General features: G+C 57.0%; 61 protein-coding genes and 7 pseudogenes. 30 read left to right on the forward strand and 38 right to left on the reverse strand.

The window, feature by feature from the left end; translation table 11 throughout:
- On the forward strand, positions 1–222 hold a 222-nt coding region (locus FHT97_RS28795), incomplete at its 5' end, for a transposase (RefSeq protein ID WP_183859079.1).
- Positions 223–236: 14 nt separating this feature from the next.
- Here the strand turns inward: FHT97_RS28795 and FHT97_RS28800 are convergent.
- The 8 genes and pseudogenes from FHT97_RS28800 to FHT97_RS28830 all read right to left on the reverse strand — a co-directional run bounded on the left by FHT97_RS28800 (position 237) and on the right by FHT97_RS28830 (position 6,623).
- Entirely contained in the window at positions 237–1,097 is an 861-nt protein-coding gene (locus FHT97_RS28800; RefSeq protein WP_183864964.1) for a trypsin-like peptidase domain-containing protein, read from the reverse strand.
- A 342-nt stretch (positions 1,098–1,439) separates the two neighbouring features.
- A pseudogene (locus FHT97_RS31250) lies at positions 1,440–2,167 on the reverse strand (lipid A biosynthesis lauroyl acyltransferase); the annotation flags it as partial.
- Between the two features lie 59 nt (positions 2,168–2,226).
- Entirely contained in the window at positions 2,227–3,615 is a 1,389-nt protein-coding gene (locus FHT97_RS28805) for a HAMP domain-containing sensor histidine kinase (protein WP_348649656.1), read from the reverse strand.
- Positions 3,612–4,289 carry a response regulator transcription factor gene (locus FHT97_RS28810; protein WP_183864965.1) on the reverse strand — a complete coding sequence of 226 codons (678 nt, stop codon included), beginning with the start codon at positions 4,287–4,289 and terminating at the stop codon, positions 3,612–3,614. The genes FHT97_RS28805 and FHT97_RS28810 overlap by 4 nt, the downstream gene beginning before the upstream one ends.
- Positions 4,286–4,855 carry a cytochrome b/b6 domain-containing protein gene (locus tag FHT97_RS28815; protein WP_183864966.1) on the reverse strand — a complete coding sequence of 190 codons (570 nt, stop codon included), beginning with the start codon at positions 4,853–4,855 and terminating at the stop codon, positions 4,286–4,288. Before FHT97_RS28815 ends, FHT97_RS28810 begins: the two co-directional genes overlap by 4 nt.
- Position 4,856: 1 nt before the next feature.
- A complete protein-coding gene (locus FHT97_RS28820) occupies positions 4,857–5,123 on the reverse strand; it encodes a PepSY domain-containing protein (protein WP_183864967.1) in 267 nt (88 codons plus the stop codon).
- A 631-nt stretch (positions 5,124–5,754) separates the two neighbouring features.
- A complete protein-coding gene (locus FHT97_RS28825) occupies positions 5,755–6,195 on the reverse strand; it encodes a DUF6691 family protein (RefSeq protein ID WP_183864968.1) in 441 nt (146 codons plus the stop codon).
- Complete coding sequence (locus tag FHT97_RS28830) at positions 6,195–6,623, reverse strand: YeeE/YedE thiosulfate transporter family protein (RefSeq protein WP_183864969.1); 429 nt, start codon at positions 6,621–6,623, stop codon at positions 6,195–6,197. Before FHT97_RS28830 ends, FHT97_RS28825 begins: the two co-directional genes overlap by 1 nt.
- A 292-nt stretch (positions 6,624–6,915) precedes the next feature.
- Here FHT97_RS28830 and FHT97_RS28835 point away from each other — a divergent pair, with 292 nt between their 5' ends.
- The 3 genes from FHT97_RS28835 (at position 6,916) to FHT97_RS28845 (ending at position 8,918) form a co-directional block, all read left to right on the forward strand.
- Entirely contained in the window at positions 6,916–7,554 is a 639-nt protein-coding gene (locus FHT97_RS28835; RefSeq protein ID WP_183864970.1) for a peroxiredoxin, read from the forward strand.
- On the forward strand, positions 7,551–7,979 hold the full coding sequence (locus tag FHT97_RS28840) for a metalloregulator ArsR/SmtB family transcription factor (protein ID WP_183864971.1): 429 nt from the start codon (positions 7,551–7,553) through the stop codon (positions 7,977–7,979). The genes FHT97_RS28835 and FHT97_RS28840 overlap by 4 nt, the downstream gene beginning before the upstream one ends.
- Positions 7,980–8,165: 186 nt before the next feature.
- Complete coding sequence (locus tag FHT97_RS28845; RefSeq protein ID WP_183864972.1) at positions 8,166–8,918, forward strand: response regulator; 753 nt, start codon at positions 8,166–8,168, stop codon at positions 8,916–8,918.
- Here the strand turns inward: FHT97_RS28845 and FHT97_RS30700 are convergent.
- Entirely contained in the window at positions 8,896–9,318 is a 423-nt protein-coding gene (locus FHT97_RS30700) for a hypothetical protein (RefSeq protein WP_210296809.1), read from the reverse strand. The two genes, FHT97_RS28845 and FHT97_RS30700, sit on opposite strands and share 23 nt — an antisense overlap.
- Before the next feature lie 307 nt (positions 9,319–9,625).
- On the opposite strand from FHT97_RS30700, the gene FHT97_RS28855 reads away from it, so the two are divergent.
- Positions 9,626–11,317 (forward strand): heavy metal translocating P-type ATPase, encoded by a 1,692-nt coding sequence (locus FHT97_RS28855; RefSeq protein WP_348649657.1) that lies wholly within the window; start codon positions 9,626–9,628, stop codon positions 11,315–11,317.
- A gap of 88 nt (positions 11,318–11,405) precedes the next feature.
- Here the strand turns inward: FHT97_RS28855 and FHT97_RS28860 are convergent, their stop codons facing one another.
- From FHT97_RS28860 to FHT97_RS28870, 3 genes are all read right to left on the reverse strand, one after another.
- Positions 11,406–11,594, reverse strand: coding sequence for a hypothetical protein (locus FHT97_RS28860; protein ID WP_183864975.1), 189 nt, complete (start codon positions 11,592–11,594; stop codon positions 11,406–11,408).
- A gap of 706 nt (positions 11,595–12,300) precedes the next feature.
- Entirely contained in the window at positions 12,301–13,113 is an 813-nt protein-coding gene (locus FHT97_RS28865) for a universal stress protein (protein WP_183864976.1), read from the reverse strand.
- 74 nt (positions 13,114–13,187) lie between these two features.
- Entirely contained in the window at positions 13,188–14,021 is an 834-nt protein-coding gene (locus FHT97_RS28870; RefSeq protein WP_183864977.1) for a universal stress protein, read from the reverse strand.
- Between the two features lie 297 nt (positions 14,022–14,318).
- Here FHT97_RS28870 and FHT97_RS28875 point away from each other — a divergent pair, with 297 nt between their 5' ends.
- The 4 genes from FHT97_RS28875 (at position 14,319) to FHT97_RS28890 (ending at position 19,596) form a co-directional block, all read left to right on the forward strand.
- A complete protein-coding gene (locus FHT97_RS28875; protein ID WP_183864978.1) occupies positions 14,319–15,302 on the forward strand; it encodes a zinc-dependent alcohol dehydrogenase family protein in 984 nt (327 codons plus the stop codon).
- 428 nt (positions 15,303–15,730) lie between these two features.
- Positions 15,731–17,440 carry a SulP family inorganic anion transporter gene (locus FHT97_RS28880; RefSeq protein WP_183864979.1) on the forward strand — a complete coding sequence of 570 codons (1,710 nt, stop codon included), beginning with the start codon at positions 15,731–15,733 and terminating at the stop codon, positions 17,438–17,440.
- A 994-nt stretch (positions 17,441–18,434) separates the two neighbouring features.
- Positions 18,435–18,845, forward strand: a complete 411-nt coding sequence (locus FHT97_RS28885) for an EF-hand domain-containing protein (protein ID WP_183864980.1) — start codon at positions 18,435–18,437, stop codon at positions 18,843–18,845.
- A gap of 322 nt (positions 18,846–19,167) precedes the next feature.
- Positions 19,168–19,596: a sulfocyanin-like copper-binding protein gene (locus FHT97_RS28890; RefSeq protein ID WP_183864981.1), complete on the forward strand. Its 429-nt coding sequence runs from the start codon at positions 19,168–19,170 to the stop codon at positions 19,594–19,596.
- A 429-nt stretch (positions 19,597–20,025) separates the two neighbouring features.
- On the opposite strand, the pseudogene FHT97_RS28895 reads toward FHT97_RS28890, so the two are convergent.
- Positions 20,026–20,342, reverse strand: a pseudogene (locus FHT97_RS28895) (mechanosensitive ion channel family protein); the annotation flags it as partial.
- Positions 20,343–20,345: 3 nt separating this feature from the next.
- A complete protein-coding gene (locus FHT97_RS28900) occupies positions 20,346–20,810 on the reverse strand; it encodes a DUF2267 domain-containing protein (protein WP_183864982.1) in 465 nt (154 codons plus the stop codon).
- A gap of 537 nt (positions 20,811–21,347) precedes the next feature.
- Here FHT97_RS28900 and FHT97_RS28905 point away from each other — a divergent pair.
- Positions 21,348–22,220: a bile acid:sodium symporter gene (locus FHT97_RS28905; protein ID WP_183864983.1), complete on the forward strand. Its 873-nt coding sequence runs from the start codon at positions 21,348–21,350 to the stop codon at positions 22,218–22,220.
- Here FHT97_RS28905 and FHT97_RS28910 read toward each other — a convergent pair.
- Positions 22,207–23,499, reverse strand: a complete 1,293-nt coding sequence (locus FHT97_RS28910; RefSeq protein WP_183864984.1) for a DUF2254 domain-containing protein — start codon at positions 23,497–23,499, stop codon at positions 22,207–22,209. The genes FHT97_RS28905 and FHT97_RS28910 overlap by 14 nt on opposite strands.
- A gap of 461 nt (positions 23,500–23,960) precedes the next feature.
- On the opposite strand from FHT97_RS28910, the gene FHT97_RS28915 reads away from it, so the two are divergent.
- On the forward strand, positions 23,961–25,007 hold the full coding sequence (locus FHT97_RS28915; protein ID WP_183864985.1) for a hypothetical protein: 1,047 nt from the start codon (positions 23,961–23,963) through the stop codon (positions 25,005–25,007).
- Between the two features lie 222 nt (positions 25,008–25,229).
- Here the strand turns inward: FHT97_RS28915 and FHT97_RS28920 are convergent, their stop codons facing one another.
- The 3 genes and pseudogenes from FHT97_RS28920 to FHT97_RS28935 form a co-directional block, all read right to left on the reverse strand.
- Positions 25,230–26,840, reverse strand: a complete 1,611-nt coding sequence (locus tag FHT97_RS28920; RefSeq protein WP_183864986.1) for an MBL fold metallo-hydrolase — start codon at positions 26,838–26,840, stop codon at positions 25,230–25,232.
- A 233-nt stretch (positions 26,841–27,073) separates the two neighbouring features.
- Positions 27,074–27,886 (reverse strand): annotated as a pseudogene (locus FHT97_RS31255) (lysylphosphatidylglycerol synthase domain-containing protein).
- Positions 27,887–28,027: 141 nt separating this feature from the next.
- Complete coding sequence (locus FHT97_RS28935) at positions 28,028–28,228, reverse strand: hypothetical protein (protein ID WP_183864989.1); 201 nt, start codon at positions 28,226–28,228, stop codon at positions 28,028–28,030.
- Between the two features lie 592 nt (positions 28,229–28,820).
- Between FHT97_RS28935 and FHT97_RS28940 the strand changes: the two genes are divergently transcribed.
- Together FHT97_RS28940 and FHT97_RS28945 are read left to right on the forward strand one after the other, a co-directional pair.
- Positions 28,821–29,258, forward strand: a complete 438-nt coding sequence (locus FHT97_RS28940; RefSeq protein WP_183864990.1) for a universal stress protein — start codon at positions 28,821–28,823, stop codon at positions 29,256–29,258.
- A 16-nt stretch (positions 29,259–29,274) separates the two neighbouring features.
- Positions 29,275–29,577 carry a hypothetical protein gene (locus tag FHT97_RS28945; RefSeq protein WP_183864991.1) on the forward strand — a complete coding sequence of 101 codons (303 nt, stop codon included), beginning with the start codon at positions 29,275–29,277 and terminating at the stop codon, positions 29,575–29,577.
- Positions 29,578–29,785: 208 nt separating this feature from the next.
- Here FHT97_RS28945 and FHT97_RS28950 read toward each other — a convergent pair whose 3' ends face one another.
- Positions 29,786–30,082 (reverse strand): transposase, encoded by a 297-nt coding sequence (locus tag FHT97_RS28950; RefSeq protein WP_348649659.1) that lies wholly within the window; start codon positions 30,080–30,082, stop codon positions 29,786–29,788.
- Between the two features lie 333 nt (positions 30,083–30,415).
- Between FHT97_RS28950 and FHT97_RS28955 the strand changes: the two genes are divergently transcribed.
- Together FHT97_RS28955 and FHT97_RS28960 are read left to right on the forward strand one after the other, a co-directional pair.
- Positions 30,416–30,880 (forward strand): DUF1348 family protein, encoded by a 465-nt coding sequence (locus FHT97_RS28955; protein ID WP_058321991.1) that lies wholly within the window; start codon positions 30,416–30,418, stop codon positions 30,878–30,880.
- Between the two features lie 2 nt (positions 30,881–30,882).
- Positions 30,883–31,506 carry a TetR/AcrR family transcriptional regulator gene (locus tag FHT97_RS28960; RefSeq protein ID WP_058321992.1) on the forward strand — a complete coding sequence of 208 codons (624 nt, stop codon included), beginning with the start codon at positions 30,883–30,885 and terminating at the stop codon, positions 31,504–31,506.
- Between the two features lie 138 nt (positions 31,507–31,644).
- On the opposite strand, the gene FHT97_RS28965 is transcribed toward FHT97_RS28960, so the two are convergent.
- Positions 31,645–32,580 (reverse strand): ABC transporter ATP-binding protein, encoded by a 936-nt coding sequence (locus FHT97_RS28965; RefSeq protein WP_183865008.1) that lies wholly within the window; start codon positions 32,578–32,580, stop codon positions 31,645–31,647.
- A 393-nt stretch (positions 32,581–32,973) separates the two neighbouring features.
- On the opposite strand from FHT97_RS28965, the pseudogene FHT97_RS28970 reads away from it, so the two are divergent.
- The 4 genes and pseudogenes from FHT97_RS28970 to FHT97_RS31485 form a co-directional block, all read left to right on the forward strand.
- Positions 32,974–33,507 (forward strand): annotated as a pseudogene (locus FHT97_RS28970) (ethanolamine ammonia-lyase light chain EutC); the annotation flags it as partial.
- A 475-nt stretch (positions 33,508–33,982) separates the two neighbouring features.
- Positions 33,983–34,237 carry a type II toxin-antitoxin system Phd/YefM family antitoxin gene (locus tag FHT97_RS28975; protein ID WP_183759216.1) on the forward strand — a complete coding sequence of 85 codons (255 nt, stop codon included), beginning with the start codon at positions 33,983–33,985 and terminating at the stop codon, positions 34,235–34,237.
- Positions 34,237–34,677, forward strand: coding sequence for a type II toxin-antitoxin system VapC family toxin (locus FHT97_RS28980; protein WP_183864992.1), 441 nt, complete (start codon positions 34,237–34,239; stop codon positions 34,675–34,677). The genes FHT97_RS28975 and FHT97_RS28980 overlap by 1 nt, the downstream gene beginning before the upstream one ends.
- A 67-nt stretch (positions 34,678–34,744) precedes the next feature.
- Positions 34,745–34,882 (forward strand): manganese efflux pump, encoded by a 138-nt coding sequence (locus FHT97_RS31485; protein WP_281412100.1) that lies wholly within the window; start codon positions 34,745–34,747, stop codon positions 34,880–34,882.
- 232 nt (positions 34,883–35,114) lie between these two features.
- Here FHT97_RS31485 and FHT97_RS28990 read toward each other — a convergent pair whose 3' ends face one another.
- The 10 genes and pseudogenes from FHT97_RS28990 to FHT97_RS29030 all read right to left on the reverse strand — a co-directional run bounded on the left by FHT97_RS28990 (position 35,115) and on the right by FHT97_RS29030 (position 40,508).
- Complete coding sequence (locus FHT97_RS28990; RefSeq protein WP_246712834.1) at positions 35,115–35,468, reverse strand: PRC-barrel domain-containing protein; 354 nt, start codon at positions 35,466–35,468, stop codon at positions 35,115–35,117.
- Between the two features lie 210 nt (positions 35,469–35,678).
- The gene (locus FHT97_RS28995; RefSeq protein ID WP_183759219.1) at positions 35,679–36,221 is read right to left on the reverse strand and encodes a DsbA family protein; all 543 of its coding nucleotides are present in this window, start codon (positions 36,219–36,221) and stop codon (positions 35,679–35,681) included.
- On the reverse strand, positions 36,208–36,699 hold the full coding sequence (locus FHT97_RS29000; RefSeq protein ID WP_183864994.1) for a redoxin domain-containing protein: 492 nt from the start codon (positions 36,697–36,699) through the stop codon (positions 36,208–36,210). The genes FHT97_RS28995 and FHT97_RS29000 overlap by 14 nt, the downstream gene beginning before the upstream one ends.
- A 20-nt stretch (positions 36,700–36,719) precedes the next feature.
- Complete coding sequence (locus FHT97_RS29005; RefSeq protein ID WP_183759221.1) at positions 36,720–37,331, reverse strand: HdeD family acid-resistance protein; 612 nt, start codon at positions 37,329–37,331, stop codon at positions 36,720–36,722.
- A 320-nt stretch (positions 37,332–37,651) separates the two neighbouring features.
- Positions 37,652–37,774 (reverse strand): annotated as a pseudogene (locus tag FHT97_RS31265) (antibiotic biosynthesis monooxygenase); the annotation flags it as partial.
- Entirely contained in the window at positions 37,729–38,013 is a 285-nt protein-coding gene (locus tag FHT97_RS29010) for a cation:proton antiporter (RefSeq protein WP_183864995.1), read from the reverse strand. The pseudogene FHT97_RS31265 and the gene FHT97_RS29010, both read right to left, overlap by 46 nt.
- Before the next feature lie 280 nt (positions 38,014–38,293).
- On the reverse strand, positions 38,294–38,947 hold the full coding sequence (locus tag FHT97_RS29015; RefSeq protein ID WP_183864996.1) for a BON domain-containing protein: 654 nt from the start codon (positions 38,945–38,947) through the stop codon (positions 38,294–38,296).
- A gap of 208 nt (positions 38,948–39,155) precedes the next feature.
- Positions 39,156–39,659 (reverse strand): Hsp20/alpha crystallin family protein, encoded by a 504-nt coding sequence (locus tag FHT97_RS29020; RefSeq protein ID WP_183864997.1) that lies wholly within the window; start codon positions 39,657–39,659, stop codon positions 39,156–39,158.
- A gap of 14 nt (positions 39,660–39,673) precedes the next feature.
- Entirely contained in the window at positions 39,674–40,057 is a 384-nt protein-coding gene (locus FHT97_RS29025; RefSeq protein ID WP_183758829.1) for an Hsp20/alpha crystallin family protein, read from the reverse strand.
- A 13-nt stretch (positions 40,058–40,070) separates the two neighbouring features.
- Positions 40,071–40,508 (reverse strand): Hsp20/alpha crystallin family protein, encoded by a 438-nt coding sequence (locus FHT97_RS29030; RefSeq protein WP_183758831.1) that lies wholly within the window; start codon positions 40,506–40,508, stop codon positions 40,071–40,073.
- Positions 40,509–40,699: 191 nt separating this feature from the next.
- Here FHT97_RS29030 and FHT97_RS29035 point away from each other — a divergent pair, with 191 nt between their 5' ends.
- On the forward strand, positions 40,700–41,617 hold the full coding sequence (locus tag FHT97_RS29035) for a DnaJ C-terminal domain-containing protein (protein ID WP_183864998.1): 918 nt from the start codon (positions 40,700–40,702) through the stop codon (positions 41,615–41,617).
- 3 nt (positions 41,618–41,620) lie between these two features.
- Positions 41,621–41,971: a chaperone modulator CbpM gene (locus tag FHT97_RS29040; protein ID WP_183864999.1), complete on the forward strand. Its 351-nt coding sequence runs from the start codon at positions 41,621–41,623 to the stop codon at positions 41,969–41,971.
- Between the two features lie 90 nt (positions 41,972–42,061).
- Here the strand turns inward: FHT97_RS29040 and FHT97_RS29045 are convergent, their stop codons facing one another.
- The 4 genes from FHT97_RS29045 to FHT97_RS29060 all read right to left on the reverse strand — a co-directional run bounded on the left by FHT97_RS29045 (position 42,062) and on the right by FHT97_RS29060 (position 45,955).
- Positions 42,062–42,547: a nucleotide exchange factor GrpE gene (locus tag FHT97_RS29045; RefSeq protein ID WP_348649658.1), complete on the reverse strand. Its 486-nt coding sequence runs from the start codon at positions 42,545–42,547 to the stop codon at positions 42,062–42,064.
- A 76-nt stretch (positions 42,548–42,623) separates the two neighbouring features.
- Positions 42,624–44,540 (reverse strand): molecular chaperone DnaK, encoded by a 1,917-nt coding sequence (gene dnaK, locus FHT97_RS29050; RefSeq protein WP_183758838.1) that lies wholly within the window; start codon positions 44,538–44,540, stop codon positions 42,624–42,626.
- A gap of 110 nt (positions 44,541–44,650) precedes the next feature.
- Complete coding sequence (locus FHT97_RS29055; protein WP_183865001.1) at positions 44,651–45,295, reverse strand: hypothetical protein; 645 nt, start codon at positions 45,293–45,295, stop codon at positions 44,651–44,653.
- Positions 45,296–45,304: 9 nt separating this feature from the next.
- A complete protein-coding gene (locus FHT97_RS29060; RefSeq protein WP_183865002.1) occupies positions 45,305–45,955 on the reverse strand; it encodes a helix-turn-helix domain-containing protein in 651 nt (216 codons plus the stop codon).
- A 368-nt stretch (positions 45,956–46,323) separates the two neighbouring features.
- On the opposite strand from FHT97_RS29060, the pseudogene FHT97_RS29065 reads away from it, so the two are divergent.
- The 5 genes and pseudogenes from FHT97_RS29065 to FHT97_RS31270 form a co-directional block, all read left to right on the forward strand.
- Positions 46,324–47,213: pseudogene (locus FHT97_RS29065) on the forward strand (IS110 family transposase); the annotation flags it as partial.
- 214 nt (positions 47,214–47,427) lie between these two features.
- Positions 47,428–47,823, forward strand: coding sequence for a DUF1236 domain-containing protein (locus FHT97_RS29070; protein WP_183758945.1), 396 nt, complete (start codon positions 47,428–47,430; stop codon positions 47,821–47,823).
- A gap of 96 nt (positions 47,824–47,919) precedes the next feature.
- A complete protein-coding gene (locus FHT97_RS29075) occupies positions 47,920–48,141 on the forward strand; it encodes a hypothetical protein (RefSeq protein WP_183758953.1) in 222 nt (73 codons plus the stop codon).
- Between the two features lie 306 nt (positions 48,142–48,447).
- Positions 48,448–48,720, forward strand: coding sequence for a BON domain-containing protein (locus tag FHT97_RS29080; RefSeq protein ID WP_183758843.1), 273 nt, complete (start codon positions 48,448–48,450; stop codon positions 48,718–48,720).
- A 111-nt stretch (positions 48,721–48,831) separates the two neighbouring features.
- A complete protein-coding gene (locus FHT97_RS31270) occupies positions 48,832–49,308 on the forward strand; it encodes a hypothetical protein (protein WP_246712836.1) in 477 nt (158 codons plus the stop codon).
- 120 nt (positions 49,309–49,428) lie between these two features.
- Here FHT97_RS31270 and FHT97_RS29090 read toward each other — a convergent pair whose 3' ends face one another.
- Both FHT97_RS29090 and FHT97_RS29095 read right to left on the reverse strand, forming a co-directional pair.
- Complete coding sequence (locus FHT97_RS29090) at positions 49,429–49,578, reverse strand: hypothetical protein (protein ID WP_183758847.1); 150 nt, start codon at positions 49,576–49,578, stop codon at positions 49,429–49,431.
- 382 nt (positions 49,579–49,960) lie between these two features.
- Positions 49,961–50,764, reverse strand: a complete 804-nt coding sequence (locus FHT97_RS29095) for a mechanosensitive ion channel domain-containing protein (RefSeq protein WP_183865004.1) — start codon at positions 50,762–50,764, stop codon at positions 49,961–49,963.
- Between the two features lie 155 nt (positions 50,765–50,919).
- On the opposite strand from FHT97_RS29095, the gene FHT97_RS29100 reads away from it, so the two are divergent.
- Together FHT97_RS29100 and FHT97_RS29105 are read left to right on the forward strand one after the other, a co-directional pair.
- Complete coding sequence (locus FHT97_RS29100) at positions 50,920–51,105, forward strand: DUF3008 family protein (RefSeq protein WP_183865005.1); 186 nt, start codon at positions 50,920–50,922, stop codon at positions 51,103–51,105.
- 31 nt (positions 51,106–51,136) lie between these two features.
- A complete protein-coding gene (locus tag FHT97_RS29105) occupies positions 51,137–51,544 on the forward strand; it encodes a DUF4174 domain-containing protein (protein WP_183865006.1) in 408 nt (135 codons plus the stop codon).
- An 81-nt stretch (positions 51,545–51,625) separates the two neighbouring features.
- On the opposite strand, the gene FHT97_RS29110 is transcribed toward FHT97_RS29105, so the two are convergent.
- Positions 51,626–51,802 (reverse strand): hypothetical protein, encoded by a 177-nt coding sequence (locus FHT97_RS29110; RefSeq protein ID WP_183758854.1) that lies wholly within the window; start codon positions 51,800–51,802, stop codon positions 51,626–51,628.
- A gap of 278 nt (positions 51,803–52,080) precedes the next feature.
- Here FHT97_RS29110 and FHT97_RS29115 point away from each other — a divergent pair, with 278 nt between their 5' ends.
- Together FHT97_RS29115 and FHT97_RS29120 are read left to right on the forward strand one after the other, a co-directional pair.
- The gene (locus tag FHT97_RS29115; protein ID WP_183758856.1) at positions 52,081–52,242 is read left to right on the forward strand and encodes a DUF1328 domain-containing protein; all 162 of its coding nucleotides are present in this window, start codon (positions 52,081–52,083) and stop codon (positions 52,240–52,242) included.
- A gap of 108 nt (positions 52,243–52,350) precedes the next feature.
- Positions 52,351–52,767: a hypothetical protein gene (locus FHT97_RS29120; protein WP_183758947.1), complete on the forward strand. Its 417-nt coding sequence runs from the start codon at positions 52,351–52,353 to the stop codon at positions 52,765–52,767.
- A 103-nt stretch (positions 52,768–52,870) separates the two neighbouring features.
- On the opposite strand, the pseudogene FHT97_RS29125 reads toward FHT97_RS29120, so the two are convergent.
- A pseudogene (locus FHT97_RS29125) lies at positions 52,871–53,169 on the reverse strand (hypothetical protein); the annotation flags it as partial.
- Positions 53,170–53,252: the final 83 nt, after the last annotated feature.

Consider the following 53,252-nt stretch of genomic DNA (forward strand, 5'->3'; position numbering starts at 1 on the left):
GCGGCCGAGCGCAAGGCCTGGGCCAACATCCCGCCGAAGGCAACTCGCAAGGGCTCCTTCTCGTTCTCGCGCTGGGTTTACAGGCAACGGAACCTTGTCGAGCGTTTCTTCAACAAGATCAAACAGTTTCGAGGTATCGCTACTCGCTACGACAAGCGCCCGGAAAACTATCTCGCAGCTGTCAAACTCGTCGCGGCAAGGATCTGGTGTCAGAGTTTATGAGTCGACGGCCTAGCTCATGCCATCCTGGCGGATGGCCATCGAGAATTGTTATCCTGCACCTGCACGCCAAGCTGACCTCGGCGGATTTCACCATGGGCGATGAGCTGTCGCATAATCACGCTCGCCGAATTGATGGGTACGGCGAATCCAATCCCGATGTTGGCTCCCGACGGCCCGAGGATTGCCGTGTTAATCCCCACAACTCTTCCTTCCAGGTCGACAAGGGCGCCGCCTGAATTTCCTGGATTCAAGGATGCATCGGTCTGGATGAACCCCTCTTGCGAATCCAGCCCAAGTCCGGACCGGTCGAGTGCGCTGACGATGCCGAATGTTACCGACTTGCCAAGGCCGTACGGGGTTCCTATGGCAACCACATAGTCGCCGACTCTCAAGTCGCTGGAATTTCCGAACACGGCCTCACTCAATCCGTCGACGGGGATCTTGATCACTGCCAGATCCGTCTCAACGTCCACCCCGATCGCGGCCGCGTCAAATGTTTCGCCACTGGCAAGTGTCACCTTGATCGATGTGGCGCCTTCGATCACATGATTGTTCGTGAGGATATACCCGTTCGCAGCGTCAGCTATCACCCCGGTTCCAGCCAGTTCAGAAACCGGCCCGGCGGAGGTGTCGGAGGGACGCGACTTGTTCTGGACACCCGGTGTAAGGTAAAAAGTGTCACCTTGCTCGTCATTGGATTTTCCGCGCACGGATATGCTTACGATTGCCGGGATGACACGGCTAATCATTGGCGCGAGAGAAGGTGTTATTGCTTGCCCCGCTTCAGTGACCTCAAGCGGTCCGAACACAAGACCAATTATACCAACGGCAAATACCATGCTTCTCAGCATGGAAAGAGCGTAACTTCCGGCCATTCCTGAACTCCTGTGTCACAAGCATGTGCAGGGCCAGATTGGAAAGAAGGGCACACACGCGCATTGACTAATCGCAAACTAAGCGACCGATGTTCGAGAGGAATTCACGACGTGGCATGAGGGCTGGCGCGAGGAGAATGCTTCACCATCGAAGGGCAAACCAGAGTAGTGTGGCCAAAATTAAAAATTGCGGGAACGTAAAGCATAAGCGCGGGTTCCCCCACACATTGACCAAGCGCATCGGGCCATTCCGAACGCTATCGCTTCGTCCGATGGCAGGGACTGTGCCAAAAGCGTCGAAACGTCAGCTCCCTGTTGAGGCTAAAATTGTGTTCATTAGCGCTATATTGCTTTCTTATGCTTCCAGCGGTGATGATAGCAAAGCCAATGACCGGGATACTCTCGAACCCAGCTTTCCAACCTTCTCATTCGGGGCTGTCCGGTCTTGTGGATATCTACGCTTCCATTCTCGTTGATTGGGATTGTAATCTTGGGCTCTAGTTCGCGCCGATATTCGATTTCCCGGCGGCCGAAGCAGCGGGCAGAGTAGACTCACAAATTGCACTGCCGTACCAACTTGGCGAGCAACGGGATTGTCCGCACGTCTTGCCCATAAAACGTGGTCGAAAGGGCCTTGCGAAATTTCTGGCCAACCAGCAAGCCTACGCCGCCTCCACGCTCCAATGCCGCGCAAGTGCGAAAGATGATCCCACGGGCGACGGCACGAGGTTGCCCATCCTTTCGCTTGGAAATCAGGAGAGTTCTGAGGCGATGTGGGGATTGTTTGGGGGCGGCAGAGTGCCGTCAGGTTGAGACCGAATGCAGCGCCAACGACAGCCAGCAATTCGAAATTGCCTATATGAACGCTAAAGACGATGAAGGGCCGCCTCTTGTAAAAAAGCTCCATGAAGTCTTCAAATCCAGACCTCGATCCGTCCGGATTCAGGTCGGGCAGGATCGAAATCGAATAGCTGGTCCAGGAAGACATACTCGGCGGCAAGCCTGCCCAAATTTCCCCACCTGTCAAGAGCGATCTTCCGTCGCTCGTCTTCAGGCTTTTCAGGATAGGCGCGTGCCGGCGGCGAGGACAACGTGGGAGCGGAACGCCGGTTAGACCTTTGGGCGATCGTTAGAAATCTTGCAACGAGAACTGTTCGTTTATTGTGGTTTCAGACTTATGCGTCGAACTTGGCGCATAGTTGTCATCGAAACGGAGCTCGAAGACGTGACCTAGCCTCGATGTTGACTGGTGAAGATTGCCACGGTGCAATTCGACTATGCGTCTGACGATCCTCAGGCCGATACCGAGGCTGTCGGCGTACTCAGCTGGCTTGGCTTCGTTCTTTGCGGTGTTGGTACGCCTGTCCTCGATGCGAATAGTCTTGGCTGCCACGTATACGAGGATAGAGGTGCCGGCGGGCGTGTGACGCACAGCATTCTCCACGAGATTGCGTAGAGCATCGCGAATGAGCGCTGGCGCCCCTCTGATAAGAGCGATTTCGACTTGAGGATGGAATTCAAGTGAATGGCCGTGCTCGTACACCCATGGAGCAAGTTGTTCTACGACGGAGCACGACAGTGCTACTAGATCGACGTCCTCGAACATCCCATGGTCGAAGCTGTCGAGGCGCGCGAGCGCTGTTAGCGCTGCCACAAAGGCCACGAGATCATCAAGATCGGCTTCCGCCTTGCGGGCGCGAGGATGGTCGATGTTTCCCAGTTCGAGCTTGATTGCCGCAAGCGGCGTGCGGATTTCGTGTGCTATTCCCGACGTCAGGACCTTCTGCGACGCCATCAGTTCGCCGACCCGCTCGAAGGCACGATTGATGGCAATCGCGAGATGGGCAACCTCGCGCGGCATGCCGTCGAAATTCAGGTGCGAACGCGCGTCCATGGGATCGATATCATCGGCGGCGTTAGCTGCGGCACGTACGGGCTTCAATGCCTGCCTTACGGAGAGCAAAGTGGCGCCGAGAACCAGGACGAGCAAGATGCTCATCGGAACCAGCATATGTTCTATGACTTCCCTCCAAAAAACCGAAGAGACCACATCTTGAGGGTCTTCAATGGTTGCGACATCGACGATAAAACGTCGATCTCCGATCACGAAGGCCCTGCCGCCGACCAAGGTCAGCGGTTTGCCTGTCGTCAACGACCTCAGCCAGAAATCGGGTGGATTCACATCAGCGGGGAGGAAGTGACGTTCACAGGCATCGTCGCAGGACTGAAACACAAGCGTACCATTGCCGTCACGAATTCTGCCGACATAACCGGACGATCGGGTGCCATAACGTTGCTTGAGGCTTTCTGGGAGCTGATATCGGACATTTTCGCCTTCCAGGGCTATGCCAGAAGCGAGGCGCTCGGTTTCCTGCTCCACGAAAAGACGGGACAGCTCGCCGACATTCCAGTAGTAGTCCGAGAAAATCACCGCGAGTTGCACGACCATTGCGAGCACTGCAAAAAACGCTATTCGTCTGGTGAGAATCGCACCAAGAGTCGGATGCCAGCGGCTCACGCGTGTTCCTCCCGCATCAGGTCGCCGACGCCTCGCACAGTCTCGATCAAAGATCCGGTCGGATGCCCTTCCAGTTTCTTTCGTAGCCTTGAAATCGCCAACTCGACGGCATTGCTGCTTCTTTCGTCACCGAATTCTGAAAAGGCGTGTTCAATCTTACCCTTGGAGACCACCTTTCCGCCATTGCGCATCAGTAGTTCAAGGAGATCCTTTTCCGACGGAGCAAGCGCAATCTCGGCGCCAGCGCATGTTACGCGCCTCGAAGCAAGATCGAGTTTAAGGTCGGCAAATTCCAATGTGGGCATCGTGGTGTTCGGAGCCCGCCGCATGAGAGCACGGATGCGCGCGATCAGTTCGCCGTTATGAAAAGGCTTTGCAAGGTAATCATCTGCGCCAGCATCAAGGCCGGCGATTCGCTCATCGATTGCGCCGCGCGCAGTCAATATAAGGACAGGCATCTGAACTCTTGCGCTTCGCAGTGACTTGAGCACGTCTATCCCGTCCTCGTCGGGCAGGCCGAGATCAAGAAGAAGAAGATCGTAGTCAGCACCGTCAAGGGCCAGCCGGCCCTCTTGCGATGTTCCGAAGGCGTCGATTCTCCAACCAACCTTTCTGATAGCCTCACAAAGCAATTCTCGGAGCCGGGCGCTGTCTTCAATCAGCAGAATCCTCATGCCCTTTTCCGACCAGTAATCATTGACCAGACCAGATTTTCCCTATGCCTCAAGCTTTCGACCACGGCGGCTCCTGCATGGATGAAGGCCAAGACCATGATGCTGTTGGCTATCGCACCGTGCAACTCCTCCAGCCACTTTTCTCCCCAGAAAGCATCGATCGTTGTCATCCAACCTGTAAGGACCGTCGCCGCCAAAAGCGCCATTAGTGAAAGCATCATGACTGAAGCTAGGGGGCTGTGACCGATGTACCTTTTTTCATGCCCGTCGACGATGCCCAAGACCTGGTCCATCACCTTTGCGCGTGTCGGAAGAAAATCGCTGAATCTGGAATGTCTCGTGCCAATAAAGCCCCAAACAATGCGTACGGCAATCGCTGTGGCAACAACATACCCCGTCACGCGATGCCAGTACTTGCCTTCCTCGAGCACGAACAGGTTGAGCATACATGCGATAACCACCGTCCAGTGAAATGCCCGAACGATCGGATCCCACACCTTGATCGTGGTTTCACCTGCAGGTGGCGAGGGCGCATGGCCCTCCCTTTGCGAATTGACTATGGTCATCTCAGCCGCCTTTCTGGACAATCGCACCGGTAACTGGATTGAAATACACCTCGGCGCGACTGCCATTCTTGTCCCTGCCGTAGATCTCGTAGCAGTTGCCGGTGACCTCAAACGTCTTGACCTTGTAGCCCAGCACGTCGATCTTTGCCTTCATGGCCTCCTCAGACAACCACTTCGACTTTGGCTCGGCGGTGCAGCTCGGGCTTGCGAGCGCCATTGCTGGTGTTGCCGATACGATCGCGACTGCGGCGATTATGTTCAACTTCATGATCTGTCCTCTTTGAATGCCCGTCGTGGGCGACAAGGACATCGATAAGGCAGTGAAGCTGTCGGCTTCCTGTCTGAGTTCAAAATATTCTACAAAGTGGTTTTGCCCTCGCGCCGTTCAGTGCCATGCACTCAAGGTCTGAGCGAGGATCCTTGGAGGATATGAGCGAAATGACTGCTCTCCCAACGGTGTCGCTGCGGGCATGAAATCTGCAGAGAGTAGCCGATCTAAATTCTGGGCAAAGGGTCAACGATGCAGTCAGGCAGACGTTGCAGCGAGGCCAAGAGGTCGGAAAATCCCTGACCCAGCAAGACGTTCAGTTTATGAATGACTGCGCGCGAGCTCTGCGCTGCCCAGCTTTTTCACAAGGTCACGTCACGCCAGCCGCCAGCAGGAGATAGCCGAGATTCTGCCAGCAATCTTCTCGGCGTCGATCACTATGGCAACTGATGTACGAGAGCGTCGTGCGCTGCACATTGGAGATGCAAACCGATTACGCCATGTGCTGCAGCCGGCTTGGATCATGTCCGCTGGTAGCGAACTGGAGATCTACCAGCGCGCCGGTATGGCTTCATATCGATTCAGGCCAAAGGTATTGGGGGTCCCAGGGTCTAGCCAGCCAGTCCGCTTCTCAGTTGACCGAGATCGGCGCGTTTTGCCGGGATTGAACGGCTCGAAAAACGAACATTCCGAGGATCATGGCAGCTACGAAGAGGCCAGCCTCCCAACGGCCGGTGGCGAGTGAGGCAATTGCGGGGCCTGGACAAAGGCCTACCAGACCCCAACCTAGACCGAAGAAACCTGCACCGAAGAGAAGCTTTGCGTCGATCGTACGGCTGGCCGGAACATGAAATTTCTTGTCGAAAACCGGCCGCGACTGATTTCGCTTAATTACATATGCAATGGCTGATGGGATCAGCGCTCCACCAAGGACAAAGGCTAGCGACGGATCCCAAGACCCCGAAAAGTCGAGAAAGCCGAGCACGCGCGCCGGATTGACCATGTCAGAAAGGACTAGGCCGACGCCAAACAAAACACCGCACAGGATCGAAACGAGGGTTCGACTGCTCATCACATCTCTCCAATCAGGTGGCGGCTGACATAGACAGTAGCAGCAGCGGTCGCCATGAAGGTGATGGTCGCCACGATTGAGCGGGTGGAGAGCCTTGCAAGCCCGCAGACGCCGTGACCACTCGTGCATCCCGAACCGAGACGGGTACCAAAGCCGACCAGGAGGCCGCCAGCTATGAGAAGAATCGGTGACGAGGTGATGGTAAGTTCCGTGGGTCGCAGAAGAGCGAACGTGCTGGCCGCGCCGCCGATGATGCCCGCAAGAAACCCTATGCCCAGTGGGCTAAAGCCTACGCCGGTCCATCCGAGTGCAGAGGCGGCCAAACCGGAAATCCCCGCAACACGACCGTTGAGAAGCAGATAGAGCGCTGCAGAAAGGCCGATCAGCAGGCCGCCGGACAGCGGCCAGATATAGTTAAGTTGGGTCATGTCGCATTCACTGAGCTGTTTAAATCTGACAGGTTGGTGTCGAGGCACTTGCTAACTCGCATAGCGACCTTTCGTGCGCGCCCGGCATGACGTGAATATCGCTTCTACATTCGCTCCACTTGCGCGCGACGAACCAAAACCAGACGCATTTCAGTCGTGGCATGAGGCTCGCTGGGGCCACATCATGTGTGCGGGGTCACATTCCAGAAGAATGCAATGTGGCTAATATTGCATATTTACAGTAATAGTGCAAGTGTTGTATGTTTGGAGCTGACCGACCAGGGAGGCTCAAGTGAGCGCGGATAATGAGCTGTCGCCGGCTGTTTTGCGGATTAATGAGGTAGCGCCGGGTTTTGCGGCGCGATCTACGCTCGGTGAGGTCTCGCTTTCCAGATACCGGGGGCGCTGGTTACTGTTTTTCTCTCATCCGGCAGATTTTACCTCGGTATGCACGAGCGAATTCATCGCGTTTGCTCGTGCTCATGAGAGTTTTTCCAAGATCAATTGCGACCTGCTGGGTCTTTCGGTCGACAGTCTGTACTCTCATGTGGCCTGGCTGAGGGACATTGAGCGTAGCTTCGCGGTCAAAGTGCCATTCCCGTTAATCGAGGACGCCGGCATGGTTGTCGCGCGTGCCTATGGCATGTTGGACGGCTCTTCCGAAAACAGCGGGACGGTCCGAGCTACGTACGTTATCGATCCAAAAGGCGTCATTCGTGCCATCGTCTGGTATCCGATGAACGTCGGCCGGTCTGTTGGCGAGCTCCTCCGTCTTGTCGAGGCGCTGCAGGCGACGGAGAAGGAGGGTGCGCTTGCTCCGGAAGGTTGGATGCGTGGAACCGCGCTGCTTGAGCCCGTAGCGGCCAACATGGACGAGCTCGATGAGCCGCGCGAGGGCGAAGCCTGGTATTATCGGGAGCGTCGCGAATGATTGGTGGCATCCTTTCTTTCGAGGAAATGCAGGAAAAGGCGTCCGAAGCGGCCGAATTCATGCGCCTGTTCAGTACACCAAGCCGACTGATGCTGCTTTGCTATATCGCGCAAACCGAGCGGTCCGTCAGTGAAATCCAAAGTGTCCTCCGATTTAAGCAGCCGGCGCTCTCACAGCAGCTCGCGGAACTTCGGCAAGCACGGCTCGTCGAGACGCGCCGCCAGTCGCGCCAAGTCTACTATTCCATCGCAGACAGTCGTGTCTCGATGGTAATGGACTTGCTGATGCGGCTATTCTGCGAGGCGGGGGCGAAGACGCAGAGGGCAGCCATTTCTGCTAGGGCGCCTGCACAATCGCGTGGGGGTGGAGCAATTGCTTTTCCAGGAGAGATGGCATGGTGGGCCCGGCTTGAGCCTTGGGAATAACTTGGCCGACCTATAGAGAGTGTAACTGGCGCGCGCTAAGGGGGCTCGAACCGAGCGGCCTTGCACCTATTGTCGCTATTTAAGAGCGACGAAAGGTGTCATTGACGCACAATAGAACCGGCGTAATGTGGCCCGGCAGACCATTTCGGGCTCGTTCAACAGCAATGATGCAGGGCGGTGCTGACGATGACAGTTGGGTCTTCTCCAATCAAGACGGCAATTCTTGTCGTGGATGACGACCCGCGCATCCGACAGATGCTGCAGCGATACTTCGAGCACGAGGGATACAAGGTCACGTGTGCCGCGAGCGGTGAGGAAATGAGGTTGTCGCTTAAGGCCAAGGCCTTCGATATCATTCTCCTCGATCTGGTCCTTCCTGACCAGGATGGACTAGACCTGGCCCGAGAGATACGCCGCACCTCAAACATCCCAATCATGATCCTCACGGGGCGGGAGGATGTTGTCGATTGCGTTGTTGGCCTGGAGATCGGAGCAGACGATTATGTCGTCAAGCCGTTTCATTTGCGCGAAGTCCACGCAAGGCTAAAGTCGATTCTGCGTCGCTACCAAGCGGCTCCCGTTCCAGGCCCGAAGGAACATGATTTACTCGTCTTCGATGGATGGCAACTTGACAGGCAAAAGCGCAAACTTCTCAATCCCGAGAACCTCGAGATTGAGCTCTCCAGCGGAGAGTTCGACATGCTTGATGCGTTTATCCGCAATGCAGGTCGGGTTCTTAGTCGAGACGCCCTGATGGATCTTACCCGACACCGCGGACGCGACGCCTTTGATCGGTCCATTGATACGCAAATCTCCCGATTGCGGCGAAAGATCGAAATCGATCCAGCACGCCCGGAACTCATAAAGTCCATTCGATCCGTTGGGTACGTCTTTACCGCAAAGCCGGCGGGAGCGTTCATTGATGAACGCGATAGATGAGCCCATGATCCCAGCGACGAAAGAAATCAGGATCTTCTATTTCCTGCAGGGTCTCGGGGAGTTTGTTCCAGACTCGCATAAATCGACATGCCGCGGCTTGGGCTTCAAGCGAGGAAAAAAGTCGCTCGGCGATCTCATGATGATCACCGGCGCTTAGAGCTATGAAGATCGGCACATCCATCAATAGGCCAGCCTCCGGGTGCATTCGCAACCTGAAAACTGCCAAGCCTCTTACACGGCCTGCGATATCACGCGCACTTATGCACTGCCAGTTTCGCGTGTCGTGCAACAGAGCGGCCCAGTCCTTTTCGTCGAACGTGGGCACAACGCTGCAGATAAGGGAAAAGGCGGCAAGGTTGTCATCTCGCAGCAACTGGCCGACGATATAGTTATACGGCATGGCGTCCTCCCGACCAGCAACCGATCTGATCTTTCGCGCGATTAACCTCCGTCTTCATTGTCATAGATCAAGGAAACGAACCTGGTTTATGAAAGGCTGGCTCGAAGCCGAGCTTTCGGAAAGGACGAGCGGCATGCAAGCAGTCGAAGCCGCATCATCAGACCAGCAAACCTTCTTGAGAGTTCGAGCAAGACTCATCATCGAGCGGTATTGGTCCCTTACACTATTCTGCAGCGCACTCTGCCTTCTTATAAGCGGTCTTCTCCTTGCGCTGCTGAAAGTACGCCAAGCTGCGGACGTTCTTCTCGTGTTCAGTATCATTATCGTGCTGTGTTGCCTTTCAGTCGAAATGTTTGCCAAGCTTCGCCGCCGAGAAGTCGGACTAGATCTTATCGCAGCCCTTGCCATGGGAGCGGCACTTTGGTTCGGCCAATACCTAGCGGGTGCGATCGTCTCGGTTATGTACGCCGGCGGCCACTTTCTCGAGTCTTATGCCCACCGACGCGCCGAAAGCGGCATGACCGATCTTCTTTCCCGTGTGCCCCGCAGTGCGTTGCGCATCAACGATGACGAGTTCATCGAGGTATCGATTGGAGCGATCACACCCGGTGATCGCCTCCTCATTCGTCGCGGCGACGTCGTTCCTGTCGACGGAACAATCGAGGGACGCGCGGCGGTTATCGATCAGTCCGCATTGACCGGGGAGCCGCTGCCGGTTCGTTTATTGCATGGAGAGGCTGTACAGAGCGGAGCATCCAACGCCGGCGACACATTTGAGTTAATCGCCACAAAACTCGCCAGAGACAGTACCTACGCGCATGTCGTACGCTTGGTTGAACTGGCAAAGAAGTCCAGAGCGCCAATGTTCAGACTTGCGGACCAGATGGGTCTCTGGTTTCTCGGAGTTACGTTGCTTGTAGCCGCGGCGGCAGTTGCGGCTTCGGGAGAAAGTGTAAGGCTGCTAGCCGTTCTCGTCGTAGCTACACCGTGCCCGCTTATTCTGGCTGTTCCAGTGGCGTTGGTAGCGGGAATATCGAAGGCTGCCCGAAAAGGTATTCTGATCAAGGGCGCCGCAGTTCTTGAAGCCTTGTCGAAGATCGAGATCGTCATCTTTGACAAGACGGGTACGCTGACGATCGGCCAGCCGACTGTCGCAAACGTGCTTGGAAATGACAACCCTGACCGTCTCCTTCAACTGGCCGCATCAGCGGAACTTGCCTCGGCTCACCCACTGGGCCGTGCGATCGTGTCGGAGGCCCAATCCCGTCATCTGTCTCTCACCAAGCCGGAACAGGCGGCTGAGGTCGCGGGTGAGGGAGTGGAGGCGACTATCGGAGGACAGCGTGTGCTCGTCGGAGGGCCGGCGTTTGTGCGCTCAAGAGGCATCGAGCCGCAGTCCTTGGTTGCCGACGACACGGCAAGCGCGCTTGTGTGCGTCGACGCAGAAGTCCGGGGAGCAATTCGTTTCGAAGATAGTTTGCGGTCTGACGCCGCCAATGCAATCGAAGAGCTTCGCGAGTTGGGCATAAAGCGTATTTCGCTTGCGAGCGGCGACCGGCTCGAGGTTGCCAGAGCGATCGCGGACCGACTTGGAATGGATGCTGTTGAGGCCGATCTCAGCGCGGCGGACAAGGTTGAGGTCGTTAGCGGCGCGAAGGCGGATGGCAAGGTGATGATGGTGGGCGACGGTGTCAACGATGCTCCGGCACTTGCCGCGGCCGACGTCGGTCTTGCAATCGCGCGTGGGAACCTGGCCGCTGCAGCGGAAGCCGCAGACGTGGTGCTCCTGCGAAGCGGATTGAATGGTGTGGTAACGGCTTTAAAAGTTGCTCGGCATTCAAGATCAATCGCAGCCCAAAGCGTGGCAGCGGGTATCGGACTGTCTGCGATCGCAATGGTATTTGCCGCAGCAGGCTTTCTTCCGCCGGTTCAGGGGGCGCTAATTCAGGAGGCAATCGATGTCGCGGTTGTTTTGAATGCTCTTAGAGCCGTGAGGTAGGTCCTGAAGCCTCGTGCTCGTCGGTCTTTGACGATCGCCCAGGCGAGGGTCAGCGAATTCGTTCGCTATCCTGCGAACATGGACCCTGCTAGTAGAAGTCGCGTCCACCGAGCCCGGTGAACTCTACTAGCAGTCCGTTCGCATGTACTTGCTTCAAAAGGCGGCGCTGATTGAGAGCCGCATGGTTCTCGCAAAGCAGGGCTGAAGCGGGCAGCAGTGCTCCTTCCTGGTCCAGTCGAGTGCCCGTGGTGACATCTAGTGACGACAAGGTAGTCATTGCCCTCGCGTTCGAGGAAAATCCCATTCGCATCTTCTTTCGGGATCGGAGCGCAGTGACTGGAAGGCGAGGCCTTGGGTTTCTCTTCCATAGCGGCAGAGTGTACCGCGTGGACCATCCTGAACTTCTTCCGCAGTCTGGCGGCTCTTGCTGGATCACCTCACACACCTTAGGGCCCCATATGTTTAATCGAACCATCGCCTACGGCTTTAAAATAGGTTCGGCATGCGTGGCTATTGAAGAGGTTGCAGATGGACCCGAGGGCATTTGAGAGTCCGGGACGTCCAGTGGTTTCTGAACCAGAGCGTCGGCAACAGATGCAGCTCGCCTTAGTCCGGGGTGGCTTTCGCATATCCGATCACGACGTCATGGTACCGATCCTCGCGAAGACGCCGGTGTCGAGCAGCTCGAACTCGAGTTCTTCAGGGGAGCGGAGACGGTTATTTTCAATGAGCTCGGCGTAAGCGATGCCGTCGTCGCCTCAACGATATGCGCGCGATCGACATTGACCATGAGGAAAGAAGTTACATGCGTCAGCGTTCTCGCTGTAGTCCTCGCGCACGCTTCCCATTGCCTCCCGCTGAGGTATGGGCCCCATTGCTTCCACGAGACGTTCCTTCCGGGCCTCTTCAAGCCGAATAGGTTCGCTCGTCTGCATACTGAGAACCCTATGGACCAGCACCTTCGATCGAGGTGACGTTGTGGACTAGTGAGACAGCAGAGTTGGTATACGCAGGTCGTCGAGAAGGCCGCGCGTGACACCGCCAACAAGCGCTTCCCGGATTTTGGAGTGCCCGTAGGCGCCAGCAATAAGCAGGTCCGCGTGAACTTCCATGGCGGTATCCTGTATCATTGTGGTGGTGTCTTCGCCGTCGCTGTGTACTGCTGCCACGTTAACATCGATGCCCGAGTGCTCCAGCGCTTCGACGTATCTGTCGAGAAGATCGTCGCTCCAGATCGCAGCGTCGCGCACGCGTATGACCGTCGCTTTCGTCGCGGACTGAATCATGGGGTAAGAATGTGAGAGCGCCCGTGCCACCGTGGCGCTTCCGTCCCAGGCGATCGCGATGTTGTCGATCCGGCCATAGAAATCCTCAGACGGCAGAAGAAGCAGCGGGCGGCCACTGTCAAAAAAGCATCCTTCTATTATCGGACGAGCAAGCTCGGTATTTTCAACAATTGTCACATCGTACGCACGAGCAAGTTCGGCCAGCCTCATGGTCGCCGACATCGCTTCCGAGTCCATGGGGACGAGCCTAATATCGAGACAAACCCTTTCTGCCCGCTCGCGCAGATGCCGGACAAGTTGCGCCGCGACCTCCCGGTCGAAACGATCAGCCTGGAATTCGTCGTCTTCCGAATAGGTTTCGACCGCCTCCTGACCATGGCGCCGCGCGGCGGACAGGCTGGCGATCAGACCTGCACCCTGATGTAACGAGAACTGGATAGCGTTCTCGATTAGCGAAAACGAAGTCGCTTCCGGCTGTGTGATAAGTGGCAGATGAAACTGCGGCCTCATAAAGTCCTCCCGCTGGGATTAATTGCTTTCCAGGCCTAAATTTCGTAAACCGAGGCAAGATGGCTGCGTCAGCGTCATCGCGATAAAAAGAGCGGAACTTGGCTATCCTTCAGCATCGATCGGGTGACGCCGCCAAAGAGGCGTTGCTGAATCCGGGGATGGTTGAAGGCGCCCATGACGACCATGTCGGCAGCTACATCCACAGCGTGTTGGCGAAGGATTTCATCTACGCGGCGTCCGCCGCTCGAAAGGCGATCCACTTCCACTTTGACGCCGTGTCGAGTGAGAAACGTTGCGATGTCTGCTCCCGGCTCTTCACCGTTCTCCCAGCTACTAGCGATCGGATCCACTAGCGTCACGTGGACGCTATCGCAGCCTTTGAGAAACTCAAGTGACTGGCGGGTGGCCCGCGCGGCCTCGTCACTTGAATCCCAGGCAAGTAGAACCGATTTTGGAGCTGAGGCGATTGACTGCATGCGGGGGTTGACGAGGATTGGCGTTGGAGATTGAAACAACGCACCGTCTATGATCCGGCTCTGGAGTTCTTCGTTGCCCGCGGCTTGTGCGCCGACGAGAATCAGGTCCGCATAGAGAGCATGCTGGGCGATATCATCGTCGGCCCATGCGAATTCGGTATAGATTTCCTGCACGTCAAAGGATAGGCCTGACCTTTCGACGATTTTCCGCAACGATTTCGCTTCCTCGGTTAGCCTGTCTATTTCCTTCTGCTGGCCTTCTAACCAAGTTGTTGAAAGTGCTTCATAGGTTGCAATCGCTGGAACGCGACCCATGCAAACAACGAGAGCCGTCATATGGGCGCCCTGTGTCTCGCAGAATTCAATTGCTGACTTTATGTCCTGGTCCCAGCGGCCGACGTCGAATACGCACATGGTGGTTTTGATGTTCATCGCACTGCCCTCTTGTTGGATAAGAAGAGCGTACTGTGTTCCACCGACATGTCTTTGATGTCTGTCAAATTTCCCATTTTTTTGCGCCTTTCGGCGCTCCGCTCGGATAAATGCCGTGGTTTTTCTTCCACTTGAGATTTCAGCGCGTGGGGTCCTCGGAAGTTGATCGAAAGAGCTCGCTCAAGTGCCGTTTAGAGAGTGCGCTTTGATTCAAATCAAGGCGGGCCCTCTGTTATCGATCAAGGCTAAAAATCTGGTGCGTCCAAACGTGTAGATGGATGGGGGTGCGGAGGCAACATGCGAACAATGGTCCTCGAAGAGGTCGGGTCACCTTTGCGTCTTTTACAGGCACCTGATCCGCGGCCTGCAAAAGACCAGGTGCTCTTAAGGGTGGAGGCCTGTGGCGTCTGTCGCACGGACCTGCACGTGGTGGAGGGGGCGCTGCCTGATCCCAAGTTGCCGCTCGTGCTCGGACACGAAATTGTCGGAGAAGTCATCGCAATCGGACCGGGAGTTGCCGAGGAGATCGTGGGGAAGCGCGTGGGCGTGCCTTGGCTCGGCCATACGTGCGGGTGTTGCCACTATTGCCTCGCTGGAGCTGAAAATCTGTGCGACTCTCCCGGATTTACTGGCTATACGCTTGACGGTGGATATGCGACGCATGCCGCGGTGGACGTGAACTATTCCTTCGTGCTTCCCCACGACTCTGATCCGGTTGCGACCGCACCGTTGCTTTGCGCTGGGCTGATAGGATGGCGATCATTGAAGATGGCGGGCAACGCGAAGACGATCGGTCTTTACGGTTTCGGGGCAGCGGCACACATTCTGGCTCAGGTGTGCCAGTGGCGAAAGCAAGATGTGTATGCTTTCGTTCGTCCGGGAGATGAGATGGCCAAACGTTTTGCGCTAGACCTCGGAGCCGTCTGGGCAGGCGCGTCGAACGAAGCGCCCCCCGCTGAATTGGACGCCGCCATCATTTTCGCCCCGGCTGGAGAGTTGGTGCCAGCCGCCCTCGCACGGGTTCGTAAAGGTGGCACTGTCGTCTGCGGCGGGATCCACATGAGCGATATACCGCGCATGCCGTATCAGCTACTTTGGGGAGAGCGTCATGTGGTATCGGTCGCGAACCTGACACGCGCCGATGCCAGAGAATTCTTTGATCTCGCTGGACATGCGGGACTGCGTACCGTCACCACCGCATATCCGCTCGAGCGAGCGAACGATGCGTTGGCTGATCTGCGGGGAGGACTGGTCAAAGGTGCAGCCGTCCTGGTTCCTTAGTGGTGGACGATAATCGATCCAAATCGCCGGTTTAAGTGCGCGCCCGTGCCCCCGCAAAGCTCTCCTGGACAGAAGATACGTGATGTGACGGGGTTCCTATTCGAAGAGAGTTAACGTTGCAGGTGGGTAACGTCGAACAGATCAGCGGGTTGGCCAACGCCGATCCGCTGGCGAATGCTCGAGTTGCCGCAGGCGCCAAAGGGAAATCACATGGAAATGCTCCTCATCCTCACCTATGCCGCAATCTGCGTTCTACGTCTGCGCGCCGAGCCGAGCGACGAGTATGTCACGCAGGGGTTCCGTCGCCCCGGGCATGATGGCAAACCCGCTTCCCCGCGTCCAGTGAGGGATTTCATAAACAGACGAGGCCAGAGGTACGCTCGTGAACTATCTGGCGAACCCACAACGCTGTAAGCTTCCGAGGCGCTATGGAACAGCCCAATGTCAGGTCCGCCATCCGTGCAGCCTTGCCGATTGTAGACTGGGTCGGCAACTATCGACCTGAGTGGCTGGTGCAAGATGCATTCGCTGGTGTAGCGCTCTGGGCAGTGATGGTTCCCGAAGGAATGGCCTATTCGGGGATTGTCGGTGTGCCTCCCATCATGGGACTAACCACGATAGTACCAGCGCTCCTTGCCTATGCGCTGTTTGGTAGCTCACGCCAGCTTGTCGTGGGGCCTGACACCGCCACCGGCCTCATCTCAGCCTTAACGGTCGGAGCGATTGCATCACAGGGGACCGCGCAGTTCAATTCCCTAACCTCAAGTCTAGCGGTCCTGATTGGGGCTCTCTTCCTGATATCAGGGTTCTTGCGGATGGGCTGGGTTGCCAGCTTTATACCGACCCCGGTCATGAGAGGCTTCATTGAAGGGCTCGTCTATGTGACGATTATAGGCCAGGTGCCTCAACTGCTTGGTATCAACGGCTCGGCGGGCAATTTTTTCAAAAGGCTTGGCAACATTCTTGTCCATCTGGATGACATGTCACTGGCGCCTGCATTGACTGGTCTTATTTCGTTGTTGGCGATGATGCTCCTGCGACGATTGAACCCGCGCGTTCCGGCGCCGCTGCTTGTAATGGCACTCGCCACCATAGCAATTGGCGTCCTTGGCGGAGAGGCGACCGGCGTCCATGTCGCAGGTCACATCCCGTCGGGTTTGCCGAACGTAGTACTGCCAAACCTCGACCCCGCGATTTGGGTCCAGCTTGCACCAGGAGCGCTCGCAATTGTGATGGTCGGCTACGCTGAAGCCCTTGGGGCTGCGAAGGCGGCGGCTCTTGAGAATGGTGGAAATATAGATCCCAATCAGGAATTGGTCGCACACGGTCCAGCAAACATACTAAGCGGGCTGTTGGGTGGATTTCTCGTTGTTGGTAGCCTATCGAAAACCTCGGTTGCGATGGCGGCGGGTGCTCGAACTCAAGCGGCCAACTTGGTCGCGGCGCTCCTTTGTTTTTTGACCCTGTTTTTCCTGACGCCGTTGTTCCGAACTGTGCCTCAACCCGCGCTTGCTGCGGTCGTGATTGCCGCGATGCTGCACCTATCTACCCCGCGTTATCTGCGGGATCTTTTCCGGAGAAGCCCCTGGTCTTTTGTCAATGGCATCATCGTAGTGGCGGGCGAACTCGTCCTGGGCGTCCCGCAGGGTATTGTATTGGGAGTCGTTATCTCGATTTTGACGCTGATCTACCATGCAAGCCATCCATTGAGCTCCGAAGTCGGACAACTTCCCGGTACCGAGGCCTATCGGGACATACATCTTCATCCCGAGGCAAAGACCTTTGCAGGACTGCTGATTTGGAGGGTGGGCGGCGACCTGTTCTTCGCGAGTATCGGACGAATGATCACGCTCCTGAAGGCATCCTTGACGGCGCGGCCAGGGCTGAGATGCGTCCTTTTGGATCTAGGATCAGTCAACTTTATCGACGTTAGCGCCACCGACGAGCTCTTCGCTCTCATCAAGGAACTTCAGGGTATTGGGGTCACTGTGGCTTTCTCAAGGGTGCGCGACCCCGTACGGGATAGCATGCGATTGGGCGGGATCGAGAAGCTCGTCGGGCCGAGTGGCTTTCACGAGCGGACGACGGATGGTGTGCGGTCGTGGCTGCATGAAAGTAATGAGCCGAGTTATAGCTGAGAACCTTCCGTCTTGCAGATACATCTGCAGGAAAGCTCTCCGATCAATGGCTATACATAATGCGGTGGTGCTGCCCGCCAATGTCCACACGAAAAAAGCGGTCCCGGGACGATGAACGGCGACTTGCCTTCGGCAGGGATGGTTCTGGGAATTGAAACGGACAGTCCAAGGAAACCGCAAAACCATTGTTTAACCCTCCGCAATGCGGAACGCGTTGGCTCTTTTATAGAAGGGCAAACAACGCGGGCCAGCAAAATGCCATACGATATCCTCGCCATCGGCGCATCGGCTGGAGGAATGCCAGCGATATGCGCCATGCTGGCCAGACTAAGGTCTCCCGACGTGCGTGCTTGTCGCGCTTCACCGATCCATTGAGATCGAAAGTGGGCTGCCTCGGATATTGGCTCACTCAACTGGTCTAAAGGTGGGCTGGCGGGAACCGGCGATCGGCTTGAGCTTGGAACGTGCTATGTAGGACCCGGCCGAAGCGGACTTCCCGGAGACGCCTGAAAACGCCTTGCTGCTTGATGGAGAGATCGATCTAGTTGCACCCGTCGACGAACTGGCTGAATTCATCTTTCGCCAGATCGGATGTTGCGCAGTCGAAATCGCGAAAGATACCCAGTCGTTTGTATGACATGTCCAGATTTCGACGCATTGGCTGACCCTTGAGGCGATGGCACAAGGTTTCGAAAGAAAGCGTTGCTTGGCGATGTGCGTCCCACCCGGACGTCGATGCAGCAATCGCACCTTTTTCGCTCCTGGCTGCAGCTAAGGACTGAATTGCTTCCAGGCGACACGTCAATGGACCGAAGGTCCCCCTTTCGCAGAATTCGAGGTCCGGTCGATTACTTTGATCTGGGTCAACGATTAGACGAGGGACAGGCTCACAATGAGCCGATCATCGTAACATGCGCCTCTACGACGGAAATCTCAATCCGATTTTGTTAGCGCACCGAAAACCGGTGCTGGGATAGGTTGAAGGAGATAGCTTATGAAAACTACCGGGTTCTCACGGGCAGCCTTGGTGGCGGCAATATTTTCGATTGGAAGTGTCGGACTCGTCTTCGGACAATCCAATGGGACGGACAACAAAACCCCTGGTGGGACGTCTGACGATTCTTCTCCGTCGCCGATGGAAAGAATGATGAGACAAATCGAGAAAAGCTTTCCAGGTGCGGCCTTGATGCAAGGCGGAATGATGGGAGAGGGAATGATGGAGCGAGCCATGGAGATGCATGGACCACAGATGAAAATCATGTTCGCGATTGCCGATAGCAACGGAGACGGAGCACTTTCCTTCGACGAGGTGACAGCGATCCACAAGCGGATTTTCGACAGTGTCGACAGTAACAAGGACGGCAAGGTGACCCGGGAAGAAATGCAGACATTTTGGCGCGATTGAAACCGGCACCCTGTGAGACGGGAGCCACGTGCAGCGGCTGCGTCCAGATTCGGGGAGCGGTCTATCAAAGGATCACCGCATCCTGCCGAAATGCGCGCTCCATTGCGTTCCCGGGATAGCGGGCCTCACAAGCGCTGAAACAAAAATAGCGTCGTGAAGATATTCGCCAAAGTAGCTAGAATCCATGATCGCCAACAAATACGCTCGGGATGGTGGGTTTCGAGAGGAGGCGTCGGGCGCTGTGTGCCAATCCGTCGGTATTCAGGCAAGTGTCAGAAACGGCCGCTAGTAGGGCCGCGGGCTGATAAAAGAGGCGGATGAAATGAAGAGAATCATTTGTTATGGGCTTGCTGTCTTTGCGGCGGTCTCGATCGCCAGTACCTCGTGGGCAGCCACAACGGTAAAGGTCGTGGAAGGCGGCGAGGGTGGCGGACCGATGACGCTTACCCTCGACCAGTCGACGATCAAGGCGGGTGAGACGGTATTTGCGGTTCACAACGACGCAATGACAGAAGAACACGAGATGGTTCTGGTGAAACTTAAAACGTCCGATCAAAAAATCCCGTTGGTCAAGTCCAAGCATCGAGTGGACGAGAAGCAGTTGAAGAGCCTGGGCGAGGTTTCCGATCTCAAGCCGGGCGCCGATGGTCAGCTGAAGGCCAAGCTCTCGGCCGGTTCCTATTTGCTCTTGTGCAACATCAAGGGGCACTTTGAGTCCGGGATGCAGGCAAAGCTTACGGTCACTGAATAGCACATGGGAAGCCCTGCGCCCACCGAGTGGGGCAGGCTTGGAGGCGTCGCTTCGACAAAGCCCCGCTGACGCGACGTATCCAAAAGCACGTGCTTTTTGGCAAGAGCGATATAAGCGCATTGAGCGTGAGCGTCAGGACAGCGGATTTTGCTGAACGATCCAATTGAGCGAATGTTCTGGGATTAGAACCAGCATTAATGCTGGCATCAGCGTGGTGCGTCGCCATGACATTTATTCTGCGCAGATCCTTGTTGGCGAACGCGTAGCCGCTTCGATGAGTCATTATCGCTCCTCCCCGCTTCTTGAGCGGCCAGCGCTTAAGCGCCCAGCAGTTGGAATGACGAATATTATCTCGTCTGTCGGGGGACTGGATGGATAGCTGCGCCTGTTTGATGCGCGCGAATGCACGTCTGGGCGGCCGGCCCTCCACTCAATGACAAGCGGCCCCAGCGCGGCGTCGGCCTTCAGTTCGGCACCAACTTTGTCTGGCAGTTGCGAGCGGCCTCAATGTCGGTGCCGTAACCCACCGAGATCCGGAATTTGTCGATACCCAGTCCCGGCTAATGTTTTCAACCGCACCGAGGTCGCCGCATGGGACCTTAAACACCGGGCCTCGATGATGGCGAAGACGTTACCGAACGGAGGTTGAAACCTTCTACGGTTCCCTTGTAGCCCTTCGCTTGAATAAATTCAGCTACTTTGAATGCGTCGTCGAGCATGTAAAACACGCCGCTAATGATATCCTGAAACTAACGCAGTCCGGGCGACACCGTGTGAGGAACAACGGCGTCCGGACTGTTGCTGTCGATGCCAGTCGCGCAGAGCTTTAGTGCAAGATCGAGCTTCGTCGATCTCTTGTGACGCCGGCGGCGTTCGAAAAGTCTTAGAAGCTTTTCGAATACATCTCTGTCTGACGCGATGTGATGAGGCAAGGCTGAAAGGAGTGAGGCCGGAAGATCCTGAAGGTCACTGTGGCCGTGGCTCTTAATCGGATCCCATGCCTCGAAATAGAGACCTCGCAGCACCAAAGGGAGATCATTGCCAACCTTTGCGTTGTCATCCGCGGACATCTTATCGCGGACCGCATGCATGGTCGTGCGCAACACGTCGTAAGCGTCGCGCTGATCACATCCAAGCAATTCTGAAAGCTCCCGGATCCAGACGGCGGCATCCCGGGCGGCGTCTGGGAAAGTGAGAAATGGACTGTAGCGCATTAGACCCTCCTGTACTGAATCTTATCCGCAGATCTCATTGCTAGACGTCCTCGCGCTCGTTGTCCTTGACCTCCGTCAAATTAGCGCTCTCAGCCGGGCTTGACGCCTCATGCGACCACCCACAATCGGCGCACGCTGAACTGCCGAGCTGTCGGATCGCCTCCATCAGTGAGGAGAGAACGGGCAATTGCCGTCATCGAGAGCGTCTTGGGTCCATGCGAACCTGGTCCAGTTGACCATCGCGTTTGACAACCGTGTCATGATGGCGTCGTACCGCCGAAGGCCAAAGCACGCTTCGTGCTAAAGACAAGCGGCAATACGCTTGGCAGTGAGCCCCCTGAGGCCGGAACGCAGGCGGAAGATTTGCTTCGGCTGCGGTGTCAGGTTTGATTCTCTCCCACGATCATTACGCTGCTGGCGTAATTGGAAACACGGCACGCCAATTGCGCAAACCAGCCGGTTACATTGAAGCAAATCAAGGTGGGATTGCGAACGCCGAGTTATGTTGCCTACAGAAATTTCCACGGAGGGCCGCTGATGACCGATTTGCTGAAATACACTCTTCAGGTGGCACTTGTGTCTTTTATGCTTGGGAGCTTGGTCGACGTCGGTTTGAAACTTGAGCTCAAAGATGCCTGGGTCGCACTACATGACAGTCGGTTCGTAATCGCAAGCGTCCTCTCCGGTTTTGTTGTCGGGCCGATTCTCGCCGTAGTGATCGCCCGGCTGTTAGCACTGCCAACGCCATATGAGCTTGGACTGCTTTTGCTGGGCCTAACACCATGTGCGCCGTTTCTGCCGCTTCTGTCCGATGTTGCAAAGGCCGACGCTGCCTACACGGCGGCATTCATCGTTATTGCTGCGCTCGGCACGATCATATTAATGCCGATCGCGGTCCCGTTCGTGGCGCCAGACCTTCACGCGGGTCCAGGGGTGATTGCACGTCCTCTATTGTTGTTGGTACTCGCTCCCTTTGGGGTTGGCATTGGGGTGCGAAGCCTCTCCAGGCGATGGGCGGATAGGTTCGATCCCGTCGTGAGGAAGGTTGTCGTGCTCAACATTGTAGTGCTCTTGGCAACGGCGTTTTTGCAGAACTGGCGCGACATGGTGGGTGCCGTCGGTACTTTTGCGATTGCGGCTCAGTTCATCTATTATACTGGGCTTGCGGCATGTTCCTATGCGCTCACGGTCGGCCTACCTCATAACAAGCGAAGCGTGGTAACGCTTGGAGTTGCGACAAGAAATGTTGGCGCTGCACTGGCTCCGCTATCAGCCGTCCCCGACGCGGATCCACGATCGAGCACGATGTGCATACTGGCAGCCTGCATCACATTGCTGATGGGATTCGTGCTAGCCAAGATACTGAACCGGTTCGCGCCCGAACGACGCCTTAAAATTAGGACCGGTTAGCGGAAGCAGCGTGCTTCGCAGCCCCCCCTAACCCTTGCGAGTCAGGCGTTCTGGCCAACGCCAAATCCTCGGGCATAAGGTAGATCCTTTCTAACATGCGATCCATGAGATCCAGTTCCTGAAGAAGCGCCGGGCGACGGTCGTCAGGCAGAACTTGCAGGGCGTACTCGATAACCGCACGCAACCGCCTGGCGATCTGAAAGTTCTCAGCACCATACAAGCGGGTCTCGCTGAACGTCAACTGTACAAAGTCTTCCCAGTTGGGCGTCCTGCGGACTAGTCGCAACTTCCCCGTCTTGCCGCGGACTTCGTCACCAAGAAGGCGTCGTTTACCTACGAAGCATAACAGTCGTTGTAGCTGGTCGATTGCAAGAACAGCAGTGGTTGGATCGTTTATAGCCTTGGATAACGCCTTGATGCCGATGTCGACGATGATCCTGAATGCAAACGTGGGATCTTGCTCAAGGGTTCGCTCTGGTCCAAGAGCGACCAGGCTCTTTAAACGGTGTACGTCCGGCAGGTGGGGCCCGTACAAACGAAAGAGGGGTTCGTCGGTGCCAATAAAGTCGCCCACTCTCGGGACAAGTTCGATAGTGGAGTCGGTCCTTTCAGCGAGCTCCAGGAGAGCTTTTTGGTTGATGGCAACCACGATGGCCGGATGAGCCTGATGGTAGACAATTTTATCTGGTGTAACAGCCACAGTCGTGTTGTCGTTGGAGGCATCCTTGCTCGATTCCTCGGGGTAGACTTCTTCAATGACGGCATGCCCGCGCTCGCCAACCCTTGCGATGATGCTAACGGGGCGGAGCAGGCGGGCAGCATAGTCGATCAGGTACAAAAAAGCGGCGATTGAAAGAAAGCCGAGAAGCCCGGCCATGCCTGAAACGCCCTGCGGGACTGTTGTATCAAGCCTGGCAAGTGCCCCTGCAGCAAAAAGTAACGTAAAAATGAACAATCCAACGGTGAATCGAATCGCATTATCTCTCAGTAGGGTCGTTGCGATAATCCGGGGTGTCAACTGTCCACCGGCGACTTGAATTGCCACCAGTAGCGAACCGAACGTGAAGACGACGAAGGTCAACGTCATCGTTACGATCGTTTCCAACATCCTTTGGGTTCCTGCCACTCCCCAGGGCCAGACATCGATCCATGGAAGCCAATCCCCAAATGCGTAAACCAATCTGATGGCCGCCACATAAAGCAGTAGGGCGATGAACGGAACGATCCACAATGAGGATCTGATATAACTTCGAAGGCCATACCAACGGTTCCAACTCATTTTGGTGCCTCCCCCTTGGAGATGAATTGAATTTGCCTGTGAGCATGGCTGATCCGATCCAGTCAGCATTGACGCCGATCAAGATTGACGGGCTTTCATTTTTGATCTGGCTCAATGTACGTATGGCGTCCCTTGCTAACCTTAACGATACTAAGCGCAATGTGCCTGGTAGCAGATTGACAGCCTAAAGGACGACCAAGGGATTTACGGGCTCATGGGCATGACTTTGGAGAACAAACCGAGATACGTCTGCGTCCGCGCGGCTTACGGACTTTTCAATGTTGTGGATGCGTTGACTGGGTCACCTGCTGAACTGGATGTCACGACGATCTTGCTGACCCGTAAGGAAGCAAGCCGCCTCATTCATTGGATTGAGAGCAGGAACCGGTCTTTCCGGGCGGACGATCGTGCAGCCTCCTCTGCTGTGCTTCAACAAGGAAGTGAGGAAACGGAGGAGGGCAATGACAAGTTCATCAGGTTTGCAGACGGCATCCAGTGAGCCTTCGGACCTAGACATTCAGGTTCAGCTGGAACGAATTCTTGCAAGCGGGGATCTTCAACTCCCCGAGCGCGGGAGGCGGTTCCTGCGCTATATCGTGGAGGAGACGCTCGCCGGAAGAGCGCAATACCTGAAGGCCTACACCATCGCCGTGAGTATTTTTGGGCGGAGGAATTTCGACGCTCAGGGAGATCCCGCCGTGCGCATCGAGGCTGGACGGATAAGGAGAGAACTCGAGCGCTTTTATCTCTTGGCTTCTCAGCCTGAAGCTGTGTTTATTACTATACCGAAAGGTGGCTATGTTCCGCAGTTCAGATCGAACCCTGAGTTTGGTAGACAAAGTGTCCGCGCCTCCACGCCTGCGAGTTCCGTTGACGATAGCGACTGGTGGTATTCTGCCCTCTGGCATTCGACCGATCGTCGGCTTGGGGCAATAGGACTTGCGGCGATTGGCATCGCAATGGCTTTCCTGATCATAGATCGGCTTTCAACCAGTCCGCTTGTGGTGTCAGGTTTCGAATCCACGCCGACGGTAGTAGTCGAGCCTTTCGACAACGCGGGAAACAGCCAGACAGCAGAAGTCTCACGCTTTCTCAGGGACGACATCATCGTCAAACTGCTTGCTGGAGGGGGGCTGAGAGTGGTCACAGAGCTCAATCCGGCGCTGGGTCCAGAGCACGGAAGGACGCTCTATCTTTTTCATGGCAGCGTGCGAGAGGGCAAGGATGTCTTTCGACTAACAACGCGTCTCGTCCGGCGGGAGGATGGGGCAGTCGTGAGATCAGACATCTACAATTTGGATCGCTCGACTGGGTTGCAGTTCGGCTATGCGGAAGCGGTCGCAAGTGATGTTGTGCGCGACATCTTTCTACCACTCAAGCCTTCGCTGTCCTTGCCGAGAAGCAATATTCCCCAAACCGGCAACGTCATACGGCCTGAAGATGATATTGCGAAGGGGCCAAAACCAATAAGCAAGACGTTGTCTCGCAGCGCTGACGCACGTGGATAGCCCTCCTATTTTAGGATCCGCGATGTAAGCTCTTGGCTGCCTGCTGAAGACCCGATTTTCAAGCTTTACGACTGGGTCATCCGATCTCGTCGGAGGATCGCACTAATGTTCCAGATTTTGCTTCATACGTCGACGATTTCAGAGACTCCCCTCGACGTCGCCCGGGTGGGGAAACGTGAGATGATCGCGGCCCTATTGGAAGTTCCCGTCAATTGACAGATGTCATTCTGTTTTTGCCTTGGCGATCTCGTCGTCTGGTTCAAGGGCACGCCTGATCTTTCGAAGGATTATAGCCCGGCCTTTCTGGTCTGCGGCCAAGTTAAGACGTTGGGACAGATCGAGGACCAGGCTCTGGAAGTCGTTATGCCAATCCGGCCGCCCTAGCTGCTCGGGTGTTAGTCTGGCGTGTGTATGATCTTCGGCCATGCATGCACCCTCTCGGGTCAGGTAAAATGTGTCGTCGAGCCGTGGCTCTATCACGGGAACTTTTTGCGTCCGCGCCAAGAGACGTGTCAGAGCGGTACGCGCTGCAGGTTCCCCATGAACGAGAAATATGCCTTTTGCAATCGGCGCCCGGGCAGATACCCATTCGTCGAGTTCAGTCGCATCGGCATGACCACTGTAGGCGTCTAATGTTATGATTTTTGCCTTTACGAGGATCTCGTCTCCTTGGATTCGAACCATACGAGCACCCTCCTGCAGGACTCGACCCAGAGTTCCAGCTGCCTGGAAGCCCACCAGGAGAACAGTGCACTCTTGCCGCCAGAGCCAGTTGCGCAGCCGGTGGCGGATGCGTCCCGCTTCGCACATACCGCTCGCCGCGATGATGATGTGGAAACCGCGAACGAGATCAAGTGCCTTTGACTGCTCTGCCGACTCGGTGAACCTGACATTGGGTGCGTTGAGGGCGCGTATGAACGTGCCAGCGTTCGCTAACTCACCTGCCTGGGCCTTGAATACCTCGGTCGCTCTGGACGCCAACGGCGAGTCAATCATGACTGGCGAACGAGGAATGGTTCCGTCGTCCATCAGCGCGACAAGATCCGTCAGCACTTCCTGCGTGCGTTCCACGGCGAAAGAGGGGATAAGAAGCACGCCATTTGGTTTGTTTGCCTTGGCTACGATCTCTTTCAGCCGCCCGCGGCGATCGTCCTGCGTGTAATCCTCGCGCTCGCGGTCCCCATATGTACTCTCGCAGATGAGATAGTCCGTGCCCACGGGGGCCTGAGGTAACCCTTCCAGCATTTTGTAGCGGGTACCGATATCGCCTGAAAAGAGGAGCCGCCGTGAACCGTCGACTACGGCGACTTCCATCTCGATCGAGGCCGATCCGAGCAGGTGCCCAGCGTTCCAGAAGCGGAACTTGATCGAGCCCGCTACTTCTTGCCATTGCTGATAGGGGACAGATATGAATTGCGCCATCACCATGCGGGCGTCGTCAGCTGTGTAGATCGGCTCGACCGGCTCCCGTGACCGCCTGCGATTGCGGCGGTTTAGCTGCTTGACTTCGGATTCCTGGATATGTCCGGAGTCCTGCAGCATGACACCACACAGTTCCATGGTTGGCCGGGTAGCATAGACAGGCCCGCCGAAACCCTCCTTTGCGAGCTTGGGAAGCAGACCGGTATGATCGATGTGGGCGTGGGTTAGGAGAACGGCGTCGATTTCCGTCGGGTCAAAAGGGAAGGGCCGGTAGTTTAGTTCCTTCTCGCTTTTGGAACCCTGGAACATGCCGCAGTCAATCAGAACTTTAGAATCCGCGACGTCGAGGAGGAAGCAGGAGCCGGTCACCGAGCCGGCCGCGCCATGGAAGGATAATTTCGGTTCCTGCATGTTCCACCTCTGGTTTTGACGAGAGCATACAGATGCAGGACACTGCTTCCTTGACCGAGATCAATCTGCCCCTGATCCTCAATCAAAGTACGGGCCGAAAAGGGAAGAGGACCAACAAAATCAAAAAACCTCGTGATCCGGGTATTGACTTGGGCCAAGATCGGCTCGCGTCTCCCGGTGGGTCAGCCACATTCCAGGAAGCATGGGCATCCAAAACGATATTCCTCGGAAAATCAGTGTGGCTGCAAGAGCGACTTCTATGCGCACACCAAGCAAGTGGAGGACTGCGACGCAACCTCCTTCGAATGAACCCAGGCCCAGCGGTATCGGTGAGACGGTCGCAACGACTGACGCGAGAACGAAGGCGATAAACGCTGGAGAGGGGCCGATGCTCGTCCCGAGAGATAGCACAGCGAACCATAGCGTGGTCGCATCCAGAACGAAAATCGCGAGTTGAAAGATTATAGTCAGCGCCACACTTTCGGATCGCTGATCATGTCGGTCCGAACCTCAGCAAGCGCCTTTGCAATGGGCGCCATCAGCGCCCTCCGGCGGAAAGACCTTGGAATCCAGCGACCCTTAGTAACAATGACTGCTACGAGGCAGACGGTGATCAGGGTGACGATCCCTGCGAACAGGATTGACAGCCATGCCCATGCGTCGTTGAGATCGCCGGTTGACCACAGAAGGACGAACGCAAGTGCTGCCATCAGGCAGTAGGCGGGGTAATAGGAAAGGGCGGCGACCAGCAAGGCGGTTACGGCGACGGAGGATGGGATCTGTCGCCGTACAAGGCCGCGGGCAACCAGCAGACTTCCGCTCAGGCCGCCAGTGGGTATCGCCTGATTGGCGAAGAGTTCCATGACGGCTAGTCTCAGAAGATCTGAAAGTCGAAGCCGAAAACCCGCGCGCCTCGTAACCATCTGCCAGACAGCGGCGGCGCAAGCATAAGCGCAAAGCTGACACGATATCGCCGCGGTGATCCAAGGCGGACGCGTTGCTTTCAATACCGACACCAGTTCGGCGATATCGGAAAAGTGCAGCACGAGCCCGATTACGCCGCCAAATATCAGCGCGCCGGCGAACCAGCCGATGATTGCATGTGCGGCAGATCGTTCGGGTTTCAAAAGCAGGTCGTCCGATCCTCCCTTCGTACTTACCAATGGTCGCCTCCATGTTTGACGCGGTCAAAGACCGCCAGTTTTCCTTTCTCGTGCACATAGAAACTCAAGCATGATCGTCTCGCGATCAAGCAGCAAGTTGGTGTCGGCCGTCATGTCGTTCACGCCCGTCCGGCAGAACTTCTTGGCCAGGAAGGCGCCATCGACAGGCTTGCGAATAGCAACGCCCCGCGGCGGGAATGCCGACAAGCAGATCCGTTCATACATCCCCGAATATCTGGCATCCAGGCGCTTTACCCGGAGGCTCCATCGCCGCTTAGAGCCAACGCTACCCGACCGGCGTGCGACACGCCAATCGTTCCCTGCACTGGCTCGCGACGACCCCAGATAGCGCCCCGATGAGCCCGTTCTTGTCCATACCAGCAGAGGTCTCGGCGGCAGCCGTTTCAAACAACTCGGGGCGTGCGCATCGACGCGACTAGGAATGAGTTTCGACTTGCCGATGCCCTTCGACGTCCATTTCGGCAACCCCCGGCCGGTGAACCTTTATCGCGGTTGCTATCTGATGACATCGCTGAAACGAAGATGCATGACGCTAGCCGAATTTGGATCGAATACCCAGGCGCGCCAATGTGGCGAGACCATATCCGATGGGCTGGGGACTTCTCGGTTCTCATCTCGGCTCCGCCCCCTGCATTCTAAAGGGCTCTTTTTCACGACGACAAATTGGCTCGCATTGACCTCCGTAAAGGTGAGCGGATGCGTAGTAGCCCCGGCAGAAACTCAGACAAGGAATATTGACAAGAATCAAAGAAAGACGGGCGTCGTGCCTTAGAATGCCGCTAGGAGGAAATAGACCATGTTTGCCAAGATTCTCATTCCAACCGATGGGTCCAAACTTGCGGTCGCGGCCGCGGAGAACGCCGTGGCTTTTGCCAGGGATGCCAACGCCTCGGTCGTCTTCGCTCATGTGCTCGAACCCTTCCGGATATTCACAACCGACAGCGACAAGCTGACGGCCAGTCAGGAGGATTATGATCGGCTTTCGGATCAACAAGCGGTGCAATTCCTGGCCGAGGTCGAATTGCGCGCACGCCATCAGGGCGTTGCAAGCTATACCGTGAAGCTCCGAAAAGAAGAGATTCACGAAGGCATCATTCAGGCCGCCATCACCAATGGCTGCGATCTCATCGCATTGGGATCCCATGGTCGTGGAGGCGTCGCTGGCCTGATTCTTGGAAGTGTCACGACGAAAGTCTTAAGTCATTCCCGTATCCCGGTACTCGTATACCGATGAAGGCACCGAAGGGCAATTGAACAAGGAAGGTGCCGGCTATCGCCGAACGCGAAAAGATACTGGAGGCGAGCGTCGACTTTCAACTCAATCTGATGGATTCGGCTTTGCAATTTCAGATAGCGTCCTCGATTTTTTCGTAAGACGCCGCCAGAAGGACGCAGAGATCCTGGGTGATCTCGTTCGGAGCTTGGAGTACAACGACGCATTGGACGGTGCTGGCGATTTCGTGCTTGTCGCCGGGGATTACGCCTCCGAGGCGAGCAAGATGCTGTTGATTGGTTCGAATTTCGCCCCTCAAGCAGCAAATAGGATCCGCTAAAATGCCAGCGAGATTTGGAGAACCAGACTGCGCGTACCGCCGGGCCAGGCATCCCAGTCGGGGGCATTCTAATTTTGATGAACCGTCCCTGAGGACATCTGTATGTGAACCAGCGAAATTTCACGTTGCCGCCGCCACTGTCGTGAGACCAGACCACGGAAAGGGAAGCCTTGTGAAAGTAAATACAATGAAACTTGTTTTCGGATGTTCACGGCCATCCGAGGCGATTGAACATCCGCTCAATACGGTTTCGGTCCTTGTAGGCCCGGTAGTCGCAGGCAAGCGGGTTCTTGCGGTTGGCCTTTGGCGGAATGACCGACCTGATCCCATGGATCAGGAGTTCTTCACGCAGGAAATCGCCGTCATAGCCTTTATCGGCAAGGAAGAGCTTCGGCTTGCCGACCGGTATCGCCAGCAGATCATGAACGGCGTTGTAATCCGAAGCCTCGCCACCCGTCAGGATGAAGCCGAGAGGGCGTCCTTGACCGTCTGCACGGGCGTGGATTTTTGTCGTAAAAACCGCCTTCTAAAAGGCAGTTTTGAATCGCGCTTCCGCTAATTTGGGAATCAGCTTGGGTAACAGGACCTGGGCCAGATTAACTCCGTCTTCAAGACAATACGCTGTCGCGTACGGCCTCCCTCGCGATCGCGCCAGAGTGAGAACGCTCCGGCCTAGTCGGTAGCGGCCGCTAACGAGTCTACCACGTGCCGCTCCAAATCGATCTCAAACAGCCAGACGGAAATGCCACTTGACAACCACATGTTCATACGAGATTGTACCGATCGGTAAACAGATTACCGCACGGTACAATCCCATCAATTCAACAAGGAACTAAAGATGTCACGTCCCCCACTCCCCCCCTTCACCCGCGAAAGCGCCATCGAAAAGGTTCGGTTGGCCGAAGACGGCTGGAACACTAGAGACGCGGCGAAAGTCGCTCTGGCCTATACGCTCGACACCCGCTGGCGGAACCGCGTCGAGTTCGCGAGCAATCGCGAAGAAGCTCAGGCATTTCTGACACGCAAGTGGAACAAGGAGCACGAATACCGCCTCATAAAGGAGCTATGGGCTTTCACCGGTAACCGCATCGCGGTACGCTACGCGTATGAATATCGCGACGATGGCGGCCGCTGGTACCGCGCATATGGTAACGAGAACTGGGAATTCGCAGAGGACGGCCTGATGGCGCACAGACACGCGAGCATCAATGAAATGCCGATTGCTGAAAGCGATCGTCTGTTCCACTGGCCTCTTGGCCGTCGGCCGGATGATCACGCCAGCCTCAGCGATCTGGGCCTCTAATCATGGCCCGCATGGTCGCTGAAAGAGCCGACGCCATAGCCCCGTTGGCCGAAGTTTTCCGCGAACATGGCTACGAAGGCGCAAGCCTTGCCTTGATCGGCAAGGCTACCGGTCTCGGTAAGGGCAGCCTCTACCACTTCTTCCCGAACGGAAAGGAAGAGATGGTGCGGGCTGTTCTCGGCGAAATCGGCCAATGGTTCGAGGATGCCGTATATTCCCCGTTGCGTAACGAGAGCGATGTTAATGGTGCCATCCGTGCCATGCTCGCCTCGACGGACCAATATTTTCGGTCCGGCAGGCGCGTGTGCCTCGTCGGTGCCTTGGCAGTGGCCAATACGCGTGACCTCTTCGCGCAAGCTATCCGAGGTTATTTCGTAGCTTGGGTGGACGCATTGCAGTCAGCGCTTATTCGGCAGGGCCGTGAAGCCGATCAATCGCGCCTCCTCGCGGAAGAGGCAGTTCTCGCTATCCAAGGAGCAATTATTCTTTCTCGGGCAATGGACGATCCAGCCGTTTTCCAACGGGCTATCGACCAACTCCGGGGACGATTGGTGATCGAAAACGATACCTCTAACTACGAGGGCACAACCGACGTTTCACCGCAAAATGAAGGTCGGCTTGTCTAAGATTAGCGGAGATATCAACACAACGCGGAGCGGCAGGATTTCGGGCAATCTTGCCACTCCACGAGCGGTCAAAGGCCAGCGGCAGGAGTTTCGGCAAAGCGTCCGCAGGGAGACGGGACAAAACTTTGTCACCAGAGCCTAGCCTACGGGCGGAAAATGGCTATTGTTCGCCGTGCTAGCATCCCGAATAAGCTCGTACTTCACCTGCGTAACACGCAGATCCCGGTACCAATCGACCAGCGCACCCCACGGGTCTGACACCTTGTTGAGGCCAGCTATAAACGCAACTACCGTGCCGATTTCTACCTTCCCAGTTATGACATAGTAGCCTCCGAGCGCGAAAATTCCTGCATATCCAAGCTGAAACATCAAATTCATCAGAAAGTTCAGCGCGTACTTCAGTCTGTAAATACTCATGTTCGTTGAGAATAGGCGCTGGACTCGGGCGGCCTGGTGTTTTGGCGACTTTGGCGAAGCATGATCAACCATTTCCTCGCTGAGGTGCCGCATGACGGTGATTTTAGTCTTTACGCGCTGGTTGATGAGCCCCTGCAGAATGGGAACGAGGACGGCCTGCGGTATGAACACCGCAATGACGGCAAGAGCGAGTAGCGGCTGCAGGTAGATCATGTAGCTGCCAACCGCCAGAAGTATGCCTGCCTGCAGTATTGGCTCGGACATGCTGGTTCCGACAAACCCGCCGACCGGTTCGGCCTCGGCGAGTACTATCGACATTTCGACGCCTTCCGCCAAGGTCGTAAGATCTTGAGAGTTGTATTCTCTCGCGTCGATGACTGTCATGCGAAGCCACCGGACCGCGACCTCTCCAATCCAGCCTCGGTATACGTTCAATACCAGTTTGATACCGCCTTCAGCCAAGACGAGCGCAAGATAGGCAGCCACGAGAACGAGGATCGTGTTCAGGCTTACCCCTTGCGTCGCACCGTTAACAATTCGTCGCTGAATTTCGAGCGGGAAGATGCCTATGGCAAATAGTAGGACTGACAGAAGTACCAAGAGGGTCTGATGACCCCGTCCCATTTTCCAGATGAAGCCGGAGAGCCACCGCGGCATTGTGTCTCCACGGCGAACTTGCGATACCGCCTCTGCCTCTTCTCGTTGAGCCGGTTCGCGTCTGGTCTCTATTCTCATGCTGGTGTCCTCCTTGACGTGCATTCAGCCAGATTGTCGAGACTCCATCATTGACTCACCGCAATGTCTGTCGATTGAGGTTGGCACTGTCCTAGGGGCCAGATGCGGACGAACGGCTATCTCTCTGGAGGCGCGGCGGCAGAAATCCGGGCTATCATCCGCAATAAGCGCTAGGGCACGATTGAGATAGTGACCTACCGCAAAGACGCTAACACGTTTTGGAACAGTCCGATCCGGCGATGACGGACAGCTCGCCTAACGGACCCAACTAGGTCGTGCTGACAAACACGAAAATAAGGGATCTCTACGAGCATCCATCCGGATTCAGGCGAAAAGCTGAATCCGGAAGCCATTGCAAACATTGAAAGGATAAGGGATTCTTGGGGCAACCTGCCCAAGGGCCAGATTGTTATCTCGGACGGCCTCAACGCCAAGGCCATCATGGACGACTTACACCTTGCCCCTATCTGGAGGTGATGCGTAGACTGCTTGCAGAGGCCGACGTGCCGACGAGCGACAGCAACATCCTCGTCACCGGCGGAAGGGTGCGGGCCGGCTACCGAATCGGTGAGTTGCTTTTCGAAAAAGCAGACCCCAACAGCTTGCGAGGGGTCCTTCACATCATCGGCGAACACCCCGGTACCATGCACCACGCCTATTCGGTTTATATCACCGTCGCCAGCGGCAAACGTTGGTCCGAGAAGCACATCGATCACGACATCACGAAGCTTGTGAGCAATGTCGCAGCTACGGCCCGCGCCGGCTAAGGAAGCAGCAAGAGAAATTTTGCCGATCATTCGGGAAATCGTCGGAAAGAGCGTGAATGGCAGCCGACGCTATCGTACCTAGAGCCGAAGGCGATGAAAGTCGTGTCGTCTGACCATGAAGCCGCGGCTCGCCTTCTTCTCCTCCACTACAATTTAGGTACCTGTCTGCAAGTCGACGCTGGCTCGCAAGCTTAATGCCGGCAATATCCACCGGTGCCTGCGATGAGCGTCCTAAGTAGGATGAGGCGGCCGGCATCCGGGCCGCCGAGCCTGACGAAGCGCCTCGCTGATGAGATTTGCGAGATCTGCTAGGGCGCCCTGCAGTCATACCGAACTCGAATTTTGCCGCGTGCCGGTATGGTTTGGGCTTTGTTATGAGACCAATGGCATCGGATGGGCAGTTGAGCGTCTGCAGATCAGCTTTGCGCGAGGTCGAAACATGCCTCGCCTCTGACACTTTACGACTTTTCTGCAGCGTCCCACCAAGGCGGCTCGGCTTGCATTTCCTGTCCCTAGATACTATATGTGGTTACGTAACCACATATATGAGGTTTGTCGTGACCATCACCACTCTTTCGGGCCGGGAGCTCAATCAGGATCTTGGCCGTGCAAAGCGCGCCACCAGGAATGGGCCTGTGATAATCACCGACAGGGGACGGCCTGCTCACGTTCTGCTGTCGTTCGATGAGTACAAGCGACTTACAGGTAAAATGCGGACGCTTGGCGATATGTTGGCAGCTTCGGGGGCCGAAGACGTTGACCTGATGCTCCCCGAGCGCGCAGAACGCGCCCAGCCGGTTGATCTCTCCTGATGTTTTTGCTCGATACCAACGTGGTGTCCGAACTGCGCAAGGTCGCGAGCGGCAAGGCTGATCCGAATGTCGTGGTTTGGAACGAAACCATCGATCCGGCCGAGGCCTTCATTTCATCTGTTGTCCTGCACGAACTGGAGATTGGTGTTCGGCTGGCGGAGCATAATGATGCAGCCGCCGGGAAAGTGTTACGAAACTGGCTGGAAAATACTGTTCTAACCGCGTTTTCCAATCGCATCCTGCCCTTGGACGATGCCGCGGCAGTGCAGGCAGCCCAATGGCATGTGCCCAGTCCCAAACCGATCAATGACGCCTATATCGCGGCGACTGCCTTCATCCATCGGATGACGCTAGTCACGCGCAATATCAAAGATTTCGAAGGTATGGGAGTTACTCTTGTGAGCCCGTGGGATCTGCCGACACAGCTTGGAACGGCTTAGTCTCGGTACTGACACGAAGCTGTCAGCGCTGATAAGCTGCGCTATAGGCGCAAAAACAACTGATCCATTGGCGGACTGGCGTGTCCTCCTGGTCTTTGTCGCGACAGCGATTGGAACCAGTCTCGACGCGATGGCGGTCGGTGTCTCACTCGCTTTCCTGCAGGTAACGAGGCAGACCCAGGACGAAACCACGGTCATGCGGTAACCAATCCGCGCATGAGAGCTTGCTCAGCCGTCGTCTCAGTTCCGTCTCCTACTTTGCACATCCAAATCGCTCTGCGCCCGGCACATTGCCGGAATATTTGCTATGAAACAAAGGCTTGACAGCGCTCATGAGCTAGGAGGACCGGTCCCGGCTTGTTCCGCGACGGGATATGGGTTTGAGGCTTGATCGCGCGAGGCGAAGTCTCCGTTCCTCATCGCGGGAGGCGCGCCATTTACTTTCCTTCGTATTTGAACTCCGGAAGTTTCTGCAGCTCCTCCTTACTCCCCTGGGCGAGCACAATCTTCGAGCCGTCCGCGTTGACCTGCAATGAATTGTAAGGGATAGCGACAAGGAAACCGCCGATGCCGAGAAAGCCACCTACCTGGAGAATCGCGAAGAGGACCTTCTCGCGATCGACGATGAAGTCATCGATTGATCCGATTGTCTCGCCAGTACCGTTCTTTACTTTGGCACCCACGAGTTTGGTAGCGCGGTAGCCCTTGGCTACTTCCTTCACATCCACGTCGACGACAACGACGTTTTGCGCGACTGCCGGCATTGACGACGGCAGGAAAATGGTGGTCATCAACACAATATCCATGCCGATTGCCAATGCGAGGTGGGCATTGCGATATGTCTTTGAAGCGCTGTTATGGTGCATCTCGAATCCTCCGGGTTTGAAGTGTACTGGCGCACTAGGTATGATCCCATTCCTTCAGCTTCGTGGGTTGGATAAGATCTGGACGAAGCAGCCGTGATAGCCTTGACGCCCGTCAATATCTTCGAGATCGAGGCCTCATCGCACCGGAGCCAGGACGTCCATCGCGGTTTGGATTGAAGCCGCGAGCTCCGGTGCCGAGAAACCGCCCTGATGTCGCACGCCATTGACGAAGAAGGTGGGTGTCCCATTGACGCCGCTGCGGACGCCGCCAATGAAATCGGCCTGGATCTTGTCGGCATGCAGCGAGCGGGTAAGCGAATCCCGAAGTCCCATCTGAGACAACTGCAAGGTGCCGGCAATGGCGAAAAAGAGTTGGGTGCTCAGCCGATGCTGGTTCGAATAGATCGCATCGTGCATTTCCCAGAACCGGCCCTGATCTCCGGCATACTCCGCCGCCTCCGCTGCCGGCGCTGCGAGTGGATGGATCTCGACGAGCGGGAAATGCCGAAAGACGACACACAGTGACTGGCCATACCGGTTTTCCAGGGATCGGACGATTGGATTGGCGATGGCACAATAGGGACACTGATAATCGCCATATTCCACGAGCGTGACGGCTGCGTTCGCTCCGCCACGACTGTGGTCACGCGAATTGACAGGAACTTTAAGCGTCGACATTTTTCTGCTCCAGGTTTGGCATTTGGTCGAGGGCGTCGAGAATGCCGTCTGCCCCGGGATTGACGGCGACCGGGGACAAGTGGCTCCATGCGATCGTGCCGTACTCATCAATGAGGAAGAGTGCGCGGGCGCTCTCGCCGACATCGTCGCGATAGGCGCCGTAAGCGCGCGAAACTTCTCCCTTGGGATGGGCATCCGAAAGCAATGGGAAATGCAGGTTCCGCTCCCGGGCGAAAGCCTGATGGCACCATGCGCCATCCACCGAGATCCCGACGAGTTCAGCGCCTTTCTTGCGGAATTCGGAAAGGACGTGGTTATAAAGCGTCATCTGGTCGCCGCAGACCGGGCTCCAGTCCGCTGGATAAAAGGCCAGGATTACGCGCCGGCCCGCAAACTCGGACAGGGAAAGGGTCTGGTCGGGCGTCACGCGTAGCGTGAAACCGGGTGCTTTCGTTCCCGCAGTAAGAATAGAAGACATGCCTTTTCTCCTCTCATCGATCAAGCCGTGGCGGACGTGGCAAGAGTGCCCGGCAGGCCAGTGCTGCGGGACCGCAGCTTGTAAGCCAGGACGAGCAGCGTGGCGCCCAGTATGAGGGCATGCGCGCCGATCCAGAAAGTCAGCACCAACGCCCCGATGAAGGGCGAGATGGCGAGGAGTATGCCGAGAACGAGGCTTGCGATGCCGCCGATGACCAGCCAGAGGCGGCCGTGGTCGATCTTCAGCCGAAAGGCCGAGACCAGCATAAACGTGCCCGATACCAGGGCCCATGCCGCTACCAGGATGACGAAGGCAAGAACCGTAATGCCGGGCCACAGGAACGCGACCGCGCCGGTGACGATGCCGAGGATGCTGCTGAAAAGCAACCAGACCCAGCGCTCGCCCTTGCGCGCACCGCGCACTGACATGACAACCCCGAAGACGCCGTCGATGAAGCTGAATGCAGCGAAAACCACCACAAGCGAGAGCATCGTTACCAAGGGCATCGCAAATGCAGCAATACCGAAGAGGATGGCTAGGGCGCCTCGCAATGCGACGACCCACCAATTCTTTGCAAGCACGTCGTTCATCTCGTTGATCTTGCGGCTATCGGTTGATGGGATGCTCGTCATTGTGCGCTCCGTTCGCGTCCGGGAAGCGTTTGTCGAATTCGAGACGCCACGTAAGAAGGATATGATCGCCGCGCCGCGCCGGCCGTGACGACCGTCAGTTTTTTACGATTTCTGCATAGGATCGCGGTGACCAGTTCCCCAAGGGAGCCCGCCACCCATGACGGTGGCAAGCGGTTGCACTGCCCTTCTCAAGGCAAACACCGGCGCGTTTTCGGAGTGCCGCATGCGCATGACATGCGGCCGGCGGATATGCCGGGACTTGAGTCCGCATATTTGTGCCAGCGATCACCTCTGGAAGTGACATGGTCGTCCGCGCCGCTTCACGGCAGCTTGGCTGCGAGCACATCAATCTTCTCGATCTGAGGCGGCGTGCGAAGCAATTCCCCCGCGCGCACCATCAATGCCTCGGCGACCTTTCCCGCGAGATGGGCGTCGCGGCCGGCATGACGGCTGCAGCGAGAAGAGCCGTGGTGGCAACCACCATCTGTTTCAGAATTGCCGTCAAGGCGATGGTGTCGCTCTGGGACCACGCGTCGGCCAGGATGAGCAGCGGGAGTGTTGCCAGGTCTTGGAAAAGCAATATTCCGAGCGCGAGCCGCCCGTGCCGGCTGGTGATTTCATTCTGCTCAGCGAGTTGCTTCAGGGCGATGGCTGTCGACGACATGGCGATGGCACCACCCATGATCCGAGGCGGCGGCGCGAGGGTGATCCTTCGGGGTTTCAGCCATTTCGGTGGAATCTTGTCTTGCTGCTGTCTGCGGGCGGCCGAGACGCATGGGAATCCACGAAGGGGGATCACTCGCGGGAAACGACCCTATGCTGGCCAATTCAATTTGGTCTGGATCCATGGTCTCCGGCAGATGCGGTTCGGGGTCCCGTGTGCGGCTCAAGCTGCAAGCTCCTCTATCGAGGGATATCAGCCGGGCAGCTAGAAAGCCCGGCTGGTATTGAACGTTGATCGGTTACGGTGAGATGGTTATGCGGTTGTCAACCTTGGTGACGCCGGGCGCCCGCCAGGCCGCACGCTCCGCCTCCTGCCGTTCAGCCCAGGAGCGCACGGAGCCTGTCAGGGTCACTTCGCCGCCGCTGGCGGTCACTGTCACGCGGTTCGCATCGACCTCGACCATTCGCTTCAGCGCCGCCTCGATCTGGGACTTGACTTCCGTTGGCGTGACGCGCGGCTTTAGCGTCACCAGGTTCGAGATACCCTTGACACCCTTGACCTTTCGCACGGCCGCTTCAGCGCGGTTGCGTTGATATTCCCACTCGGCACTGCCTTCGAGGGTTACCCAACCGTCCTTGACGACGACCTTGAAGTTTTCGTGGGAGTAGGGAAGCTCGAACTTGAGTGCCTCCACGGCAGCGCGTGCGATCTCCGGATCGGGTTTTTCGTGAAGCGACGGCAGTCGAACCTCGATGTCGTTGGCGACACCGAGAACGCCCTTGACCCGCTTGGTTGCTTTCTCCGCCTCATATTTCTGGGCGAAGCTGCGCACAAAGCCGCTGAGCGTGACGACCCCACTTTTCACCGCCACTCCGATGTCAGAGGCATCTATGTCCGGATCCCATTTGAGTTCGCTTTCCACATCACGTTTGATGTCGCTATCTGTTGTCATGTCGCGATCCTCTGCGTTAGTTGTTTAAGCTGCGCTGTAAAAGCGGCCTTGCTTCAGCAGCATCGGGAAGCTAGCTCACTTGTACGGCCTCCGACCTGACGGCCGTCAGTTTTGGTTGGGCGACCCAGAGTAAAGGCGGTACAGAACTAAAAAGTCCGCAACCGAGGAGGGTTGCGGACAATATGGCGGGTTGCGAGGGGAGGACGGCTTAACCCGCCTGGACAGGAATGCGCTTTGTGTCTGCTTGCACTTCCCGTGATTTTGGAATTACGAGCGTTAACACACCATTTTTGAACGTGGCCGTAGCCGCATCGGGGTCGATTCCGTCGGGGAGAGGCACGGTACGCTCCATCGCGCCATACGCCCTCTCTCTGACAAGGACGCCGTTTGCCTCGGCTTTATGGTCGGATTTCTTCTCGCCACGGATCGTCAGCAGACCGTCGGTGATAGACACATCGATATCCGCGTCGCTCATGCCCGGCAACTCTGCCGTCACCGTGATCTCCTTGCTATTGTCGCTGACATCCACACGAACATCGTCCACTTGTGGCAGACGCTCCATCGCAGAAAACGGAAACGGCATCATTCGCCAGAAGTTTTCGAAAGCGCGGTCGACATCCAGTTGAAGCCCGCGCACGGGATCTGGGGGAGCAGAGCGGGCGGTTACGTCGCGGCCGGCGCCCCTCCTTGGAACGAGATCTGTGATTCTCATTGCGAAAACCTCCCTCATCCTGCCTTGACGCTGATCTTGGCGGCTGGCGAAGGCGCCGCTTTCGGCAGTGTAAGTTTAAGCACGCCGTCCCGAAACACGGCCTCGATTTTCGTTGTCTCGATAGGCTCGGAGACCGTGAAGCTGCGTTCATAGTTTCCATCGCGATACTCGGCATGTACCAGCGCATAACCTTCAGGCGCACTGGAGACTGATCGCGCTGAGACCCGCAAGACACGTTGGTCAAGTGTGACGTCGAGGCTGTCTGGATCCGCGCCCGGCATGTCGAGCAACAACCGGACGCCTTTCGGGTCCTCAACTATGTCGGTCGGCGGGGTGAAGACAGGCTCTGTCCGGGTGGCTTCGGCGGGCACTGTCCCGTTGGTTTGCTGGTCGGCCATTGCGGCGTTCTCCTCAGGAGCGGTTGACTGTTATCTTGTGCGGCCTGTCCGCATCCGGGCGGGGCAGATCCAGGCGGAGCACACCTTGCTTGAACTTCGCCGTCGCACGGTCGCCGTCGACGCGGAATGGCAGGACGAGGTTTCGGGCGAACGCGCCGGTGGTGCGTTCCTGGCGGTGGACAACTGCGTCTGCGAGCGGCTCGGCGGGTCGCCTGCCACGCAGAGTAACCGTGTTCTGATGGACGGAGATATCCAGTTCTTCTGGTATCACGCCAGGTATCTCGGCCGTGATCACCGCTCCGTCAGCCCCGGCCCAGATGTTCATCAAGGGGAACTCAGGAGCCGCCGCCAGCCGGAGATTGTCAAACAGACGGCTCATGTCAGTTTGTGCGGACCGCATCTGGCGCAGCGGGTCTAACCATCTTCCCGTGTTCTCGATATTGTGCAGCATGCCGATCTCCCTTTTTATGTCGGATGAAGCTTCGATGTCTCCACAAGGTGCATCCGTGCCGCCGAGGTGACATTGATGACCGTCAGTTTAAAGTTGGAAAAATCCGTGTAACTGCTTTTGTCGTTTTGGCTTAGTTCATCAGCGGTCTTCCTCCCGCCGAGGGAGCATTCACGAAGGACAGGTCTGCATCGATGGCAATGAGCGACCGCGATCCCTACGAGATCCTTGGCGTCAAGCGCGACGCGTCGCAGAACGACATCCAGCGGGTCTATCGCCGCAGGGCAAAGAAGCTGCATCCTGATCTCAACCCTGGAAACAAGCAGGCTGAACAGGACTTCAAAGATCTGTCCGCAGCCTACGAGATTCTGCGCGATGAAGACAAACGCCGCCGTTTCGATAGCGGCGAGATCGATTCGAGGGGCGCTGAGAAGCCCGAACGTCGATACTACCGCGACTTCGCAGATGCCGGCGCCCGCGGCAGTACTCACGAGAACGGCGGAGGATTCGCGGACTTTGGTGGCGACGACATATTTTCCGAATTTTTCTCCCGCCGCGGGCGTTCGGGTTTCCGCATGTCCGGCGCGGACGCCCGGTACACTATGGAGGTCGACTTTCTCGATGCAATCAATGGCGGCATACGCCAGGTTACACTATCCGACGGACAGACGCTCGAAATCCGTATTCCGCCTGGCGCGCGCGACGGTCAGACTCTCAGGCTGCGCGGCAAGGGCGGTGCTGGCGAAGGGGGCGCGGAGGCGGGTGACGCGCTGATCGAGCTCCACATTCGTCCACATCCTTTCTTCCGCCGCGAGGGTGATGACATCCGCCTCGACCTCCCGATCACGCTCAATGAGGCGGTGCTCGGCGGCAAGGTCAAGGTGCCGACGCCGGCCGGCCCGGTGCTAGCGATCGTGCCCGAGAACTCGTCAAGCGGCAGGACGCTGCGTATGAAGGGAAAGGGTGTGCCTCGGAGAAGCGGTACCCGGGGCGACGTCTACGCCACGCTGAAAATCGTGCTCCCGGAAAGACCGGACACCGAACTAAAGACCTTCGCGGCCGGCTGGTCGGTCGGCAAGAGATACAATCCCAGGCAAGGGATGGGAGTGTAGATCATGGACGATCGGGAATTTGCGCTCCTTCTTCAAATCGATATGGCACGGCTGGGGGTCTTCATCGACCGGAGCTGGATATCGCCGTTCACAATCGACGGAAAAACAATGTTTAAGGATGTGGACGTCGCACGAGCCGAGCTGATAGCCGATCTGACAAATGAAATGGGTATCAACGACGAGGGTATCGATGTGGTGCTGGATCTGCTTGATCAGCTCCATAGTCTCCGCTTCGCGTGCAATAATCTCATCGAGGCGCTGGAGACTCAGCCACTAGGCATCCGGCGCCACGTCGTGACTGACGCACAAGAGCTGAGGAAGCTCACCATGCTTAGATCGCGCGCACTCCGTTGAAACAATATGGAAAGCGGAAAGCCGACCGCCTCCTCCAGGGTTCAACGGGGATGGCCTGGATGCCAACCGATTCAAGTTGTAGCCGTCCCGCTATCTTTGCTGGCCATTTACGGCAACACCGACCATCGCAGGACGAAGCACCCGACCGTGAAGCATGTAGCCTGGCTGAAGCACCTCGACGATGGTGCCTTCCGCGGCTGTCGTGTCGGAATGCTGGCGAATGGCGTGATGAACGTGCGGGTCGAAAGCCGAGCCGAGCGGATCGATGCGTTGCAATCCATGGCGTGAGAGCGTCGTCAGCAGGTTGGCTTCGGTGGCCTCCACGCCCTTCAGCACTGGATCGATCGCGTCGCGGTCCGAATCCTCTCGCGGCGCACTTTCGATCGCGCGCCGCAGATTGTCGAGCGTATCAAGCAGGTCTCCCGTCAGTTGCGAGGCGGCAAACTTCACCGCCTCCTCGCGCTGGCGCTGCATTTGCTGACGGATGTTCTGCTGCTCGGCCAGGGCGCGCAGCAGCTTATCCTTTGTCTCGGCGAGTTCCGCCTGGAGCACCGCGGATGAACCCTGGTCAGCCACGGTTTCCGAGGCCGGGGTATCGACAACGGGTCCAGATTCTGCAGGTTTTGGCCTGGGCTTTTGTTTATGGTCCGTGTCAGCCATGGCGCTGCCCGTCCTTGTTGTCGACTTCCTCGAAATCGGCATCGACGACATCATCGCCTGATGTGGTGCCCGACGGGTCCCCGGACCCGGAGGGCGAGGTGCTCGAAGCCTCATGCACTTTGGCTCCGAAATTCACCGATGCGATCTGCAAGGCCTTGCTCTTCGCCTCGATCTCTTCAACCGATTCCCCAGCTATTGCCGACTTCAGCTCGTCGATTGCCTTCTCAACGGGTGCCCTGTCCGCGGATGGAGCCTTGTCCTTCGCTTCGTCCAGCGCTTTCTGGCTGGTCCCGATCTGCGCGTCTGCCTGATTGCGCGCTTCCACCAAAGCACGCCGCTTCTTGTCGGCCTCCGCATTTGCCTCGGCCTCCTTCACCATTCGGTCGATATCGGCCTGCGACAATCCGCCGGAGGCCTGGATCTTGATCTGCTGCTCCTTGCCGGTGGCCTTGTCCTTTGCCGTCACATTAACGATACCATTGGCGTCGATGTCGAAGGTGACCTCGATCTGCGGCGTTCCACGTGGCGCGGGCGGGATCCCGACGAGATCGAACTGGCCGAGCAGCTTGTTATCGGCCGCCATCTCACGCTCGCCCTGGAAGACGCGGATCGTGACCGCGTTCTGGTTATCTTCCGCCGTTGAGAAGACCTGGCTCTTCTTTGCCGGTATGGTGGTGTTGCGTTCGATCAGCCGTGTGAACACGCCGCCCAGCGTTTCGATTCCAAGTGACAGCGGCGTGACGTCGAGCAACAGTACGTCCTTGACATCGCCCTGCAGCACGCCTGCCTGGATTGCCGCGCCTATTGCAACCACCTCGTCCGGGTTGACGCTCTTGTTCGGCTCCTTGGCGAAGATTTCTGAAACGACTTCCTGCACCTTGGGCATGCGCGTCATGCCACCGACGAGAACCGCTTCGTTGATGTCGGCCGGCTTTAATTTGGCATCCTTCATCGCCGCCTTGCAGGGTTGTTCAGTGCGCCGAATGAGGTCATCGACTAGATCCTCCAGTTTCGCCCGCCGAAGCTTGATTTCAAGATGCTTGGGGCCGTTTTGGTCGGCGGTGATGAAGGGCAGGCTGACGGTCGTCTCCAAGGCGGAAGAGAGTTCTATTTTGGCTTTTTCTGCTGCCTCGCGCAGCCGCTGGAGTGCCAGCCGGTCCTTGCGCAGATCGATACCCTGGTCCTTCTGAAATTCCTCCGCCAGCCAGTCGACGATACGTTTGTCGAAGTCCTCGCCACCGAGAAACGTATCGCCATTGGTGGCCCTCACTTCGAACACACCATCGCCGATGTCGAGCAAAGAGATATCAAATGTGCCGCCCCCGAGATCGTAGACTGCGATCTTGCTGCCGTCCTTCTTGTCCAACCCGTAGGCCAAAGCGGCCGCGGTCGGCTCATTGATGATGCGCAGCACATCGAGTCCGGCAATCTTTCCCGCATCCTTCGTCGCCTGGCGCTGGCTGTCGTTGAAATAGGCGGGTACTGTTATCACAGCCTGACTCACCTTCCCGCCTAGATAGGCTTCTGCCGTTTCCTTCATTTTCACCAGGATGTGGGAACTGATCTGGCTGGGGCTATGTTTCTTTCCCGCTACCTCGACCCAGGCATCGCCGTTATCGCCTTTTACGATCTTGTAGGGGACAAGCTTCTTGTCCTTTTCCACCATCGGATCATCGTACCGGCGGCCGATCAGACGCTTAACGGCAAAGATCGTATTTTCGGGGTTGGTCACCGCCTGGCGCTTTGCCGGCTGGCCGACGAGAATCTCCCCATCCTTGGTAAACGCAACGACGGATGGGGTGGTACGACCGCCCTCTGCGTTCTCGATGATTTTGGCCTGCCCCCCTTCCATCACTGCGACGCAGGAATTTGTCGTGCCCAGATCGATACCGATCACCTTGCCTGCCATAGCCGTATCTCCCAAGATTGGGCACAAGCGTTACTGCCGCGCCACGTGCAAAGTCTTGCCGAATAAGCGGGCGTCCGGCCCTGACGGTCGTCAGTTTCAAACCAATTCGGTCATTGGCGGGCGGGCGGCTCGTTACCGAGCCATGGGTCGGGATTGAATTTTGAGAGCGGGAGATCGTCCAGTCGCTTTTCGATCTCGATTTCGTGCACGCGGATGGAATCACCGCCTGACTTAGCCAGGACTTCCTGTGCTCGTTCCTCCATTTCGCGATTTTGAACGCGCACCCAAACCACAATGCCTCCCGCCATAAGCTGAAGCTCCAAGTCTTCTGCCTGCTTCTTTCCGAGATGGTGGATCGCCGCCGCTCCGATGCCGGCGCCGGCGGTCCCAGCGGCCGCGGCTGCGGCGGCAACCAGCGCCAAGCTTCCGCCCGAGGCAACGACCGTGATGGCCGCCGTGGCGGCGCCCAGATAGAATAGCATGCCAGCAATGCTGGCGGTGGCGGTAGTGATATCGTCGCGGGTGACGTAAGCGCGACGCGGTGCGCCTGGGACGTCGGCGAGTTCTTCGGAAGGCACGTAAAGCGTACCCAGGCGCCGGCGGACGGTTTCGATATCGCCCATGATGTCGATGTCGGAGCGATCAAATCCTGCGTGAAGCAGTGCCTGGACCGCGTCTTCGAGGATCTCCTCCCGATGGAATACGGCAGCCACCTCACGGATGATACGCCTTTCTAGGTCGTCCTCCTCGGCCATCTGGATACCTCACATTCGATTGATTCTTATGCTTCGCGGCCCCTGCAGCGAGATAACGCCGCGTTCCTGCAGGTCCCTAAAGGCCCGACAGACTGTCTCGGCGGAGATCCCGAGCATGTCGGCGATATCGTAGCGCGAGATGGGTAACGCGAGACCATGGCCGGTCGCCACTGAAAGCCGTCGGTGAAAGTAGAACAGAAATTCCCGGACCTTTTCCTGTGCGGTCATCGTGGTGGTCACCAGAAGTTGCTCCTGCAACCGTTCCAGCGCTTCGACGATCTGGATTCTGATTTCGAGTGCCGTCTCCGCGTCCTCTTCGGCGAGAGCCTCTACACGGTGGCGCGGGTAGCAGGCTATCAGTGTCCCGTCAGTGACGGCCTGGACAGCAAATCTGTGGTGAAGACGGGCAGTAAATCCGAAGAGATCTCCCGGCAGGTAGATGTCGACGAGTTGCCGGCGCCCGTCTGTACTCATCAGATATTTGCAGGCTGACCCCGAAACGACACGGTACCAGGTGTCGGTGCGCTCTTCTTGGACGTAAATGTCCTGCTCGCGGCGGAAGCGGAGAAGGTGGGCCAGGGCCCGGAGCCTTGCGGGCTCTGCCGTCAGCACTTCTGGTAGGCGATGCAGGGCGATAGAAGTTCCCAAAGCGTCAACCATTATTAATCCCCTTCCTCGACGATGTCGAAGGCTTGATATCCGCTATGCTTGTTCGAAAGGGAATTAGGGACCTCTCCGTATCGTAAAATCCCTTAATCTAACGACACGATTGTCTTCCTCGTCCTGACGGACGTCAGTGCAGCCCTGAATTTCTATGGTACGCAATAAGGCTCGTTGTCTTCACGTTGTGGCGATAGTGTGTGAAGGTCTCTTTCCGGGTCCTGCCCGAAACGGCAACCCGACTGGACGTGTCGCGACATGTGTCGATCAGTCGTGTCTTCTCGAAAACACCCTGCAGCGACCGGGCGCGTTGCGTGATCCGTAGCAGCTCTTGGGCCGATCCGGAAGGAATGAAGCCTATCGAACTTGGGCATGACTGCGTGGTGGTGGCGCCGTCGCTGGTGCCCAAGCGAGCGGGCGATCGGGTGAAGACCAACCGCCGCGATGCCGTCAGTCTGGCACGCCTGCACCGGGCGGGGGAACTGACCGCGGTCTGGGTTCCGAATGAAGCTCATGAGGCGATCCGCGACCTCGTACGGGCTCGTGAGGCTGCCAACAGCGCGTTGAAGCAGGCACGCCAGCAGCTCCAGTCTTTTCTGCTGCGTCACGGCCGGATCTATACCGGTCGCACCCCATGGACGCGCGCCCATACAAGATGGCTGGCGCGCCAGACCTTCAATCATCCCGCTCACCACATTGGTGGAATATTGCCAAGCCATCGAAGATGCCGGCGTGCGTGTGGATCGGTTGACCAAGCTGGTGGTGGAGACTGCTGCATCCCGGTCGATGGCCCCGGTTGTGGCCGCCTATCAAGCGATGCGTGGCGTCGCGTTCATGACGGCGGTCACCTTTGTGGTAGAAATCGGCGATGTCCGCCGTTTCGACGATCCTCGTCAATTGATGGCATATCTCGGCCTTGTGCCGTCGGAAAGCTCAACCGGCGACCGGGTCAAGCGTGGCAGGATCACCAAAGCGGGCAACAGCCGGGCGCGTCGAGCCCTCATCGAAGGCGCCTGGACATATCGCTTTCCTGCACGTGTGAGCTCGGGGATCCAGGTGCGGCTGGAGGGATTACCAAGAACAGTTCGAGAGATTGCCTGGAAAGGTCAGCTGAGGCTTTGCGCGCGGTATCGCAAGCTGATGGGGGCAGGCAAGCCGAAGGTCTAACGATCACGGCCATTGCTCGGGAATGGCCGCGTTCCTATGGGCGATCGGGCAGGAGGTCGCGCCCGAGCAAAAGGCTAGATCGTCAGCTTGAAGAACTACGCTTAGCGGGAACATTGAAGTTATCTGCTGTTGAACAAAGATGGAGGCAGGGCTCCGGTTCTGACGAAAATCTAAACATGCACAGAGCCGCCTATAGGACCAAGGTCTTACAACGATCGACTGAAGTCCTATTTTCGGAACCGTCTCATCATCTGGAAGTTATTTTTTGCAGCGGAACAACCCGCTTCCAAAAGGAGGACTTGATGATGAATATCAAAGCAATAGGTATCGCCGCCGGCGTTCTCATGGCATCGACGGGCGCGTTTGCGCAGTCGTCCACGGTAACAGGTGCAGTCGGTGGCGCAGCAACGGGCGCCATTGTCGGCGGCCCAGTCGGCGCAGCAGTCGGCGGCATTGTCGGTGGCGTTGCAGGTACCGTTCTTGATCCGCCGCCGCAGCAGGTCGTAACCTATGTGCAGCAGGCTCCGGCTCCTTCCACGCGTGTCGTGGTGAAAGAGAAGGTAGTCGTCGGGCAGCCGCTGCCGCAAACGGTTGTCGTAACCCCGGTTCCCGAGAACCCGAAGTACGCATACGCAATCGTCAATGACGAACGCGTCATCGTGGAACCTTCTTCGCGGAAGGTCATCCAGGTCATTCAGTGACCTCTGGGCGGCGCAAGCCGCCCTTTTTTCTTCAAAAACCCAAAGCCAGTCGATCGTCATCGGTGCCAGCGTAGCGGGTGCCGCAGGAGTTGAGGAATGATTTATCCCGAAGATAAACCCTCAGGCGTCGCCTTTCCGCTGGTTGTCATCCTGATTGCAATGGCAGCAATCGTCGGCGCTCTGGTCATGAACGCTGGTCAAGCAGCAAGCTCAGCACGGGTTTGGGTCCCTGTCAGCACCGGACCATCAGCGCAAGTCGCGGGGATCGTTCGACCCGACCACCGGCAGATCGCTTCGACGATTGTCCCAAACAACTAACTGTCCGCATTCATCTGGGAGCGAAGGTGGCTGCAGGTCGCGACTGACTTCAAGATCGCAACGCATTGAAACCAAGTCTGGCGACGTTTGTTCCAGACTCTTCAAATTGAACCCGGTAAGCCGGGCTCCTTGCGGCTGCCGTTGGGGGGAAGACAGCCGGTGGCAACGCATGGCGGTTGCGTCGCAAGGGAAGAACTTGTCGAGGTAGAGCTTGTTCCCAGACAAGAGCCCTCGGACTTAAGTCCTATATTAGAACTTAATGATCGTTCGGCTGTTTTCATAGAGGATAGAGAAAGGAATTCGACCATGAACTTCGGCTCGGACAGCTTCAGTCATGAACAGCATTGCGCGAGCGGTCACAGCTCGGCGTCGACGATCGCATCTGTGCAAGCCGCGCTGTCGGCCGATCTCGAACTCGACAGCTCGTCTATTACCGTCAAAATGATTGGTCCTGTTGTTTTGCTTGAGGGATATATCAACAATTCGGCTGACCGAGAGCGCGCGATAGCTGTCGCGGCGTCTATCGTCGGCGCAGCACATCTCCAGGACAGAATGTTTGCTCGGGTTTTTGAGCCGTAGCAAGCAGAGGTGCGTTGATGAACCTGGCGGCGTCGCCCCTTAAGCCGGAGACACCTGGTGTGAGGCGAAGCTGCCTTGGCCTTCGGCACTACCATCCCACGACGAAGGATCATGGCATTCACCGCCGATCACTTCGGCAATACCACCAAGCGCAGAAACAGCTATTTGCCCATTGGCGGCTTGAGTGGAAACAATAGTGTAAGCCTAGCGCCCGGATTGGCTCTCTTCAACGGTGAGTTCACCACCGAGTTGTTTGGCAAGACCGGTTACAGGCTTCATTCCAAGGCTGTCGCTGATTGCGGCTATATTGAAATCACTCGGAAGTCCGATACCCCGGTCCCTGACTTGCAGACGGTATTGATTGCTATCAACACGCTCTCCGTGAACCCACACCTCTCCTTCCTCACCTTTGTGATGAGCTCGTTGACGAACAGGCCGACCGGGATTGCAGCATCCGCCGTTATTGTGGCGGGCTCAACGTTAACCACAGTCCCGTGCTTGGGCCCGGTCGTGCCGACCGCCTCGGCCAGGTTGGAAAGGAATGGCTCCAGATCAATCTCACGGGCATCTCGTCGTCGAAACAGTTGATCATGTACCGTTGCTACGGCATGGACCCGTGAGGCTGCATCACGCAGAACTGCACGCGAGGTTTCGCCGGATTTCTGCGCCTGGAGATTGAGCAAGGCTGAAACCTGCGACAGACTGTTTTTACGCGATGGCCGATTTCCTTGATGACCAGGCTTTGAAATCCTCCAGCTTTTGGGTCGCGGTGACGTCGGTATTGGTCCCGAACCAGCGCTTGATCCTGCCCTTTCCATGGAGGACGGGGGTGGCGCGCGACAGGAACCAGCGAACCATCACGAACTTGCTTGGCTCAATGACGAGCGATGGCTGGGCAACAGCGTCGAGGATGGCGGAACAGTCGAATTCCAGCCTGCGTCACCTGAAGCACTGCTCTGAGCCCCGCAGGTCTTCCGATATCAGGAAACATTGACCTACCCACATTGACTGCCAGTAAATTCCGCCAACAATCCAATTGCTCGGCCCTGGGATGTCAGCTTTCGCATTGTCGCACGAGCAGCAGAGAGGTTTGGCGTCAAGCGGGTAGTAATGTTGATCACCCCGAAGCCTAGCGATCCAGTGAGCCCTTTTCCATAAGGGCCCCTTCGCTGGCGGTCTTGGCTTATAGGCGGAGCGAAGTTTGCCGCCGGTTATGCGCCAGCCAGCCGGCAATATTACTCTATAGAAATCCCTCCTCGACGAGGCCGGCTTTCAAGTGGTCGATAATATCATAGCGCGTTTCGGTCCACTCCCGCGTGTTTGCCCAATATTCGATCTTGAGGACGGTCTTCTCTGTCGTCAGGTCATCGCTGAACACGCGCGGGGCCGGTTGCGTCTTCACGCGCTTGTCGGATGAAACGATCCTCATGACCGCCTGTTTGGCCGTCCTAAGGTCGGCATCGTTGCCGATGGCGATTGACAGCTCCTGGCGACGGCTTGGCTCGCGACTGTGGTTGACGATCGGCGTGTTCCATAGCGTCGAATTTGGAGCCATGAGGTAGAGACCGTCCGTCGTCTTCATCTCCGTAGCGAAGAGCCCGATCTCGCGGATAAAACCTTTGACACTACCTGTCTCAATATATTCGCCGACCCGGAAAGGCCGCAGCACGAGAAGCATGATGCCTGCGGCGATGTTTTGCAGCGTGCCCTGTAGGGCGAGGCCGATAGCAAGGCCGGCAGCACCGAGGGCAGCAATGATCGAGGCAGTCTGAACGCCGAATTGGCCAAGGACGGTGACAAACACCAGGACGAGTAGTCCGTAATTCAGGAGGTTCTGGAAAAAGCGCGCCAGCGTCTCGTCGATTCCGTGGATCTTCGAGATGACGCGGTATGCCGAACGGCTGATGACCCCTGACAGAATCCAGCCGCCGACCAGCAGTACGATGGCACCGAGAAGTGAAAATCCGTATGTGACTGCGAGCGCAGCTGCCTGATTGAATGCGGTGCGCGTCGCGAGAACAACATCCGCTGCCTGGTTTTCCATAATACTATCCATGATTGCCTGGGGAGGGTGACGGAGACTTCGGGAGCGTCAGGAGCAACGATTGCACATTGTAATTGGTTCCGCCGGCTAGCCGATATCAAAGGGAACCTTTGCCGCGGCAGGCAAGTTATTCCGGTCAGCAAAGGAGAACACGAATGCCCGCCAAATCCGAAGCCCAGCAGAAAGCAGCTGGCGCCGCCCTCGCGGCCAAGCGTGGTCAGGCACCGAAGAGCCGGCTCAAGGGAGCTTCCAAAGAAATGGTCGAGAGCATGAGTGAGCGACAGCTCGAAGAATTCGCCTCGACGAAGCGAAAGGGAAAGCCGGAGCGCGTTTCTCACTAGCGCAGAGCTATCGGCTTTAAATAGGCACGACATGCTGAAATCGTTTATTCGGGAGATCATCGGAGCGCCTCCTGTCGCGACCGATCCGTGCCCCAGCCTTCTGGCGTTCCGCAACACCTCCTACGTCCTTGTCCTCTTCGAAGGTGGGGACGATGATCGACCCGAGGTGCAGGAACAACTGCTGGAAAACCAACAGGATGCGCTTTCCGCGCATGATATCGCCATCGTTCGGGTGGCCGGCGGCGGTGTCTTTACCAGTCTCGACCAGGTGATGGAGATAGAAGCGGACGAGGTTCGACACGATCTCGATGGCCCGTCGCCCGAGGAATTTGAGGCAGTGCTGATCGATCCCCAGGGGGAGACCAAGCTTCGTTCACGCGAGCCCGTCAGCGTGCCGTTTCTGACAGAAGCAATCGGTCGCTTGCCCACGGAGCGGTAGTGGGGTTGGCTGCGCTTGGCCAATCCCTAGCGCAAGCGCGTCGACCTGGCCCGGGAATGGCCCCATAGTTCGGTCATTGCGTCAAGACATATGGAACCACGCGCTGTCCGGCGAAAAGAGCAGGGCTGCGCCACGTTCATGCCGGATTTCGCTGGTGTGGGTAGCGCGTGGACCGACGAGCGCGACGTGGTTTTCATTAATCATTTTGTCGATCAACCGATGCTTCAGGGGGCGTCGCGAGTTCTCAAGATCTTGCATGAACGCAGCCAGCGTTCGCCCGACGAACTGGCCCCCTTAAGGAATCTCCTTGTCATTTCGGCACTTCTCGCGGCGAGTTGGTGTGATGTTGTCCTTTCCAGACGTATTAAAGCTTCTCAAAGCCCCCCAGCCGAGCCGCCAAGGCCAAGAGACGGGGACAGCGTTTTCACTCGCCGTCGCCTGATGGCCGCAGCCTAGGTCGGGTTCGCAGTGCTGCTTCGCCGGAACCAAATCGCCTTCCGCACAGTTTCCTTGTGATCAGAATGACGGAGGTGGAAATGCTGTACTATGCTCTGGTATTCCTGGTCGTTGCATTGATTGCAGGCGTGCTCGGCTTCGGCGGGGTTGCTGGTGCATCCGCATCGATCGCTCAGGTCCTGTTCTTCATCTTCCTGGTTCTCTTTGTCGTGTCGCTCGCCATGCGCGTCATAAGGCGTTAACGTAGCGAGGTCCTTTCTGAGTTGAATTCAACTTGAGGTCAGCAACGACCAGGGGCGGCCATGAGACTTGTCCTTTGTCGGCAATATGCGATTACAGGATCCATCATAATGCCACTAAGCACTCCTACACAGCCGGCTGGTTCCGACACCGAGGAAGAGCTCCAGGCGCATCTTGCGGAGCTGGAAGCTCTGGCTATGGCTGACGATGAAGCGACGGCTCAAACAAGCCGCCCGTTTGACGATGTGCAAGCCGATCTTTATGCTCTTCGACAGGAGATCGAACATCTCCGAGGTCGGCTTCATGTCATTACTGCGCAAGCCGAGACCGTCGTCAAATCTCGTGTAGAGTGGGCGGATGCCAGTGCTCATGCCCAGCTCGGGCAATATCCGTGGTTAAAGCTCGCGGGAGCAATGGCGGGCACGTTCATCGCAACGAGGCTGATCAGGTCTTTGCCGCTCGGCCCGCTTTTAACGGCGGCACTTCCGCTGGTCGCGGCCTCCGTACAGGGCAAGATTGAGAAATAGTCCCAACGGCCAATCTGCGATTATGGGTCATGATCTCTTCGATAGCGCCGCTGAAGCGCACTTTGTTCTCACCCATCATATGAGACCGGTAACTTCTCTGGGGTCAGGCGGCGCGCAGGAGGGGTGGCTTGGGTTTGAATATCGAAGGCACGTTCGGTTCTGGCTGTCGGAACGGTGCCCTCAAGCGATCGCGAAGTTCGCCGTTCAACACGGCCGTCCGCACTGCATGAGCATGTGGGCGCCGTGGAGCGACCATCGCATCTGCTGCTTCTTGACCATCCGCTTTCCAACAAGCGAATTTACCGCCGACTCGGCAAGTGTCGTTGCGACGCGAAGCCCGGCCCGGTAGCGCTTTCCATAGTTGATGATCGCACCGCGGCTGGAACTGATGTAGGTCAGGAGCTGCGAGCCAAGGCTGTGAAGCCGTGCGATCAAGAATTCACTTTCCCGCTGCGACTGCTTGAGCCTGACCAGGAGTTGCTCCA

Origin of the sequence: Rhizobium sp. BK399, assembly GCF_014194695.1 — a bacterium.
GTDB lineage: Bacteria > Pseudomonadota > Alphaproteobacteria > Rhizobiales > Rhizobiaceae > Rhizobium.

Bases quoted from the DNA above. Each gene is read 5' to 3' on its own strand.
- FHT97_RS29110 (WP_183758854.1), bottom strand. From the start codon at position 51,802: ATGCAAGATCTTGAGAACTCGCGACGCCCCCTGAAGCATCGGTTGATC.
- FHT97_RS29075 (WP_183758953.1), top strand. From the start codon at position 47,920: ATGATTTATCCCGAAGATAAACCCTCAGGCGTCGCCTTTCCGCTGGTT.
- FHT97_RS28960 (WP_058321992.1), top strand. From the start codon at position 30,883: ATGGCCCGCATGGTCGCTGAAAGAGCCGACGCCATAGCCCCGTTGGCC.
- FHT97_RS29030 (WP_183758831.1), bottom strand. From the start codon at position 40,508: ATGCTGCACAATATCGAGAACACGGGAAGATGGTTAGACCCGCTGCGC.
- FHT97_RS28995 (WP_183759219.1), bottom strand. From the start codon at position 36,221: ATGTCGACGCTTAAAGTTCCTGTCAATTCGCGTGACCACAGTCGTGGC.
- FHT97_RS29080 (WP_183758843.1), top strand. From the start codon at position 48,448: ATGAACTTCGGCTCGGACAGCTTCAGTCATGAACAGCATTGCGCGAGC.
- FHT97_RS28825 (WP_183864968.1), bottom strand. From the start codon at position 6,195: ATGAGCAGTCGAACCCTCGTTTCGATCCTGTGCGGTGTTTTGTTTGGC.
- FHT97_RS29070 (WP_183758945.1), top strand. From the start codon at position 47,428: ATGAATATCAAAGCAATAGGTATCGCCGCCGGCGTTCTCATGGCATCG.
- FHT97_RS28810 (WP_183864965.1), bottom strand. From the start codon at position 4,289: ATGAGGATTCTGCTGATTGAAGACAGCGCCCGGCTCCGAGAATTGCTT.
- FHT97_RS30700 (WP_210296809.1), bottom strand. From the start codon at position 9,318: ATGCCGTATAACTATATCGTCGGCCAGTTGCTGCGAGATGACAACCTT.
- FHT97_RS28845 (WP_183864972.1), top strand. From the start codon at position 8,166: ATGACAGTTGGGTCTTCTCCAATCAAGACGGCAATTCTTGTCGTGGAT.
- FHT97_RS29000 (WP_183864994.1), bottom strand. From the start codon at position 36,699: ATGTCTTCTATTCTTACTGCGGGAACGAAAGCACCCGGTTTCACGCTA.
- FHT97_RS28865 (WP_183864976.1), bottom strand. From the start codon at position 13,113: ATGAGGCCGCAGTTTCATCTGCCACTTATCACACAGCCGGAAGCGACT.
- FHT97_RS29095 (WP_183865004.1), bottom strand. From the start codon at position 50,764: ATGGAAAACCAGGCAGCGGATGTTGTTCTCGCGACGCGCACCGCATTC.
- FHT97_RS29055 (WP_183865001.1), bottom strand. From the start codon at position 45,295: ATGGCCGAGGAGGACGACCTAGAAAGGCGTATCATCCGTGAGGTGGCT.
- FHT97_RS28910 (WP_183864984.1), bottom strand. From the start codon at position 23,499: ATGAGTTGGAACCGTTGGTATGGCCTTCGAAGTTATATCAGATCCTCA.
- FHT97_RS29060 (WP_183865002.1), bottom strand. From the start codon at position 45,955: ATGGTTGACGCTTTGGGAACTTCTATCGCCCTGCATCGCCTACCAGAA.
- FHT97_RS28870 (WP_183864977.1), bottom strand. From the start codon at position 14,021: ATGAACATCAAAACCACCATGTGCGTATTCGACGTCGGCCGCTGGGAC.
- FHT97_RS28875 (WP_183864978.1), top strand. From the start codon at position 14,319: ATGCGAACAATGGTCCTCGAAGAGGTCGGGTCACCTTTGCGTCTTTTA.
- FHT97_RS28990 (WP_246712834.1), bottom strand. From the start codon at position 35,468: ATGACCACCATTTTCCTGCCGTCGTCAATGCCGGCAGTCGCGCAAAAC.
- FHT97_RS28860 (WP_183864975.1), bottom strand. From the start codon at position 11,594: ATGACTACCTTGTCGTCACTAGATGTCACCACGGGCACTCGACTGGAC.
- FHT97_RS29015 (WP_183864996.1), bottom strand. From the start codon at position 38,947: ATGACAACAGATAGCGACATCAAACGTGATGTGGAAAGCGAACTCAAA.
- FHT97_RS28820 (WP_183864967.1), bottom strand. From the start codon at position 5,123: ATGAAGTTGAACATAATCGCCGCAGTCGCGATCGTATCGGCAACACCA.
- FHT97_RS28815 (WP_183864966.1), bottom strand. From the start codon at position 4,855: ATGACCATAGTCAATTCGCAAAGGGAGGGCCATGCGCCCTCGCCACCT.
- FHT97_RS29090 (WP_183758847.1), bottom strand. From the start codon at position 49,578: ATGGTTCGCTGGTTCCTGTCGCGCGCCACCCCCGTCCTCCATGGAAAG.
- FHT97_RS28920 (WP_183864986.1), bottom strand. From the start codon at position 26,840: ATGCAGGAACCGAAATTATCCTTCCATGGCGCGGCCGGCTCGGTGACC.
- FHT97_RS29040 (WP_183864999.1), top strand. From the start codon at position 41,621: ATGGACGATCGGGAATTTGCGCTCCTTCTTCAAATCGATATGGCACGG.
- FHT97_RS28905 (WP_183864983.1), top strand. From the start codon at position 21,348: ATGACCGATTTGCTGAAATACACTCTTCAGGTGGCACTTGTGTCTTTT.
- FHT97_RS28900 (WP_183864982.1), bottom strand. From the start codon at position 20,810: ATGCGCTACAGTCCATTTCTCACTTTCCCAGACGCCGCCCGGGATGCC.
- FHT97_RS28935 (WP_183864989.1), bottom strand. From the start codon at position 28,228: ATGTATGAACGGATCTGCTTGTCGGCATTCCCGCCGCGGGGCGTTGCT.
- FHT97_RS28940 (WP_183864990.1), top strand. From the start codon at position 28,821: ATGTTTGCCAAGATTCTCATTCCAACCGATGGGTCCAAACTTGCGGTC.
- FHT97_RS28880 (WP_183864979.1), top strand. From the start codon at position 15,731: ATGGAACAGCCCAATGTCAGGTCCGCCATCCGTGCAGCCTTGCCGATT.
- FHT97_RS28980 (WP_183864992.1), top strand. From the start codon at position 34,237: ATGTTTTTGCTCGATACCAACGTGGTGTCCGAACTGCGCAAGGTCGCG.
- FHT97_RS28885 (WP_183864980.1), top strand. From the start codon at position 18,435: ATGAAAACTACCGGGTTCTCACGGGCAGCCTTGGTGGCGGCAATATTT.
- FHT97_RS28955 (WP_058321991.1), top strand. From the start codon at position 30,416: ATGTCACGTCCCCCACTCCCCCCCTTCACCCGCGAAAGCGCCATCGAA.
- FHT97_RS29025 (WP_183758829.1), bottom strand. From the start codon at position 40,057: ATGGCCGACCAGCAAACCAACGGGACAGTGCCCGCCGAAGCCACCCGG.
- FHT97_RS28890 (WP_183864981.1), top strand. From the start codon at position 19,168: ATGAAGAGAATCATTTGTTATGGGCTTGCTGTCTTTGCGGCGGTCTCG.
- FHT97_RS29020 (WP_183864997.1), bottom strand. From the start codon at position 39,659: ATGAGAATCACAGATCTCGTTCCAAGGAGGGGCGCCGGCCGCGACGTA.
- FHT97_RS29120 (WP_183758947.1), top strand. From the start codon at position 52,351: ATGCCACTAAGCACTCCTACACAGCCGGCTGGTTCCGACACCGAGGAA.
- FHT97_RS29005 (WP_183759221.1), bottom strand. From the start codon at position 37,331: ATGACGAGCATCCCATCAACCGATAGCCGCAAGATCAACGAGATGAAC.
- FHT97_RS29100 (WP_183865005.1), top strand. From the start codon at position 50,920: ATGCCCGCCAAATCCGAAGCCCAGCAGAAAGCAGCTGGCGCCGCCCTC.
- FHT97_RS28915 (WP_183864985.1), top strand. From the start codon at position 23,961: ATGACAAGTTCATCAGGTTTGCAGACGGCATCCAGTGAGCCTTCGGAC.
- dnaK (WP_183758838.1), bottom strand. From the start codon at position 44,540: ATGGCAGGCAAGGTGATCGGTATCGATCTGGGCACGACAAATTCCTGC.
- FHT97_RS29105 (WP_183865006.1), top strand. From the start codon at position 51,137: ATGCTGAAATCGTTTATTCGGGAGATCATCGGAGCGCCTCCTGTCGCG.
- FHT97_RS29035 (WP_183864998.1), top strand. From the start codon at position 40,700: ATGGCAATGAGCGACCGCGATCCCTACGAGATCCTTGGCGTCAAGCGC.
- FHT97_RS28800 (WP_183864964.1), bottom strand. From the start codon at position 1,097: ATGGCCGGAAGTTACGCTCTTTCCATGCTGAGAAGCATGGTATTTGCC.
- FHT97_RS28965 (WP_183865008.1), bottom strand. From the start codon at position 32,580: ATGCCGCGGTGGCTCTCCGGCTTCATCTGGAAAATGGGACGGGGTCAT.
- FHT97_RS28840 (WP_183864971.1), top strand. From the start codon at position 7,551: ATGATTGGTGGCATCCTTTCTTTCGAGGAAATGCAGGAAAAGGCGTCC.
- FHT97_RS29010 (WP_183864995.1), bottom strand. From the start codon at position 38,013: ATGGGTGGTGCCATCGCCATGTCGTCGACAGCCATCGCCCTGAAGCAA.
- FHT97_RS28830 (WP_183864969.1), bottom strand. From the start codon at position 6,623: ATGACCCAACTTAACTATATCTGGCCGCTGTCCGGCGGCCTGCTGATC.
- FHT97_RS31270 (WP_246712836.1), top strand. From the start codon at position 48,832: ATGGCATTCACCGCCGATCACTTCGGCAATACCACCAAGCGCAGAAAC.
- FHT97_RS29115 (WP_183758856.1), top strand. From the start codon at position 52,081: ATGCTGTACTATGCTCTGGTATTCCTGGTCGTTGCATTGATTGCAGGC.